The organism is Serratia sp. PGPR-27, from assembly GCF_022678525.1.
In the GTDB taxonomy this organism is placed as follows: domain Bacteria; phylum Pseudomonadota; class Gammaproteobacteria; order Enterobacterales; family Enterobacteriaceae; genus Serratia; species Serratia nematodiphila.
In genome coordinates, this window is the sequence record NZ_JALBYS010000042.1 from 1 (window position 1) to 49258 (window position 49258).

At 61.5% G+C, this 49258-nt stretch carries 43 protein-coding genes; 11 read left to right on the forward strand and 32 right to left on the reverse strand.

The window, feature by feature from the left end; all coding sequences use genetic code 11:
- Positions 1-293: 293 nt before the first annotated feature.
- A complete protein-coding gene (locus tag MMS95_RS19855) occupies positions 294-1046 on the forward strand; it encodes a M48 family metallopeptidase (RefSeq protein ID WP_004937650.1) in 753 nt (250 codons plus the stop codon).
- A 42-nt stretch (positions 1047-1088) separates the two neighbouring features.
- Here the strand turns inward: MMS95_RS19855 and MMS95_RS19860 are convergent, their stop codons facing one another.
- The 14 genes from MMS95_RS19860 to MMS95_RS19925 form a co-directional block, all read right to left on the reverse strand.
- Positions 1089-2729, reverse strand: coding sequence for a thiamine pyrophosphate-binding protein (locus MMS95_RS19860; RefSeq protein ID WP_075686189.1), 1641 nt, complete (start codon positions 2727-2729; stop codon positions 1089-1091).
- A gap of 52 nt (positions 2730-2781) precedes the next feature.
- Positions 2782-4251: an aldehyde dehydrogenase gene (locus MMS95_RS19865; protein ID WP_004937646.1), complete on the reverse strand. Its 1470-nt coding sequence runs from the start codon at positions 4249-4251 to the stop codon at positions 2782-2784.
- Positions 4252-4267: 16 nt separating this feature from the next.
- Positions 4268-5062 carry an aspartate dehydrogenase gene (locus tag MMS95_RS19870; protein WP_004937643.1) on the reverse strand — a complete coding sequence of 265 codons (795 nt, stop codon included), beginning with the start codon at positions 5060-5062 and terminating at the stop codon, positions 4268-4270.
- 15 nt (positions 5063-5077) lie between these two features.
- Complete coding sequence (locus MMS95_RS19875; protein ID WP_004937639.1) at positions 5078-5872, reverse strand: SDR family oxidoreductase; 795 nt, start codon at positions 5870-5872, stop codon at positions 5078-5080.
- The gene (locus tag MMS95_RS19880; RefSeq protein ID WP_015379008.1) at positions 5869-6687 is read right to left on the reverse strand and encodes an alpha/beta hydrolase; all 819 of its coding nucleotides are present in this window, start codon (positions 6685-6687) and stop codon (positions 5869-5871) included. The genes MMS95_RS19875 and MMS95_RS19880 overlap by 4 nt, the downstream gene beginning before the upstream one ends.
- A complete protein-coding gene (locus MMS95_RS19885; protein ID WP_004937634.1) occupies positions 6687-7211 on the reverse strand; it encodes a cupin domain-containing protein in 525 nt (174 codons plus the stop codon). The genes MMS95_RS19880 and MMS95_RS19885 overlap by 1 nt, the downstream gene beginning before the upstream one ends.
- Positions 7212-7243: 32 nt before the next feature.
- Positions 7244-8500: an MFS transporter gene (locus MMS95_RS19890; RefSeq protein ID WP_015379009.1), complete on the reverse strand. Its 1257-nt coding sequence runs from the start codon at positions 8498-8500 to the stop codon at positions 7244-7246.
- Between the two features lie 23 nt (positions 8501-8523).
- The gene (locus tag MMS95_RS19895) at positions 8524-9735 is read right to left on the reverse strand and encodes an FAD-dependent oxidoreductase (RefSeq protein ID WP_197799366.1); all 1212 of its coding nucleotides are present in this window, start codon (positions 9733-9735) and stop codon (positions 8524-8526) included.
- Positions 9732-10673: a VOC family protein gene (locus MMS95_RS19900; RefSeq protein WP_015379011.1), complete on the reverse strand. Its 942-nt coding sequence runs from the start codon at positions 10671-10673 to the stop codon at positions 9732-9734. Before MMS95_RS19900 ends, MMS95_RS19895 begins: the two co-directional genes overlap by 4 nt.
- Before the next feature lie 109 nt (positions 10674-10782).
- Positions 10783-11577 (reverse strand): IclR family transcriptional regulator, encoded by a 795-nt coding sequence (locus tag MMS95_RS19905; protein WP_004937625.1) that lies wholly within the window; start codon positions 11575-11577, stop codon positions 10783-10785.
- 37 nt (positions 11578-11614) lie between these two features.
- On the reverse strand, positions 11615-12370 hold the full coding sequence (locus tag MMS95_RS19910) for an SDR family oxidoreductase (protein ID WP_060429236.1): 756 nt from the start codon (positions 12368-12370) through the stop codon (positions 11615-11617).
- Complete coding sequence (locus MMS95_RS19915) at positions 12367-13410, reverse strand: aromatic ring-hydroxylating dioxygenase subunit alpha (protein WP_033632121.1); 1044 nt, start codon at positions 13408-13410, stop codon at positions 12367-12369. The genes MMS95_RS19910 and MMS95_RS19915 overlap by 4 nt, the downstream gene beginning before the upstream one ends.
- A gap of 20 nt (positions 13411-13430) precedes the next feature.
- Positions 13431-13739: a recombinase-like helix-turn-helix domain-containing protein gene (locus MMS95_RS19920; protein ID WP_004937617.1), complete on the reverse strand. Its 309-nt coding sequence runs from the start codon at positions 13737-13739 to the stop codon at positions 13431-13433.
- A 2-nt stretch (positions 13740-13741) separates the two neighbouring features.
- The gene (locus MMS95_RS19925; protein ID WP_004937614.1) at positions 13742-14059 is read right to left on the reverse strand and encodes a non-heme iron oxygenase ferredoxin subunit; all 318 of its coding nucleotides are present in this window, start codon (positions 14057-14059) and stop codon (positions 13742-13744) included.
- A 397-nt stretch (positions 14060-14456) separates the two neighbouring features.
- Between MMS95_RS19925 and MMS95_RS19930 the strand changes: the two genes are divergently transcribed.
- On the forward strand, positions 14457-15698 hold the full coding sequence (locus MMS95_RS19930; RefSeq protein ID WP_242142139.1) for an MFS transporter: 1242 nt from the start codon (positions 14457-14459) through the stop codon (positions 15696-15698).
- Between the two features lie 110 nt (positions 15699-15808).
- Here the strand turns inward: MMS95_RS19930 and MMS95_RS19935 are convergent, their stop codons facing one another.
- From MMS95_RS19935 to speA, 9 genes are all read right to left on the reverse strand, one after another.
- The gene (locus MMS95_RS19935; RefSeq protein ID WP_166730375.1) at positions 15809-15961 is read right to left on the reverse strand and encodes a Hok/Gef family protein; all 153 of its coding nucleotides are present in this window, start codon (positions 15959-15961) and stop codon (positions 15809-15811) included.
- A 336-nt stretch (positions 15962-16297) separates the two neighbouring features.
- Positions 16298-17218 (reverse strand): agmatinase, encoded by a 921-nt coding sequence (speB, locus tag MMS95_RS19940; protein ID WP_004937606.1) that lies wholly within the window; start codon positions 17216-17218, stop codon positions 16298-16300.
- 284 nt (positions 17219-17502) lie between these two features.
- Positions 17503-18006 carry a fimbrial protein gene (locus MMS95_RS19945; RefSeq protein ID WP_164123091.1) on the reverse strand — a complete coding sequence of 168 codons (504 nt, stop codon included), beginning with the start codon at positions 18004-18006 and terminating at the stop codon, positions 17503-17505.
- 43 nt (positions 18007-18049) lie between these two features.
- On the reverse strand, positions 18050-18622 hold the full coding sequence (locus tag MMS95_RS19950) for a fimbrial protein (protein WP_164123089.1): 573 nt from the start codon (positions 18620-18622) through the stop codon (positions 18050-18052).
- Positions 18623-18633: 11 nt separating this feature from the next.
- Positions 18634-19554 carry a fimbrial protein gene (locus tag MMS95_RS19955; protein WP_080497845.1) on the reverse strand — a complete coding sequence of 307 codons (921 nt, stop codon included), beginning with the start codon at positions 19552-19554 and terminating at the stop codon, positions 18634-18636.
- A gap of 10 nt (positions 19555-19564) precedes the next feature.
- Complete coding sequence (locus MMS95_RS19960; protein WP_242142141.1) at positions 19565-22093, reverse strand: fimbria/pilus outer membrane usher protein; 2529 nt, start codon at positions 22091-22093, stop codon at positions 19565-19567.
- A 47-nt stretch (positions 22094-22140) separates the two neighbouring features.
- Positions 22141-22815, reverse strand: a complete 675-nt coding sequence (locus MMS95_RS19965; protein WP_099982592.1) for a molecular chaperone — start codon at positions 22813-22815, stop codon at positions 22141-22143.
- A gap of 125 nt (positions 22816-22940) precedes the next feature.
- On the reverse strand, positions 22941-23438 hold the full coding sequence (locus MMS95_RS19970) for a fimbrial protein (protein WP_099982580.1): 498 nt from the start codon (positions 23436-23438) through the stop codon (positions 22941-22943).
- An 831-nt stretch (positions 23439-24269) separates the two neighbouring features.
- Positions 24270-26246 carry a biosynthetic arginine decarboxylase gene (speA, locus tag MMS95_RS19975; protein ID WP_004937600.1) on the reverse strand — a complete coding sequence of 659 codons (1977 nt, stop codon included), beginning with the start codon at positions 26244-26246 and terminating at the stop codon, positions 24270-24272.
- An 897-nt stretch (positions 26247-27143) separates the two neighbouring features.
- Here speA and metK point away from each other — a divergent pair.
- A complete protein-coding gene (metK, locus tag MMS95_RS19980; RefSeq protein WP_004937596.1) occupies positions 27144-28298 on the forward strand; it encodes a methionine adenosyltransferase in 1155 nt (384 codons plus the stop codon).
- A 124-nt stretch (positions 28299-28422) separates the two neighbouring features.
- Here metK and MMS95_RS19985 read toward each other — a convergent pair whose 3' ends face one another.
- The 7 genes from MMS95_RS19985 to hrpB form a co-directional block, all read right to left on the reverse strand.
- Positions 28423-28575 (reverse strand): Hok/Gef family protein, encoded by a 153-nt coding sequence (locus MMS95_RS19985; RefSeq protein ID WP_004937610.1) that lies wholly within the window; start codon positions 28573-28575, stop codon positions 28423-28425.
- 312 nt (positions 28576-28887) lie between these two features.
- Positions 28888-30876, reverse strand: coding sequence for a Fe(3+)-hydroxamate ABC transporter permease FhuB (gene fhuB, locus MMS95_RS19990; protein ID WP_242142143.1), 1989 nt, complete (start codon positions 30874-30876; stop codon positions 28888-28890).
- On the reverse strand, positions 30873-31781 hold the full coding sequence (fhuD, locus tag MMS95_RS19995; RefSeq protein WP_103687484.1) for a Fe(3+)-hydroxamate ABC transporter substrate-binding protein FhuD: 909 nt from the start codon (positions 31779-31781) through the stop codon (positions 30873-30875). Before fhuD ends, fhuB begins: the two co-directional genes overlap by 4 nt.
- Positions 31781-32578, reverse strand: a complete 798-nt coding sequence (fhuC, locus tag MMS95_RS20000) for a Fe3+-hydroxamate ABC transporter ATP-binding protein FhuC (protein ID WP_242142145.1) — start codon at positions 32576-32578, stop codon at positions 31781-31783. Before fhuC ends, fhuD begins: the two co-directional genes overlap by 1 nt.
- A 47-nt stretch (positions 32579-32625) precedes the next feature.
- Entirely contained in the window at positions 32626-34818 is a 2193-nt protein-coding gene (gene fhuA, locus MMS95_RS20005; protein WP_103687486.1) for a ferrichrome porin FhuA, read from the reverse strand.
- A 251-nt stretch (positions 34819-35069) separates the two neighbouring features.
- Positions 35070-37565, reverse strand: coding sequence for a bifunctional glycosyl transferase/transpeptidase (gene mrcB / locus MMS95_RS20010; RefSeq protein ID WP_033632116.1), 2496 nt, complete (start codon positions 37563-37565; stop codon positions 35070-35072).
- A 118-nt stretch (positions 37566-37683) separates the two neighbouring features.
- Positions 37684-40122 carry an ATP-dependent helicase HrpB gene (gene hrpB / locus MMS95_RS20015; RefSeq protein ID WP_170310320.1) on the reverse strand — a complete coding sequence of 813 codons (2439 nt, stop codon included), beginning with the start codon at positions 40120-40122 and terminating at the stop codon, positions 37684-37686.
- A gap of 190 nt (positions 40123-40312) precedes the next feature.
- Here hrpB and thpR point away from each other — a divergent pair, with 190 nt between their 5' ends.
- From thpR to folK, 6 genes are all read left to right on the forward strand, one after another.
- Complete coding sequence (gene thpR, locus MMS95_RS20020) at positions 40313-40855, forward strand: RNA 2',3'-cyclic phosphodiesterase (protein WP_021504743.1); 543 nt, start codon at positions 40313-40315, stop codon at positions 40853-40855.
- Positions 40852-41559, forward strand: a complete 708-nt coding sequence (gene sfsA, locus MMS95_RS20025; protein ID WP_004937572.1) for a DNA/RNA nuclease SfsA — start codon at positions 40852-40854, stop codon at positions 41557-41559. Before thpR ends, sfsA begins: the two co-directional genes overlap by 4 nt.
- Positions 41560-41742: 183 nt before the next feature.
- Positions 41743-42198 carry an RNA polymerase-binding protein DksA gene (gene dksA, locus MMS95_RS20030; RefSeq protein ID WP_004937569.1) on the forward strand — a complete coding sequence of 152 codons (456 nt, stop codon included), beginning with the start codon at positions 41743-41745 and terminating at the stop codon, positions 42196-42198.
- A gap of 195 nt (positions 42199-42393) precedes the next feature.
- Positions 42394-43305 carry a tRNA glutamyl-Q(34) synthetase GluQRS gene (gluQRS, locus tag MMS95_RS20035; RefSeq protein WP_015379024.1) on the forward strand — a complete coding sequence of 304 codons (912 nt, stop codon included), beginning with the start codon at positions 42394-42396 and terminating at the stop codon, positions 43303-43305.
- A 292-nt stretch (positions 43306-43597) separates the two neighbouring features.
- Complete coding sequence (gene pcnB / locus MMS95_RS20040) at positions 43598-44914, forward strand: polynucleotide adenylyltransferase PcnB (protein WP_049239909.1); 1317 nt, start codon at positions 43598-43600, stop codon at positions 44912-44914.
- Complete coding sequence (folK, locus tag MMS95_RS20045) at positions 44914-45414, forward strand: 2-amino-4-hydroxy-6-hydroxymethyldihydropteridine diphosphokinase (RefSeq protein WP_088381918.1); 501 nt, start codon at positions 44914-44916, stop codon at positions 45412-45414. Before pcnB ends, folK begins: the two co-directional genes overlap by 1 nt.
- A gap of 5 nt (positions 45415-45419) precedes the next feature.
- Here folK and qseC read toward each other — a convergent pair whose 3' ends face one another.
- A complete protein-coding gene (gene qseC / locus MMS95_RS20050) occupies positions 45420-46778 on the reverse strand; it encodes a quorum sensing histidine kinase QseC (protein WP_242142147.1) in 1359 nt (452 codons plus the stop codon).
- Positions 46775-47437, reverse strand: coding sequence for a quorum sensing response regulator transcription factor QseB (qseB, locus tag MMS95_RS20055; protein WP_004937550.1), 663 nt, complete (start codon positions 47435-47437; stop codon positions 46775-46777). The genes qseC and qseB overlap by 4 nt, the downstream gene beginning before the upstream one ends.
- A gap of 166 nt (positions 47438-47603) precedes the next feature.
- Between qseB and panB the strand changes: the two genes are divergently transcribed.
- Positions 47604-48398, forward strand: coding sequence for a 3-methyl-2-oxobutanoate hydroxymethyltransferase (panB, locus tag MMS95_RS20060; protein WP_004937548.1), 795 nt, complete (start codon positions 47604-47606; stop codon positions 48396-48398).
- Positions 48399-48421: 23 nt separating this feature from the next.
- The coding region (gene panC / locus MMS95_RS20065; RefSeq protein ID WP_242142149.1) for a pantoate--beta-alanine ligase at positions 48422-49258 on the forward strand (837 nt) is incomplete at its 3' end.

The window sequence follows — 49258 nt, forward strand, 5'->3', positions numbered from 1 at the left end:
CGGCGTCCATGCTGAGTGCGCGGATAGCGTTGGCAAGCTCTTTACGAGAGGACATGTTTTACTCCAGGTCGGATAAAAAAAGCAGTCAAGTTCCCTATTTTCTCAGACTCCACATCACAACGGCAATCCCTAATGCCAAATGAGAGCGAGTTCACCACTTATTAGCACGATTGGTCGCTTTTTCGGAATAACACTATTCTCGCTCCGGCTGGCGTACACTAGGCTCTTGCGACAAGATTTCCTCCAGGCAAAATGACTCTTTTACCTTGTTACCTTCACAGGAAGATGGCGTTATGAAAATTCGTACCTCTTTGATTGCGTTGGGCATTGCCACCCTGGCAACCGGCTGTCAAAACCTGAATACCGAAACCCTGATGCAGTCCGGCGCGCAGGCGTTCCAGGCGGCGACCCTGAGCAACAACGACGTTAAGGCCCTGAGTGATAAATCCTGCGCCGAGATGGACAGCAAGGCACAAATCGCGCCGGCCGACAGCACCTATGCCAAGCGCCTCAACAAAATCGCGGCGGCGCTGGGCGACAACATCAACGGCACCCCGGCCAACTACAAGGTCTACGTGACCAAAGACGTCAACGCCTGGGCGATGGCCAACGGCTGCATTCGCGTCTACAGCGGCCTGATGGACATCATGAACGACAACGAAGTGGAAGGCGTGTTGGGCCACGAAATGGGCCACGTGGCGCTGGGCCACACCCGTAAAGCGATGCAGGTGGCTTACGGCACCGTGGCGCTGCGCACCGCGGCGTCCTCCGCCGGCGGCGTCATCGGCTCGCTGTCACAGTCGCAGCTGGCGGACATCGGCGAGAAGCTGGTCAGCGCCCAGTTCTCGCAGAAGCAGGAAAGCGAAGCGGATGATTACTCGTTCGATCTGCTGAAAAAACGCGGCATCGATCCGAACGGCCTGGCCACCAGCTTCGAAAAACTGGCCCAAATGGAAGCCGGTCGTCAGAGCAGCATGTTCGACGATCACCCGTCTTCCCAAGCGCGCGCACAGCACATTCGCGATCGCATCGCGGCAGAGAAATAACCACGAGAACGCCCGGCAATCGCCGGGCGTTTTTTTATCGTCTCAATACAGCGTTTTCTGCGGCGGCCCGGCGAAGGTCAGCGGCCCGACCTGCTTCATGTCCACCTCGACCACCGACGGCCCCGGGTAATTGATCGCCTCGGCCAGCACGCCGTTGAACTGCGACGCCGCGTCCACCTTCCAGGCTTTCAACCCCATCGCTTCGGCGATCTGGGTAAAGGCCGGCGTATGCAGCTCGTTGTAATACTGGCGCCCGGCGAAATACTTGTCCTGAATGCCACGCATTACGCCATAACCGCCATCGTTCATGATCAGCAGAGTGATGTTCACCTGTTCCTGCGCCATGGTCGCCAGTTCCCCCAGGCCCAGCGCCAAACCGCCATCGCCCACCAGCCCCACCACCTTGCGCTGCGGGTTGGCAATCGCGGTGCCGATCGCCATCGGCAGCCCCATGCCGATAGCGCCGGCCAGCGAGTGAATGTTGCACAGCGGCGAGATCGCGCGGAACAAACGGCTGCCCCAGACGCTGCCGGAAACGGTGATATCGCGCACCAGCAATCCGTCCTGCGGCAGTGCGGCGTCGATGGCGTCATTGAGTTTGGCGTATTCACCGGACTGCTGGCGCAGCGCGCTCTCCGCCTGCTGCACCGCCCCCGCGATTTCGGCATCCCACTCGGCGTTGACCTTTTCGCCGGGGGCCAACCGCGCCGCCAGCGCCGCCAGCAGCGCCGCGCAGTCGCCGTTGATCTGCTCATCGGCCAGGTAGTTGCGGTTGGCCGCCGCCGGATCGATGTCAATCTGCACCAGCGGGCGCGGCAGCGGCAGCGTCCAGGTACGGGTTTCATTACTGCGCAGGCGCGAACCGGCCACCAGCGTCAGATCGCACTGCGTCAGGATCGCCTCGATGCTCGGTGAGTTATGGAACGCCCGCAGGCTGCGCGGATGGCTGTCCGGCAGAATGCCGCGCCCGTGGGTGCTGGAGATCACCGCCACGCCGGCGTCCGCCAGCTTGCGCACCGCGTCGCCGCAGGCCAAGGCGCCGCCGCCCAACCACAGCAGCGGACGCTTGGCCTGTTTCAGCCGCTGATGCAGCCGTTCCACCGCCGCATCGTCCGCCTTCGGCAGCGGCGCCGGCGCCAACGGTTCGGCCAGCACAGAGCGGGACACCAGGCTGCTTTGAATATCGATCGGGATCTCGACCGCCACCGGGCCGCAGGGCACGGTTTGCGCGTCCAGGATCGCTCGCTGGATCACCGCCACCGCCTGCTCCGGCGAATTGACACGGTAAGCGCGCTTGGAGCAGGCGCGCAGGAAGCCGAGCTGATCGCGGGTTTCATGAATAAAACCGGCGTCGGCGTCCAGATAGGCTTTTTCCACCTGGCCGGTGATATGCAACAGCGGCGTGTTGGCGTTGAGCGCCTCAATCATCGCCCCCACCGCGTTGCCTGCGCCGGCGCCGGTGCTGGTCAACGCCACGCCCAGGCCGGAGAAGCGCCCGTGCGCGTCGGCCATGGTGACCGCCCCCGCTTCGCCGCGCGCCGGCACGAAGCGAATTTTATCGCGCTGCCCCACCGCATCGGCGATCGGCAGATTATGAATCGAAATGATGCCGTACATCGCCGACACCGCGTACTGTTCCAGAGTCCGGGCTATCGCCTCGCCAACCGTGATTTTATCGCTCATCATCTGCCTTCTTAGGGTAATCGTTATTAGGGTTATGCGTAGAGGTGTCGGCCTAGTCGCTCCAGCGGTTCACCTGATGGCTCAGCGCCAGATACACGCTTTTCTGCTGCATGTAGGCCTTGATGCCGTTCAGGCCCTTTTCGCGGCCCAACCCGCTCTCCTTGAAACCGCCGAACGGCGTGGAAATCGAGAACGTTTTGTAGGTATTGACCCAGACGGTGCCGGTTTCCAGCCGCTCCGCCAGCGCCATCGCGCGAGGGAAGTCGCGGCTCCAGATACCGGCCGCCAGGCCATACACCGAGTCGTTGGCCTGTTCGATCAGCTGTTGCTCGTCGTCGAACGGCAGCGCCACCAGCACCGGGCCGAAGATCTCTTCCTGGCACACGCGGGCGTCGTTGTTCAAGCCTTCAATAATGGTCGGCAGGTAATAGCTGCCGCTCGCCAGTTGCGGATCGGCCGGCGCTTCGCCGCCGATGACCACCCGGCCGCCCTCCTGCCGCGCCAGCGCCACGTAGTCCGCCACGCTTTGCCGATGTTTGGCGCTGATCAGCGGGCCAAGATGCACGCCCGGCACCAGCGGGTTGCCGATGCGCAATCCCGCGCTCAGTTCGGTCAAGCGCGCCAGCAGCGGCTGATACAGCGAACGGTGTACGAACAGGCGCGAGCCGGCGATGCACGCCTGGCCGGCGGAGCTGAAAATGCCGTAGCAGATGCCGCGCGCCGCCTGTTCCAGATCGGCGTCCTCCAGCACGATGGTCGGCGATTTGCCCCCCAGCTCCAGCGAGGTGGGGATCAGCTTATCGGCGGCGATATGCGCCAAATGGCGCCCGGTGCTGGTCCCGCCGGTAAAGGAAATCTTCTTCACCAGCGGATGGCGCGCCAACGCCTCGCCGATCACCGAACCTTTGCCCGGCAACACGCTGAGCAGCCCGGCCGGCAGTCCCGCCTGTTCGAACAGCTCGGCCAGCTTCAGCGCCATCAGCGGCGTGGCCTCGGCCGGTTTGAGCACCACCGCGTTGCCCGCCGCCAGCGCCGGCGCCACCTTCTGCATTTCGCTGGCGATCGGTGAGTTCCACGGCGTAATGGCGGCGATCACTCCCATCGGTTGATACTGGCTGAGGGTCATCACCTCGGCGCTGCGCGGGGTCGGCAGCTCGCCTTCCAACACCTCGCAGGCGGCGGCGAAATAGCGCGCGGTCGCCGCCGCGCTGGCCACCAGGCCGCGGGTTTCCGCCAGCGGTTTGCCGTTGTCGCGAGTCTGTAGCTCGGCCAGCTGTTCCTGCTGCGCCAGGATCAGGTTGCTGACGCGGTAGAGAATCGAGGCGCGTTGGTGCGGCACCAGTCCGCGCCACTCCGGCGCGCGCCAGGCGCGTTCCGCCGCTTCCACCGCCTCGTTCACGTCCTCGACGTTAGCGGCGCGCAGCCGCGCGTTGACGCTGCCATCGGCCGGGAATACCGAAGCCATCTCTTCGCCACGCCCTTCACGCCAGCGCCCGGCGACAAAAATATTCAATCGTTCCATGCTCCGCTCCTGCCGTTCAGGCAATAAAACCGCCGTCCACCAGACGGCGGCAGGCTTGTACCGCGCTCAGCGCCGCCAGGGTTGATGTTTTGGGATTGCTCGCCAGCGGGTTACCGCTCAGCTCAATGTGAAACTCGCCAAAGTCGCCGCACACCTGCAGGCGATGGGTATTGCGCCGGGTGGCGGGATCGACCTGCAGGCGCACCCGGGTGGCGTCCATCCCCAGACCGTTGAGCGCAATAGTGGCCGCCACGTTGGCATTGGCCGGGAACAAACGCGCCGCTTCGCGCGCCGAGCCTTCAAAAAATACCTGCGCCTCGCGCACCGCATCGAGGTCGATCAGTTGCTCCGCCGGGCTGCCGCGCCAGCTGGCCGGGCTCTTGCTGGCCTGATAGGTCACGCTCTCCAACCCGCCTTCACGCGCCGACGCCAGCCCGTCCATCCCCGCCACCGCGCCGGACAGCACGATCAGTTGCCCGTGATGGCTGCGGCAAACCTGCTGCAGCCGCTGTTGCAATGCGGCGTCCGCCAGCGCGCCGGTCGAGATCACCGCCAGCGGCCAACCGCGCTGCAGCACCGCCTCGCCAAACTCCGCCACCGCCTGCTGGCTGGCGCACTCCAGCACCAAATCCGGCCGCTGCGAACACTGCTCCGGATGGGTCAGCGCCTGCACCCGCCCGCCAAAGGCCTCGGCGATCGCCGCATGATGAGCTGCGCGCGCCAGGATCCAGCCGACCTCCACGCCTTCAGGCAAACGGGCGATCACTTCCTTCGCCATCGCGCCATAGCCAATCATCATGATCTTCTTCATCTTTTTCGGCCCCTGTTACACATGACGGTTAAAGCCGCCGGAAACGTCCAGCGCCGCGCCGGTGGTAAAGGAAGCCAGCGGTGAAGCGAGGAACAGCAGCGCCTGCGCCGGCTCCTGCGGCTTGCCGAGGCGCTTCATCGGGATGCCGCGGCGTTCGGCGATCGCCGCCGTCCACTGCTCCCAGCTTTGATCTTTATCGCTGCGATCGTCGAAACGGCGGCGCCACTGGCCCGACTCCACCATCCCCAGCAAGATCGAGTTAACGCGAATGCCTTTGCCCACCAACTCTTTCGACAGCGTCAGCGTCATGTTGAGCAGCGCGGCACGCGCCGCCGAGGTGGCGATCATGTGTTCTTCCGGCTGCAGCGCCAGCAGCGAGTTGACGCAGGTGATAGACGCGATCGCCGATCGTTCCAGCGCCGGTAAGAACGCCTGCACCGGGTTGATCACGCCGAACAGCTTCAGCTCGGCCTCATGCAGCCAGGCCTCGCGCGGCGTCTGGTCAAAATGGGCGACGAAGCCCTGACCGGCGTTGTTGATCAGCAGATCCACGCCGCCGAAATGCGCCGTCACCTGAGCGGCGAACTGCGCCACCTGCTGCGCGTCCAGTACGTCACAGCGCAGCGCCAGGATATCCGCCTGCGGGAAGTCCGCGCGCAGGCTGGCTGCTGCGCCGGCCAGTTTGTCCGGATCGCGGCCGCAGAACGCCACTTTCGCCCCTTCGGCCAGCAGCAGCTTCAGGGTTTCGAAACCGATGCCCGACGAGCCGCCGGTCACCACCGCCACCCGATCCTCAAGCTGAAAATTCATCGTTGGATTGCTCCCGTAAAGTCCCGCAGATAGCGGTTGAAACACGCCGGCGCATCGAGGTAGCTGGCATGACCGGCGGCGGCGATCAGACGCAGCGCCGCGTCCTGTTCACCCGCCAGCTCGGCCGCCTTCTCCGGTGGCGTAATGCGATCCTGTTCGCCGCACCACACCTCCAGCGGGCCGCGATAGCGCGCCAGATAGCGGCCGATATCATCGTTAGCCAGCATCCAGGCGGCACTCAGAAAACCGTCGGGATCGAGCTGCTGCATGCCGTTGCGCACCCAGGCGATATCCTGCGGATCCGCCCCTTCACGCAGCAAGGCCGCCGCCCGCTGCTCGCCGTAGCCCACCGGCCCCAGCGTCTCTATCATCTGCTGGCGCTGGCCGTACACCTGCCGACGCTTTTCCTCCGGCGCCGTGGCATAGCCCTGCGCCGGATCCGCCAACACCAGCCCGCACAGCCCATCCGGATAGCCGGCGGCATAGGCGCTGCCGATCAGCGCCCCCAGCGAATGGCCGACGATCAGCGGCTGCACCAGCTGCAGCTCATCAATCAGCGCCGCCAACGCCGCCGCATAACCGGCGGCATCGGCCTGCGGATCCGCCAACGGCAGGCTGCCGCCGTAGCCCGGCGCGTCCCATGCCACCAGACGGTGGCCGTCCGTCAGGCCGTTATCGTTGAACTGCTTGATCCACGAGGCGGATCCGGAGCTGATGCCATGCAGCAACACCACCGGCCGCCCCTGCCCGGCCTCGCGCCAGCTAAGGGTGTACGCCCCGCAGCGCGCCCGTTGGCGTTGCGCCAGGCCGTTCATCAGTTGCGCTTCACTTTGGACAGCGGGTGATCCGCCGGATAGGTCGGGATCTCCGGCTTGGCGGTGCCGAGCATCACGCACATCAGCGCCTCTTCCTCGCCGTGGTTGAACAGGCCGCGATACACCCCCGCCGGCACCGAGATCAGATCGCGCTCTTTCAGCCTGGTTTCGTAATACTCTTCGCCATCCTGAATCATCAGCGTGATGCTGCCTTTCAGCATGAAGAACACTTCTTCCACGTCATCATGCAGGTGCAGCGGGCCCTCGCACTTCGAAGGCAGCACCATGGTGGAGAAGGTGAAGTTGCCTGCCGGAATGGTGTTGGCATCGCTGGCCACGCCGGTGGCGCCGGTGCCGATGTAGCGCATCTGCGCACGGCGGTATTTCGGGTCGAAGTCGGCCTGGAATTTCAGCGCGTTCCAGTCATATTTGCGGCCCTCGAAACGGGCGATGCGCGACTCCACCCAGTTTTCCATCGACAGATCCTGCGGCTTGACGCCGGCTTTGTTCTCAACCTGAGACATGTTGTCACTCCTCTGTTGAATCGATTGATTAATCAGTACTTTCTCAGCAACGGCAGCAGAATGAGGCAGCCGACGAACGCCATCACCACCAGGAACAGCAGGCCGTTATCCATATTGCCGGTGGCGGCGATCAGCGCCCCCATCAGCACCGGCGCCAGCGCACCGGCAAAATTGCCCAATCCGTTGAAGATGCCGCCGGCGGTGGCGCTCACCTTGCTGCTGGTGGCCTTCGCCAACAGCGCGAAAATATTCGGCGCGCCGGCGCCCCACATAAAGGTGCTGAAGGCCATGGCGGCGATCACGCTGTAGGTGCCCTGCAGGTGCAACACCACCGCCAGACCGAGGCCGGCGCCGCACAGCGACAGGAAGCAGGCCAGCGCGCGGCGATCCAGCTTGTCCGACAGCCAGGCGCCCAGCACTTCGCCGAGCAGCATGGCGATGAACGGCAGCGAAGAGAGGTAACCGGCATGTTCCAGATGAATGCCTTTGCCCTTGATCAGATAGCTCGGCAGCCAGCCGTTCATGCCCCACAGGTAGGTCAGGAAGGCGATGTTGAACAGGCAAATCATCCAGAAATGCGGGCTGCGCAGCAGCTCGCGGCGATGCTGTTTGCGTTCGGACACCGCCGGTTTGGCCGCCGCCGCCGGACGCGCGACGTTCAGGTGGCGCATGCCGAACAGCACCAGCAACATCACCGGCAGCGTCAGAAACGCCATAAAGAAGAAGGTGGCCTGCCAGTCAAAGGTATTGAGGATGTACAGGGTGACCGGGAAGCCGAGCGCGGCCCCCAGCGGCGTGCCGAGCAACCACAGCATGGTGGCGCGCGCCTGCAGCTGCGGCGGGAAGGCCTGACGAATAATGGCGTAGGCCATCGGCAGCAGCGGCCCTTCGGCAATGCCGAGCAGAATGCGCAGCGTCATCATGGCATGATAGGAACGCACCAGCCCCATCAACACCATCAGCACGCCCCACACCACCATCATGCCAATCAATACCTTGACCGGATTAAGCCGATCGCCGATGCCGCTGAGCAGCATGGAGGAAATGCCGTAGGAGAACAGAAACGCGCTCATCAGCAAGCCCAGCCGCGCCGGGTCAAAACCGATGCCCAACGCCTGCTGAAACTCGGCGTCGGAAAACAGCGCCGCGATGCTGATCTTGTCGAAAAACGCCAGCAGCACGCAGGCAAACAGCGCGATCGGCACCGACCAGCGCACCCGCTGCTGCGGATTTTCGGCAACGGTTTCCCCCGCCCGTCCAGCGCGGGCGTCAATGTCTTGCGTAGTCATAAAACGCTCCCGAGGTTCGGGCGTTATTTCAACGCCATCAAAGAAAACTCCGCATCCGCCAGTTGCTGCGGATCCAGCACCCGGCCACTCGCCAACCAACGCTTGCCGAGCTTGATGGTGCGCGCGTCGTTGAACGCCACCATCTGCACCAGCTGCCGATCGGCGTTCAGCGTGAAGAACACCTGCGACTGCGGCGTGCGGCGCACCACATGGTGCACACCGCCGCTCGGCACGCCGAGGATCTGGATATTGACGTCATATTGATCCGACCACAGCCAGGCCACGTCGTCATACGGGGCGGCGAAGGCGTCGAGCATCGCGCAGGCGGTGCTGATGGCCTGATTTTGCGCGTAGGCCCAGGACTGCAGGCACAGGCCAAGCGTCGGGTGACGCGCCACATCGCCCGCGGCGAAGATCGCCGGATGGCTGGTGCGCCCCTGGCCGTCGACCACAATGCCGGACTCGATCGCCAGCCCGGCGCTGCGCGCCAGTTCGAGATTCAGCTCGACGCCGATCCCCACCACTACCAGATCGAAGGTTTGCGGATCGCTGGCTTCACTGCCGATCCAGGCGGCGCCATCGCGATCTTCCAGCGAGATCTCGCCGCAGCCGCACAGCACCGTGACGCCCTGCCGGCGATGCAGTTCGAGCAACGCCTGTGAGACATCGGCGCCGACGCTGCGCATGCACAGCGCAGGCTGGCGTTCAAACACCGTCACCTCGGCGCCGAGACGCCGCGCGGAAGCGGCGATCTCCAGCCCGATCCAACCGCCGCCGACGATAGCCAGGCGACGGCAGCCCTGCAGCCCCTGCCGCAACCGGGCCGCATCGTCCCAGGAACGCAGCGTCATCACGCGCGGGTGCTGCGCCCAGGCGGCGCTCGGCAAACGCGGCCGCCCGCCGGTGGCGATCAGCAACTGCTCGAACTGCAGCCGTTGCCCGTCGCTGAGCGTAACGATTTGCTGTTCAGCGTCGATGGACTCGGCGCGCAGCGGGCGGCGCCAGTCGATATTCAGCTCCGCCACCGTCTGTTCGCTGAACAGCCGGCTGAGGGGCGCCGCGGCATCCAGCAGCGCCGCTTTCGACAGCGGCGGCCGCTCGTAAAAATCGTAGGGTTCGTCGCTGACAACCGTCAGCCGGCCGCTGTAGCCCCGGTCGCGCAGCGTCTTGGCCGCCCAACCGCCGGCCTGGCCGCCGCCGACGATGACGATGCCCGCCTGCTCCGGCCGGTTCATAACGCCTCCGCCTTTTTATGCTGGCGGCGCGTGTCGTGATCGATGCCGCCCTCTACTGCCCATTCGGTGAAGGAGACCAGCGAATGTTCCAGCTCGCGCGGCTGCCAGTTTTCCGTCAGATAATCGTCGTTGGTGTAGTACTCGAACGCGCCGCCGGTCGGGCTGTTGACGTACCAGAAATAGGCCGAGGAGATCGGGTGACGGCCGGGGCCGATAAAGGTGCTCCACTGCTCTTTGTTCATGGCAATGCCGCCGCCGATCACTTCGTGGATATCGCGCACGGTGAACGCCACGTGGTTCAGGCCGCGTGGGCGGTTCGGCAGCTTCAGCAGGAACAGGTTATGGTGGCCGCCGCGCGCCTGGGTGCGCAGGAAGACGGCGCGATCGATATAGCGATCGGAAACCTGGAAATCCAACAGCTCGCGGTAGAAACGCTCGGTCGCCGCCAGATCTTCAACGAAGAACACCACGTGGCCAATGTTGATCGGCTGCGCCTGCGAATAGACCGGGCTGGGTTGATCGATGCGGCGCACGTCGCCCCATTGGTTGATCGGCGTGACCGGCACCTCGACCGCCTGCTGGCGGCTGACGACGAAGCGCAGCGTCATGCCGTTGGGATCGAGGCACTCCAGCTCTTCTCCCACCTGGCGGAAGCCGGGCATCAGCGCCAAACGCGGCTGCAGGCGCGCCAGATCGGCGGGCGAGGCCACGCCCCAGGTCATGCGGCGCAGGGTGGAACCGCCTTCAAACGCCGCAGGCAGCGCCGCGCTTTGCAGCGGATGCAGGACAACCCGCGCCCCGCTCAGGGTAGTGAATTCGCGCAGCGCTTCGCCCCAATGTTGCGTGGCGGGCTGCAGGCCGAAGTCTTGCATGAATTTTTCGCAGGTTGGCAGATCTTCGACGCCAAATTCCAGTTTTTCGATTCCGATTACGCTCATTGTTCAGCCTCACGTTCTCGCTGCATACGGTTTTCAGGCATGAGTGAACCCCGGCCCCTGTTTGCTACGGGCCTTGTCCCTGCCTGAGTAAAAGAGTCGGTCCTGTCGGTTAGCCGACGTTGGCCTGCGGCGGCGCGCCGAGGAAGCCGGAAATTTTCTCCGCCGCGTCGCGCACTTCCATGCGCAGCCGCTCGCGATCCGCTTTCGGGATCTCATCGGACGGCACCATGATGCTGACCACCGCCTCGACCCGCTGCTCGCGGTTGAAGATCGGGTAGACGATCGAGGAGATGCCGTGGCGGAAGAACGATTCGCCGATCACATAGCCGCGCGCCTTGTCTTGCTGCACCATCTGCCACAGCGTTTCGCGATCCGCCGGGGTGCCCGGCGCATTGCCCGGCAGCTGCGCGTCTGGATACAGTTGTTCGAACTCGCTGCGAGTCGCGCTGGTCAACAACATGCGGCCGAGCGAGGTTTGGTGCACCGGCAAGCGGGTGCCGACGCTGACCTGATTGATCTGCGAACCGGCGGCGCTGACGCGGGCGATATAGATCACGTCACGCCCGTCGCGGATCGCCAGATGGCTGCTGCACTGGCTGCGATCGCGCAACTGCTCGATCACCGGCTGGCCGGCCTGCGCCACGTCCAGCGACGCGATATATTCGAAGCCGAGGCGCAGCACCTTGATGCCGAGCGCAAAGGTGTTGGTGCGCGGATTGCGCTCCAGAAAGCCCAGGTGTTCGAGCGTCTGCACCACGCGATAAGCGGTGGCCTTCGGCATATCGACCAGGCGATGCAACTCGGCGAAAGTCATCTCCTTATGCTGCTCGCCAAACGCCAGCAGCAACTGCAACCCGCGATCCAGCCCCGGGATCAGATATTTACATGCTTGCTCGTCCGCCATCTCTCGCTCCTGCGCTGTGCGCCTGCCCTGCGGGCCGTCAGTTGAATACGAAGCCGCCGTTGACCGGCAGCAGTTGACCGGTGACGAAATCCGCCAGCGGCGACAGCAGATAAAGCACCGTACCGTTCACATCGTCCGGGTGCTGCGCCCCGGCCAACGCGCGCCCCTGCTCGTACAGCTGGTGGCGCTCGGCGGGGACATACTCGGTAGCTTCCACCCGCGTCAGGCCCGGCGCGATGGCGTTGACGCAGATGCCCTGCGGACCCAGCTCACGCGCCATCGATCGGGTCATCGCGATCAGCGCGCCTTTGCTGGCAACATAGGCCATCAGGCGCGGCGCGCCCCACAGCGCGGTGTCCGACGCCACGTTGACGATCTTGGCGTGCGGGTTGCGCGCCAGCAGCGGCACCGCCGCCTGGCTCACCAGCCAGGTGCCGCGCACGTTGACCTGCATTACCCGATCCCACAGATCGATGTCGTATTCCATCATGGTTTTACCGCCGACGCCGGTCGCCAGCGCCGCGTTGTTCACCAGGCCGTCGATCCCGCCGCCGGCGGCGATCTTCTCGAACGCCGAACGGATCGAATCCGGTGACGCCAGATCGATGGTTTGCGTTTCCACCTGAGCACCCTGCTCGCGCAGCGCGGCACCGCTCGCCGCCAGCTCATCCGCCAAAATGTCGCACATCACCACCTGCGCGCCGGCAGCGGCGATGGCGGCGGCGAAGCTGTAGCCCAGGCCGCGCGCCGCGCCGGTGACCACGATGCGTTTACCGTTCAGCAGGCCGTTCACTGCGCCGCCTCCCGCTCGCGCAGCGTCGCCAGCTGTTTTTGCGCCTCTTTCTGCATCAGGCGGCGCAGGCGAGAAAGACCGACGTCGTGCTGGTACAGATATTCGCGGCCGCGGGCGTTAGGCGCCATGTTCTCAAGCACGATGCGATCCTGCTCGAGCACGTCCCAATGCAACGATTCCAGACGATTGCGGTACATGAAGCGCCACATGTCGCGCTGCCAGTCCTTGACCTTACGAATGCGCCAGAAGAATACCCGGCAGTGATCCTTGTCCTCCGGCACCACCATGCCGATGATCCAGAAGTGACCGCCCGGCCCGAAGCGCTTCTTGTACGGGATCGACAGGCGCATCCAATACGCGCCGCTGTTGCCGAATTCCACCCAGTCGAAGTTGACGCCGATCTGGCCGTTTTTCTTGAAGATGAAACCGCTGTCGGTCGGCTCCAGCGCCATGTCCGCCTTGCGATCACCTTCCGCCATCGAGTGTGAAGAGGAGTGCAGGTAGGTGCCGTGCATCGGATCCATCACGTTTTCCAGGGCGTACTGGTAGTTGCAGTTCCAGCTGGCGGTGCACAGAAAATGACTGTACGACGCTTCGTCCGCCAGCTCTTGCGGGAAAGTCAGCTCCGCCGGCGCTTCATCCGCCGTCACGCCGAAATAGAGGAACACCGCGCCATAGGCTTCTTTGGCCGGGTAAGATCGCAGGCATTTTTGCCCCACCAGCGGGCAGCGATCCACCGCCGGCACGTCTTTCACCGTCCCGTCGCCGCCGACTTCCACCCCGTGATACCAACAGGCGATGCGATCGCCGAGGTTCCACCCCATGGAAAGCCGCGCGCCACGGTGCGGGCAGCGGTCTTCCAGCGCGTGGATCTGGCCTTCAGCGTCGCGCCACACCACGATTTGCTGCTCCAGGCGGGTGATGCCGACCGGGTTGTTGCCCACTTCCCAGCTGGCCAGCACCGGATACCACATGCCGCGCAGCCCCTGGTCAAGATAGTCCTGCAAGCTCTGTTCGGAGGATGTTGTGTTTGCTGTCATTGTCTTCTCCCGGGTGTCGCTCAGAAACCGTTAACGTGAAGGAATTCGCGGAACGTCGCCTCATTCCACGGCTGGCCGCTGCGATCGAACAGACGACGCTGATTCAACGCGCTGACGATCTGCTCCAGCTCTTCCGCCCCCTGATCGAAGATCGTTTCCAGCGCCGCCACCAGGGCGGTTTCGAAGCCGTCTGGCACCCGGGCACGGTTTTGCCAGATGACATTGCGGAACTGGCCCGGCTGATGGATTTGACCGTTGCCGCCTTCGCGGGCCGGCGTCACCTGTTGGGTGTCCGGCAGCCAGGGATTGAAATCGGTGATGTGCTGCATGATTACTCCTCCGCGATAAAGGTGATCTGGATTTGGTTGTCGACCACCCGGGTGGGATAGGTTTGCAGATCGCGGCCGCCCGGCTCGCGCAGGCACTGGCCGGTACGCACGTCAAACAGCGCTTCGTGCAGCGGGCACTCAACCTTGCCGTCGTCTACAAACCCCTGGCTGAGCAAGGCATAAGCATGCGGGCAGACGTCTTCCAGCGCGTAGTAGTTACCGTCGAGCAGGTACACCCCGATCTCCTTTCCTTCCACTTTGCCGGAGAAAGGAAAATCTTCTTTCACCTGAGACACTTCGCACACATTCTTCCAGCTCATTGCTTTTATCCTCTATCTGATTGTTTCATATATGAAACTCAGTTTCTTATTTAATACAGCCACTATAAGTCTGGCGAAACTTTCGTCAAGCGAGCGGAACGGCAAATGTTAATGAAAGGTTGTTTAAAAATGACAAATGCGGGAAAGATCACGAAATCATGCACCGATATGAAAAACCTATGTCAGTTGTGCGCTCCCTCGCTAATTTATGGCAAAAAATGCGTTGATCCCGGCGGCGCATTGCGCGTAAAAGTGTTTTCTCTCTGTCTTTTACACCCTATTTGATAACAATAAATTTACATCAATCAGCCCCATCCCCGCGTTTGCGCCAAATGGCATCCTCGGGTGAGTTTACTGCTGCCTGAATTCGTCAACCGCTCGCACTGAGGAACGCGCCGTGCAACAACGTCAACGCTGGTTTGGGGTGATCGCCCTGCTGTTTCTGATCGTTATCGCCTATGCGGATCGGGTTAATATCGCCGTGATGTTGGTCAATCCCGACTTCCTGCAACACTTTCAACTCGGCGGTGACCGCGCTCACCAGGGCACGCTGATGACGGTGTTTTTACTCGGTTACGGCCTGTCCGCCATGTTGCTGACGCCGTTTCTGGAAACGCTGATGGGTTACCGCCGCGCGCTGACGCTGAGCGTGGTGCTGTGGGCGCTGCTCACCGCCGCCTCGCCGCTGGCGGGATCGCTGCTGTTGCTGTGCGTGGTGCGCGCGCTGCTTGGCGTCAGCGAAGGGCCGCTGTTCTCGCTGAAAACCATGTACATCAGCGATCATTTCACCGCCGACGAGCGTGGCAAGCCCAACGCGGTCAGCGCGCTGGGCGTCTCGTTGGGGCTGGTGCTCGGCTTTCCGCTGGTGAGTTTTCTGATGGCGCACTTCGGCTGGGCGATGTCGTTTCACCTGCTGGCGCTGCTCAACCTGCTGCTGGGCCTGGCGCTGGTGCGGTTGTTCGTTCATCCGCTCGCCTTATCTTCATCTTCACGCCCCGCCGATCCGCAACCGGTGCTAAGCCGCGTCTGGCACACCTTTGCGCTGGCCTGGTGCACGCCGATGCTCGGCTGGATCCTGCTGATCGAGATCGCCACGCTCAGTTACCTGTGGGGCTCCAGCGCCTGGCTGCCGGCTTACCTGACCGATGAAAAGGGGTTCTCCATCAAGCAAATGGGCTGGATGGCCGCGCTGCCTTTCATCGTCAGCATCGCCTCCAAATACCTCGGCGGCGCGTTGCTCGATCGCATCCGTCCTTATCAGGCGCCGCTGATCTTCGTCTTTGGCGGCGCGGCGACCGCACTGTGCATCTATGGCGTAATGAACAGCCATCAGCTTGGCTGGATCGCCTTCTTCCTGCTGGCGGCCAATGCCTGTTGGGGCGCGCAGGGCGCGGCGATCCCCACGCTGCTGCAGCATTATGCGCGGCCGGAGGCGGTCGGCAGCGCCTATGGGCTGATTAACGGCATCGGTAATCTATTCTCGGCGTTCGTGCCGATGGCGATGGGCATGGTGATGGCCAGCCAGGGCAAGGTGTCCTCGGGCTTTGCGGTGCTGATTGCCTCACAGCTGCTGACGCTGCTGGCGGGCGGCGCGCTGTTTAGCCGTATGTTGCTGGCGCGACAGGTTAAACGGGCATAAACCCGTTTCTCTCTCCTCTGTGACGAGAAACCGAATGCTGTGAGTGGGTGCTCAGGGATCTGGACGCCACCAACCAGCAGACGGGGGACATCCCCCGTCGCCAGGTTGCCTTACCGTTCGGATTCGTAAGCCAAAATGGCCGCAACCTCCGTAGTGCCCGATCGGATACGCAGCTCACACAGCGTGCTGCGGGTTATCCATGCCAGTGATATTACCGTGGCACAAATAACCACCAATTTTAACAGGCCCCGTTTGTTCGGCATCATGCCTTCTTCTCCTTGCCTCGCAGCGGGTAAGAGGCTAACTTAACGTTGCTGGCGTTAGAGTAGGCCTCGGGTTGATGAATATCGACTCGGGGCTTTTCTCTTTGTACCTTTCACGCAGGCTCCAGATACAAAGATCCAGAGCACCCGCGCGCAGTATATTCATCCTCTCCATTGTCGCGGTTCCTTTTTACTGGCTCAGTTTCATTTCTGCGCAGGCTTGCGCAAAGGCGTTGCAACAGACTGAAAATCGCCGCGCGGATGGCGACAAACGAAATAAAAAAAAGCGGCCCCCATACGATGGGAGCCGCTTTTTCAGCGAGGCGTGGCCCGGCGTCACGCGTGTTTCTTGGCCGCCTGCAGGTACAGCATCTCCAGACCCAACGTCGCCGCAGCCAGCGCAGTGATCTCGGACTGGTCATAAGCCGGCGCCACTTCCACTACGTCCATGCCGACGATGTTCAGCGACTGCATGCCGCGCACCAGTTTCAGCGCGCGATCGGAGGTCAGCCCGCCGATCACCGGCGTGCCGGTGCCCGGTGCGAACGCCGGATCCAGACAGTCGATGTCGAAGGTCAGGTATACCGGCATATCGCCGACGATGCCTTTGATCTGCGTCAGCAGGTCGTCCACGCTGCGATCGTTCACCTGCGCGGCGTCCAGTACGGTAAAGCCGTTGTCATGATCGAACTCGGTGCGAATGCCGATCTGCACCGAGTGATGTGGATCGATCAGGCCTTCGTTCGGCGCATGATAGAACATGGTGCCGTGGTCGAACTTGCTGCCGTTGGCGTAGGTATCGGTATGGGCATCGAAGTGCACCAGCGCCAGCTTGCCGAAATGCTTGGCGTGCGCACGCAGCAGCGGCAGAGTGACGAAGTGGTCGCCGCCGAACGAGAGCATGCGCTTACCTGCCTTCAGCAGTTTCTCCGCGTGCGCCTGCAGCTTGTCGCTCATGTCCTGCGCATCGCCGAAGTTGAACACGATGTCGCCGCAGTCAACCACATTCAGGCGATCGCGCAGATCGAAGCTCCACGGCCAACGATTGCCTTCCCAGGCCAGGTTGGTGGACACCTGACGGATAGCCGCCGGGCCATGACGGCCGCCGGCGCGGCCGGAGGTCGCCATGTCAAACGGAATGCCGGTGATGACCCACTCTGCATCGCTGTCGTAAGGCATGAAGTTCAGCGGAAAGCGCAGGAAACCAAAGGCGTTGGACACTAATGAATTATCGGACTGATGGCCTAAGGTGCTCATAGTAAACCCTCGTAGTTCAACAAGTTGCCGGGCGCAGACGCCGGGCCGTTACAAAAAAAAATCCCTCCCGCGTCGTTAGCCCGACGAGAAAGGGATTTATTCGATGTGTGTTTCGGTGCTACCGATACGGCAGATTATGGCCGCATTTTGTTCGTGCTTCAAGGGGGGTATGATGCACGCAGGTTGCGCGGCCATATCAATCGTATTTTCCCCGGCTGATGAAGCTAATCATGTCCTACCGCCTAAAAAGCCAGCAATTAGAGGAAAGAACACACACCTACAAATTATTTATAGGTAACGCTAAACTGAATGGTGGCATTAGCCTTTCCAGGTGTAATAGGTGGGGAGTAAGTTTTGTAACGAGCATATAATCGCCCTAGCACCGTATAATCCGACATGTACTTCGATTTGTTAGGATAGAAAAAATAATAGTCATCATCTCTATAATAGTTGCTAATCTGCAAACCCAAACCTTGCGCACCACCAGATAATTTATCTAATTCATATATCCCTGGTGCAGGCTCATCACCATCAAAAGTTATATAAATAGCAGTTCCTTTCACACAAGAGAATTCGATATCAAATGATACCCAATCACTAGTCGCACCAATACGATTCAGTCTAGCCAAATCAACATCCCCCAACGGCACGGATAGAGTTTTTGAATCGAGACTACAGCTTGGCTTGACCACCTCTGCGCTCAAGTGCAGATTGCCATCGCTGGCCTGAGTATTAAACATGGAAATGAATAAAACACATCCTGAAAAATAAAAAAATATTCTTTTCATAGAAAACCCTTATCTTTTTTGATGCAAAAATCTGAGGGAAAACTCAGGGATAAACAATACTAAACTGCACATCGGCTGTAGCAATGCCATAACCTACAGGCTCATCTTTATTAATAATCGAATAACCGGCGTAAAATCCCCATCTGCCTATTTTGTTCTCGCTACCAGGCCCACTTGATTGCAAATCATACGTTTCTGTCAATCCATTAGGCTCAATAAGATAACCATATCCCCCTGCATCAGGATAGGTACCGATCAGAAACCCAACATTCTTGGCTGCACCAGGCGCACCACTATTATTAGGTGCAAAAACTCTGTCCCACTCACCTGTTTCACCCGGCCGGGCATCGGTCCCTTCAAATCGCACTTTCACCTGAGAGGTGCTTGCCGGGCAATCCCGCAGTACAATATCGAAAGACCAGCTTCCCCCCCACCTCCCCCCACGTCCATCTATCATTCCTAGATTCACAGTCTGGTTTTTAGAGCCGGTATCCAATACACAGGCATTCTCCAACACTCTGCCAGTCACATTAATACTCCCATCCGCCGCCTGCAGCGGCGGTGCCAGCATGGCGGCGCCGAGCAGCGTCAGGGGCAGTGCTATTTTTCTCATCATTATCTTTGTCCTTATTGATAGGTGAGGCTAAAGGTTGCTACCGCGTTGGCCTCGCCGGCGGCGATCTGCGGTTGCGTTTGGTAATAACGGGCGCTGAACGGGTAGCTGCGCAGGCCCTGTAAGGCCGTTTCCAGCGGCAGCCGTTCGCCCAGCGTCAGCGGCACGCCGCGGTAGAGCAACTGCACCCCGACGCCGCGCGCGCTGGCCTGCGCATCGGGGTTAACCAGCGCCAACACGCCGGGCAGGTCATCCTCTGCAGCGATGCCATCGAACTGAATATTGACCCGGGCGCCGGCATCGCAGGCCAGATCCAGCAAGAACGGCTGTTCGCCGCGCGTGCTGCCCACGCCGCGAAAATCGCTGCGCGCCACCTCGCCCAACGCCACCGTGCGGTGGCGGCCGCCCTGCAGCTCACAGGCCAGCCGGGTGATGGCAACCGGCTTTTGCAAGGCGATATCCAGCACCGGCTGGCCGTTGAGCGTGCGGCGGGCCAGGGTTTCCGTCGCCAACACGCCGGAGGCCAGCGGCCCGGTCACCACCAGCCGCAGGCTGATTTGCCGTTTTCCGGCGGCAAGGGCGCCGCTCGCCGGCCAACCCTCGCTGAAGGCGGCGTCGGTATCCAGCGCATAACCCAGCCCGCTGATCGTGGTGCCGTAGACCGCGCTGTTGCCGCTTTTCAACCCGCTATCGCTGCCCAACAGGTTGAGACGTGCGTCTTCCGCTCCCGCACAGGGCGCCAGCGACGCGGCTTGCTGCACCTGGCGCGTGCCCTGCCACACCACGCTGCCAACCGGCAGATCGCGTTGCAACGTCTGCGCCGGAATGTCGAACAGCAGCCGTTCCGGGTTGCCGGCCGGCGGACATTCCGCTCCCCAGGCGCCGCCCGCCGCCCACAGCCCGCACAGGCCGAGCATCCATACTCCCGCTTTCATCCTTTGCTCCTTAACGACACTCTGCCGCTATCTCTGGGATCTCCGGGCCGGCCGTTTCCGGCAGGCTGTAGACGACCTGGCATTGCTGGTCCGGTTGTTTGCCCCACTGCACGTGCAGCATGCCGTTGGCCGGCATGCCGGCCAGGAACAGCTGCCCGCCGTCGCCGACAATGCTGCCGTCACCGCCTGCGCCCGTCAGCCTGGCAATCGCACCGAACGGCACCGGCCGGCCATCGGCGCGCGTCAGCGTCATCATCATCCGTGCGCCTACCTTGGTTTGATAATCCGCCAGCACCACCGCGCCACGGGTTGGGATCACCGTCTGGCTGGTCAGCCCCAGCTCCACGTTGTCCGCCAGGGTGGTCGGATCCAGCGTGATCGCATTCTGGCGATAGGCAGAGAGATAAGGCACCACCGCATAGCCGCGGCTATCGGTTTTCACCCCCACCTGATTCACCACGCTGACCCCGCCGGCACCCGGCGCGCGTACCAGCGCCACCGTATCGTTAAGCGGTTGCGACAGCGTCACCCCGCCGGCATGCAGCAACACCCCGCCCTGAATGTCGTAATTCAGCCGCTGGCGCTGCCCATCGTGGCTCAGCCCGGCGCCAAGCAACGCCTTACTGCCGCGATAGCCCAGCGCCAGATTGCCGTTCTCGCCCTCCCCTTGATTGCCATAGCCGCCGGTCAGCCCCCAGTTCAGGTTATCGCCTTCCAGCGCGGTGCCGTTCAGCCCCAGCGTCTGCAACGTTTTGCCGTTGTTGCTATTGCTGATGCCGTAACCGGCCCAGGTGTTGTGTGCCCACAGGTTCAGTGGAATGCTGACATTCAGCGCCACGACGCGATCGGTCTGGGCCTGATAACTCTGGTTCTGGCTGTAGTTAAGGCCATAACTCACTCCTTTGATGCTGCCGTTGTAGCCCAGGCTGACGGACTGGCGCTTGCCTTGTTCTCCCCAGCGCCGATCTTCCGCCAGGCTCAGGAACAGCGAGCCTGGCAGCGGCCCCAACCCCTGCTGCAGCGACAGTTCTTTACGGCTGCGGGTAGCGCTGTTGCCTGTGCTTTCGCGAGATTGCATCGCCTGTTGCAACGTGGTGTAGCCCTCACTGGCATGGCGATAACCGGCCATGCTCAGCTGGGTGCCGGTGAGCGGGAAGCTTTTTTCATAGCGCAGACGCCACATTTTGCCCTGCCGATCGTCCCTCTGAACGGCCTCTTCCGGCCGCCGGGCCCAGCTTTGCGTCATATCCAGCGACAACGCGCCGGCGCGGCCCAGGTTTTGCCCCACGCCCAGCGCCAGCGAACGGTAACGATTGGCCCATTGGCCACCGCCATACAGCGTGGCGCCGAGCGGCAGGCCGTAGATCAGCGTGCCCTGCATAAACTTCTCGTCATCGGCGCTCGCGTCCTGCGCACGGTATTGCCCGGCGGCCAGGCCGTAGCTGAGCCGCCCTTCGCGCTGCAGCACCGGCAGCGAAGCAAACGGCACCAGCAGGCGCTGTTCCGTACCGTCGCTTTCTTTGATGATGACATCCAGATCGCCGCTGCCGGAGACCGCATACAGATCGCTGATTTCAAAGGCGCCCGGCGGCACATAGCGCTGATCGACCACCACGCCGTTCTGGCGAATGATCACCTCCGCGTTGCTTTTGGCGATGCCGCGCACCACCGGCGAGTAGCCGCGCAGGCTGTCCGGGTACATCTCCTCCACCGAGACCAGCTGTACGCCGCGCAGCGGCAGCGAATCGAAGATATCGCCCGGCGTGGTGGCATCGCCCAGCGTCAACAGCCCGTTCAGCGGGGTGATGTCTCGCTGTACATAGCTGTTCAACGTGCGCCAGTGCGCCTCTCCCTGGCCGTTCCGGTTCCACACGCCGTCATGCCGCAACCGCCAGGCGCCCCAGTTAGCGCCATTGCGCAGATTGACGAAATAGCTGCTTTCATTGCCGCCCCCATGCCGGCTGCGATCGTGCGCCCCACGCAGGGTATAGTTGCTCAGCAACGCCGGAATGCCGCTGTCCCACTGCTCTGGCGGCACATAGCCGCGCGCCTGGCGTTTTAACGCCGCTTGCGGGATGCTCAGCTTCAACTGCTGTTGCTCGAACAGCAGTTCCGTTCTGGCGCCGGGAATGGCCTGCGGCAGATTGATGCATGCCTCGGAGGGCTGCAGCGCGGGAAAGGCGGCCAGATCCACGCCAAAGCCCTTCAGGTCCTCCCATTTCAGGCAAGGAGCCAGACGCTCTTTGCCCTGCTCATCCGGCTGCAGAGAAAAGGCCAGCGTACGGGTATCCAGCCGCTGCTCGTTGAGGAACAGATCAACGCGATACTCTCCCGGCGGCTGCTTATCCTCATCAGAGAACAACGCCAGATCCACTTCAGTTTGCGGCGTATTGCCTATCTGCAATAAAGCAGAGCTAAAACGGTATTCCGCCTGCGCCACGCCGCTGTACATCAGCAGGCCGGCAAGTTGCCAGGCCAACGGCGTCAGCCGATATTCGCCGCGCCGCCCAGATTGGCGACGCGCTGTTTTGCTGTTCATGTTCCACATCCCTGTTCACACCGCCCCCCTGGTTATCAACCGCGCCATCACAACGCTTGTTGGTGCTGCGCACTCAGGCCGCCGTAGTCGTTGATCACCTGCCAGCTCACCTGTTTGCCGGTGGCTGAAGGCGGCAGGGTATAGGCCAGCGTGGCGAACGGCGCCACCATCTGTGGTTCCTTGATTTTTTCACCGGCGACCGAGACCGTGGAGAAACTCAGGTAGTAGGGGGAATCATTGGTCGCTTTCAGCGTATTGCCGCTGCGCTCCCAGCGTACTTTGCTCGCCGCTTCTTCCGGTGAGCCGGCCAGCGACGCCGGGCGATAGAACAGTTTGATGCGGGTGCGCACCGCGATTTGCAGATGGTTGCCCTTGCCTTCCGCCTCCGGCGGCACGGTCTTGACGCTGAACCAGAATACCGACTCGCGATCTTCCGGCAGCGCCTGAGCGGTTTTCACCACCCGCAGCGTATTCTCTTTGCCGCCATTCAAACGAAACAGCGGCGGCGTGACCAGGAATGGTGCCTTGACGTTGCCTTCCAGATCGGCGTTGACCCACGATTGCACCAGATAAGGAATATCGTCCGGATTTTTCACCGTGATGGTCGCTTCTTTCTTGCCGCCGGGGTACACCAGCCGGGTGCCGCCGATCACCACACCGGCAGCGGCCTGAAAACTGTTGATTAACAGTGCGGCACAAAGTGCCAAATAGACGGCCTTCATTTTATCCATTCCCTTGATGTTATTTTTTTAATCAGCGCTGAGGAATAACGATTCCGCCTAGCGCAAACATGTAAAATAACCGGCGAAAGCGTATTTCGCCGGTAGATTAACGCCCGGATAGAAAATTAGTTATACGAAACGCTGAATTGGATAGTGGCGTTGGCATCACCGGCGGTGACTTTATCTGTCGAACGATAAGCCACAGTGAACGGCAGCAAGTTATCACCTTCACTCAAGGCGATCTCCGCCGAGGCCGCGCCGGGGAGCAAGTGCTCGTTATCAGGCCCGTTAATACGCAGCGCCAAGCCTGCCGCACCGCCATCGTCTAATTTGAACAGCTTAGCGTCTTTATCATCCACTGCGCCATCCAGAGTCACTTTAGCCGCTTTCAGATTGGCCGGGCAGTCTTTCAGCTGCAAAGTAAATTCCTTATAATCAGACTCATCTCCTACGTTTTTAAACTTAGCCGCCGCCACATCGCCCATCTGTACATTCAGCGTCGGGTTAACCACACAGGCGTTATCGACAATCTTACCGGTGAAGTTAATCACACCATCAGCGGCAAATGCCGAGGAAGAGATCGCCGCACAGGCCAGTGCGGAAGCTACCAGATACTTTTTCATATAAGTCCCTTATATTATTTAAACTACTAAGTTATATGTCGATATACATACATTGACCGTGGCGTGAACACCACGTTTACTACGCATCGTTATTACCGATGCCAATATATGGTGCGCATGCACGAAAAATACGGGCACCATGCATTGCATCGGCTTTATAAAACCTAAGGAAGTTCATTAGTAATCAGAAACCCACCAAGGATAATAAGTCATTTAAAAACATTAATTCAACCACAAAGAGAAATGGGAAAAAAAACAGAACCATAATTCATAATTAATGATTTTGTTTTTTTAAAAAATCAGAATAGTGCCCTATTCACAGGAATATAAAATATACAAATAAAATATAACACCTTATAAAACAAAGAGATTACCACCACACTCATAAAGAAAAAACCATATAGATACTTGATTAAAAATTCAAACCCATCAAGAAAAAGAGGTAAAATGAAAGAGAAACTGATCAATTATCGCATTTATAATGAACAACAATAACTAATACTGGTTATGTTTTATAATTGAAAGATCTAATTAGTGAATGAGAATGTTAATTTCAGAGACTTCTTGTATTTAGTAGATGGATTTATAATATAGGATGCATTCAATAAAGAAGATGAAAGAAAACATACTTTTCGTAACGCGTTGAACTCACCACTGCAGAGTTGGACGTTGCATCAGGGCGGCAAAAGCCCGGTAATGTTAAGTACGCCCTGCGCCGCCGTTCGAACGGCAGCATGGCTGTCTGCAACCTGTACGCCATCGAAAACTTAGTCGTGCGACAGAAAAGAAAAGGCCGGGCGTCCTTAAGCCGCCCGGCCTTCCTTCACTTCATTACTCGTCTTCCAGATACGTGTAACCGTACAGGCCGGCTTCAAACTCTTCCAGGAACTGCGCCTGCAGCTCGCTGTCCAGATCGGTTTCTTTGACCTGATCGCGGAATTTGGACAGCAGCGCGCTCGGATCGAGCTGCACGTACTCCAGCATGTCCGCCACGGTGTCGCCCTCGTCGGACAATTCGGTCTCGACGCTGCCGTCCGGGAACACGTACACGTCAACCGAGGCGGTGTCGCCGAACAGGTTGTGCATGTTGCCGAGGATCTCCTGATACGCGCCGACCATGAAGAAGCCCAGCGCCGGCGGGTTCTCCGGATCGTACGGCGGCATCGGCATGGTGGTCGCCACGCCGTCGCCGTCGACGTAATGGTCGATGGTGCCGTCGGAGTCGCAGGTGATATCGAGCAGCACCGCGCGGCCTTCCGGCGGCTTGTCCAGCCCTTCCAGCGGCAGCACCGGGAACAGCTGGTCGATGCCCCAGGCATCCGGCATCGACTGGAACAGCGAGAAGTTGACGTAGAACTTGTCCGCCATGCGCTCTTGCAGCTCATCGATGATCGGGCGATGCGCGCGGTTGCTCGGATCGAGCTGCTGCTGGATCTTGTTGCAAATGTTCAGATACAGCTGCTCGGCCCAGGCGCGCTTGGTCAGGTCCAGCATGCCGTGCGCATATTGGGTATGCACGTCGTGCAGATCCATCTGGCTGTCGTGCAGCCATTCGCGCAGCGAGCGGCGGTTCTCCGGCTCGTTCATTTCCAGCCAGGTTTCCCACATGCTTTCCAGCGCGCGCGGCGCGTCGGCTTCCGGCGGCTGCGGTTCGCTGAATTCGTTGCGCTCTACGCCGATCACGTTGGAGACCAGCACCGTATGGTGCGCGGTCACGGCGCGGCCGGACTCGGTGATCACCGTCGGGTGCGGCAGGCCGTGTTCGTTACAGGCGTCGCCGATGCCCCAAATCACGTTGTTGGCGTATTCGTTCAGGCCGTAGTTGACCGAGCAATCGGACTGCGAGCGGGTGCCTTCGTAGTCGACGCCCAAACCGCCGCCCACATCGAAGCACTGAATGTTGACGCCCAGCTTGTGCAGCTCAACGTAGAAGCGCGCCGATTCGCGCACGCCGGTGGCGATATCGCGAATGTTGGCCAGCTGCGAGCCCAGGTGGAAGTGCAGCAGTTGCAGGCTGTCGAGACGGCCCGCTTCGCGCAGGGTCTCCACCAGCTTCAGCACCTGCACCGCCGCCAGACCGAATTTGGATTTTTCGCCGCCGCTCGACTGCCATTTGCCGGAGCCTTGCGACGCCAGACGCGCACGCACGCCCAGGCGCGGTATGACGTTCAAGCGTTCGGCTTCTTCCAGCACCAGGTTGATCTCGGACATCTTTTCGATCACCAGGTACACCTTGTGCCCCAGTTTTTCCCCGATCAGCGCCAGGCGAATGTATTCACGATCTTTATAACCGTTACAGACGATCACCGAGCGGGTCATGCCGGCATGCGCCAGCACCGCCATCAGCTCGGCCTTGGATCCGGCTTCCAGCCCCAGCGGTTCGCCGGAATTCACCAGCGATTCAATCACGCGGCGATGTTGGTTCACCTTGATCGGATACACCAGGAAATAGCCGCCCTGGTAACCGAAGGACTCGCGCGCGCGTTTGAACGCGGCGTTGATCGAACGCAGGCGATGCTGAAGGATCTGCGGGAAGCAGAACAGCGCCGGCAGACGTTGGCCGTCTTGCTGGCGCGTTTTCACCAGTTCTGCCAGATCGACGCGCGCCTGCGGGACATCCGGATCCGGGCACACGCTGATATGGCCCAGCTCGTTGACGTCATAGTAATTGTTGCCCCAGTAGGCGACGTTATAAGTACGCAGCATCTTGCTGGCATTACGATCATTCATGGCAACCTCCTGCATGGAGCGCAAAGATAAAGACTCGCCCGCAACCGGCGGACGGTGAATCAACAGATCATCAGACATGGTTCGCCTCACATTCCGTACTGACGAAACCGCCAGCCACTATCGCAGCTACAACCCGCGAGAACAACCCAACAAGCCGCGCCGGCGGCAGCGAAGAGAACTGCCGTTCGCGGTCAGCGATCGGTTTATCACTCATATAATTGTAAGACACCCTGTTCAAACCTCGTGAATCGGGCCAAGAAACATCCCACAGGAAGGCTGCAGGCTACCCTTGTTCAGTTCTTCAGACGACCGTTAGCCGGCCCGAGAATCCTGAGTAGCGGCCAAGTGTTTATCGCACCTGGTAAGTGACAGAGAGACAAGACGGGAAATAGCAGAAGAATGTGCGCCAGAACGGCACTGCTGTTGGGAACCAACAACCGGTAGACAACGGATCATTAATCCAACCACCTCCACGCGCGCCGTTCGGAGTGAACGACCCAGCCTCTAAAATAGTGTAAGAACGTGACCGTTCGATGAAGCGGCGAACGCCCGCGACGGATAATAGCGCAATGCCGGCGAATGCAAAGCGGAAGTTTAACGTACCTTCTCCCACGCCAGGCCGCCGTACTGTGCAGCAAATGAACCGCGCGCGCAGTTTATACCGGTAAGCAGGTGAAAAAGCAAAATGAAAATTCGCCGAAAACTGTTTCAAGCGATGAAAATGGCGCCAACCCGTTTGCGCAAAAGAGCGAAAGCGCAAAAAATTACTGGCAATCTGGCTAAACCCTGACCTAAAATAGACGTCCAGATGTTAATCCATCTATACTGGTTAACTGATAAACTGCTTAACGGCTTTGCCTGAGGGGCGTTGCAGGATGCATCTCGCGCCATCAGCGGAAGACCCTTCGCTTCGATGCCGGATCTCCAGCGCTGTGCAGTAATTTCTAACCCGTCTTATGCAAGGTAAAGAACACAATGGCTAAACACCTCTTCACGTCCGAATCCGTCTCCGAAGGACATCCAGATAAAATCGCCGATCAGATCTCCGATGCCGTCCTCGACGCCATCCTGGAACAAGATCCGAAGGCGCGCGTCGCCTGCGAAACCTACGTGAAAACCGGCATGGTCCTGGTCGGCGGTGAAATCACCACCAGCGCCTGGGTCGATATCGAAGAGATCACCCGCAAGACCGTGCGCGAGATCGGCTACGTTCATTCGGACATGGGCTTTGACGCCAACTCCTGCGCAGTATTGAGCGCTATCGGCAAGCAATCCCCGGATATCAATCAGGGCGTTGACCGTACCGATCCTCTCGAGCAGGGCGCCGGCGATCAGGGCTTGATGTTTGGCTACGCCACCAACGAAACCGACGTGCTGATGCCGGCTCCGGTGACCTACGCACACCGTCTGGTGCAGCGCCAGTCCGAAGTGCGTAAAAACGGCACCCTGCCGTGGCTGCGCCCGGACGCGAAGAGCCAGGTGACCTTCCAATACGACGACGGCAAAATCGTCGGCATCGACGCCGTCGTTCTGTCCACCCAGCATTCCGAAGACATCGCGCTGAAAGATCTGCAAGAAGCGGTGATGGAAGAGATCATCAAGCCGGTACTGCCGGCGGAATGGCTGACGGCGGGCACCAAATACCACATCAACCCGACCGGCCGTTTCGTTATCGGCGGCCCGATGGGCGACTGCGGCCTGACCGGACGTAAAATCATCGTCGACACCTACGGCGGCATGGCTCGCCACGGCGGCGGCGCCTTCTCCGGTAAGGATCCGTCCAAGGTTGACCGTTCCGCGGCTTACGCGGCGCGCTACGTGGCGAAAAACATCGTCGCCGCCGGCCTGGCCGATCGCTGCGAGATCCAGGTGTCTTACGCTATCGGCGTAGCGGAACCGACTTCCATCATGGTGGAAACCTTCGGTACCGAGAAAGTGCCAACCGAACAGCTGACGCTGCTGGTGCGCGAATTCTTCGATCTGCGCCCATACGGCCTGATCCAGATGATGGATCTGCTGCAGCCGATCTACCGCGAAACCGCCGCCTACGGCCACTTCGGCCGCGAGCACTTCCCGTGGGAAGCGACCGACAAAGCTGAGCTGCTGCGCGATGCCGCCGGCCTGAAATAAGCCCCGACATCAACATGAAAAACGGCGAGCCTTGGCTCGCCGTTTTTTTTGAGCGGATGGGTGCTCCCGGATCAACGCATCGACTGCCAGCAAGCGGAGGCACCGCCCCCGCCGCCGGGTTGCCTTACCGTTCGGATTCGTAAGCCAAAATGGCCGCAACCTCCGTAGTGCCCGATCGGATACGCAGCTCACACAGCGTGCTGCGCGTTATCCATGCCAGTGATATTACCGTGGCACAAATAACCACCAATTTTAACAGGCTCCGTTTGTTCGGCATCATGCCTTCTTCTCCTTGCCTCGCGGCGGGTAAGAGGCTAACTTAACGTTGTCACGCGTTAGAGTAGGCCTCGGGTTGATGGACATCGACTCGGGGCTTTTCTCTTTGTATCTTTCGCTCGGGCTCCAGAGACAAAGATCCAGAGCACCCGCCCGCAGTATATTCATCTCACCACCACACCCCGTGTTCCTTTTCGCACGCAATATCATTTTTGCGCAGCCGCTCGCAGCGCCTTACAACACCATGAAAAATAAAAAAAGGCTCAGCGACGCTGAGCCTTTGATGGCAGAAAAAGCATGGCCGAGATGCCGATTACGACGTCTGCTTGCGCAACAGATAAACGAAGTACGGCGCGCCGATAAAGGTCGCCAGTAACCCGGCGGGGATCTGATACGGAAACAGCAGCATCCGCCCGCACCAGTCGGCAAATACCATCAGCAAACCGCCCAACAGCGCGGCGATCACCATCTGCGACAGCGCGCGGCGGAAGCCCAACATGCGCGCCATGTGCGGCGCCATCAGTCCGACAAAGCTCAGCGGCCCCACGGTCAGGGTCGCCATGGCGGTCAGCGTGGCGGCTAACAACAGGATGGTCAATCGCGCAGGCGTCAGCGCAATCCCCACCGAACGGGCGGTGGCTCCGCCGAGCGGCAGGATGGTCAGCCAGCGGCGGCACAGCGGCGCCAATACCATCAGGCCGGCGGCCACCAGCGCGGTGCGCAGCGCCTGCGCCGGCTCCACTGAATAGGTCGAACCGGAGAGCCAGGTCAGCAAGCCCCCCATACGCGGATCGCCGCTGGCCAACAGCAGGAAGATAACGGTGGTAAAGGCGGTGCTGAGCGCGATACCGGCGAGCAGCATGCGTTCCGTCGAGAAACCGCCGCGGCCTGCGGCGATCATGATGATCAGCAGCGTCGCGGCCGCCCCCAGACTGCCGGCGGGCAGCAGCCAAACGAAGGCGTCGCCCGGCACCATAAACAGCATCATCACGACGCCAAAAGCGGCGCCGGAGCTGATGCCCAACACTTCCGGGCTGGCCATCGGGTTACCGGTCAGTTTCTGAATCAGCGTGCCAGCGACCGCCAGCATCATACCCGCGGCCAACGCCGACAGCACCCGCGGCCAACGCCACGGCAGCAAGGCGTCCAGCTCCGCCCCCAGGCTCCAGTGCCAGCCGCCGGCATTTTTACCCAGCATCAGCGCCAGCGTCAGGCCAATCAGCAACACGACGCCGGCCAGGCCAATCCAGCCCGCCAGATGCCCGCGCTCGGCAGGCACCTTGTCGCCCAGGTTCATCGGCGGCGGCGTGGCGGCGCTGCGCAAACGCGGCAGCAGCCACAGCAGCAGCGGCGCGCCGAACAGCGCGGTGGCCGCGCCGGTCGGGATCTCGCGCCACACCTGCGTGACCCCGAGCATCACCTGATCGGTCAGCCACAGCAACAGCGCCCCCAGAAACGGCGCCAGCATCATGCGGTGCGCCAGACGGCGCGCGCCCAGCATCTTCGCCATCAGCGGCGCAAACAGGCCGATAAAGCCGATAACGCCCACCGCGCTCACCAGCATGGCGCTGAAGATAATGGCCAACCCCAGGGCGCAGAAGCGCGCCATCGACAGCCCCAGCCCCAGGTTGCGCGCCACGCCGTCGTCCAGCCCCAGCAGCGTCAGCGGGCGCAGCAATAGCGCCGCCAGCGCACCGGCCACCAGCAAACGCGGCAGGAGGAACCGTACGGCGCTCCAGTCCTGTTGGTTCAACGCGCCGGTGCCCCACAGGAACATGCCCTGCAGTTGATCGTAATGAAACAGCGCCAGCAGGCTGTTGACCGCGCCGCAGTAAAGTCCCAGCACCAGCCCGGCCAGAATCAGCGTCACCGGCGACATCCGCTTGCCCCAGGCGACGCCAAACACCAGCCCGCCCACCACAATCGCCCCCACCATAGCGGCCAGCTGGCGGGTGAACTCGCCCCCCGGCAGCACCCACAGCGTGGCGATGGTCAGGCCGAGCTGCGCGCCGGCGGCCACGCCGAGCGTCGACGGTTCCGCCAAAGGATTGCGCAACACCTGCTGGAACAGCACGCCAACCAACCCCAGACCGGCGCCGGCCAACAGTGACACCGTCAACCGCGGCAGCAGGCTGTAATGGAACAGCATTTGCCGCACGTCGTCGATGTCCGGCGCGCTGAGCGCCCGCACCCATTGCGCCGGCGGCAGCTGCTGCACCAGGTTATATATCGTCAAACCGCCTGCCGCCGCCAGCAACAGCAGGATCAGCGTCAGCGGCAATTTCCGGATGCCCGCATTCATGACGCACTCTCCTGAGCTTGCGCCAACAGGCGGCAGAAACGCATCGTCGACAGCGTAGCGCCATAGAACCACACCGCCGGCACCTGCCGCAGCTGGTTTTGTCGCACGAAGGGCAACGACTGCCACAAAGGCGTCGCGCTGACCTTGTCCATCATCGCCTGATTGCCGTGATCGAGATAAATGACCCGGGCGTTACGCACCGTGGCCAACCGTTCAATCCCCACCACCGCCGTGCCCCAAAAATCGGTTGGCTCCTGCCAGGCGTTGCGGATGCCGAGTTGATCCATCGCTTCCTGGAACAGACTTTTCTGGCCGATGATCAGCGCATGGCGCGTGTCGATCAGGGAAAACAACAGCAGCGGTTGTCGGGTGTAGCTTTGCAGGCGCTGACGCGCGTCCTGCATAAAGCTGTCGAACTGCGCCAGGTGGTTTACCGCCCGGCTTTCTATGCCCAACCGCTGGCCCAGCGCCAGCAGCGACTGGCGAGCGACGGTCAGCGGTTTGCCGCTGCCGTCGTTGAAGCCGAAGCTCATGGTTGGCGCGATGGGTTGGATTTTGCGCGGCGTCGGGCCATAGCCTTGCGACAACAACACCAGCGAAGGCTGCAGTTGCTGCAGCAGTTCGAGGTTCGGTTCGGTGCGCTGACCGACGTCGACCACCGTCGTCGGCAGCTTTGGCTCCGCCACCCACAGGTTATAGTTATGGACATCGGCCACCGCCAGCGGCGTCACGCCCAATGCCAACAGCAGCTCGATCGGCAACCATTCCAGCGCCGCAACGCGCGCGATATCCGGCGGCGCATCCGCCGCTCTGCCGGGCAACGAACCCAACAGCGGCGACAGCGCGAGCGCCATCAATAAACGGCGGCGCAGCGGATCGTGAGAAGAAGTGAATGCAGAGGACATCAGTAGACAAAACTCACCGGCGCGCCGCCGCTCGGATGCGGCAACGTGCCCATAGGAATACCGTAAATTTGCTCCAGCACCGGCCCCTGCATCAGCTCCAGCGGGCCGCCCTGGGCGATCATTTCACCGCCACGCAGCGCCACCAAATGGTCGCAGTAGCGCGCCGCCATGTTGATGTCGTGCAGTACGGCGATCACCGTAAGATCGCGTTCGCGGCTCAGGCGCTGGATCAGCGCCAGCACCTCGACCTGGTGCGCGATATCCAGCGCCGAGGTCGGCTCGTCGAGCAGCAGGCAGCGGCTGTCCTGCGCCACCATCATCGCCAGCCAGGCGCGTTGGCGCTCGCCGCCGGACAGGCTGTCCACCAGCCGGTTGGCGAACGGCTTCAAGCCCACCAGCGCGATGGCCTCTTCCACCTGTTGACGATCGTTGGCGCCAAAACGCCCCAGCGCGCCATGCCACGGATAGCGGCCGACGGCCACCAGCTCGCGCACCGTCATGCCTTCCGCCGCCGGCAATTGCTGCGGCAGGTAGGCCACCTGGCGGGCGAAGGATTTGCTGTCCCACTGCGCCAACGGCTGCCGATTGAGCAGTACCTGGCCGCCGCTGGGCGCATGGTGCCGCCCGAACAGTTTCAACAGGGTGGATTTACCGGAACCGTTATGGCCGATCAGGCCGCAGACTTTGCCCTGGGGAAAACTGAGCGACAGCGGTTGCAGCAGCACCCGGCCGGGGACGGCGAAACTGGCGTTATCCAGCGCGAAGGTCGCGCCGGGATTAAGAAGTTTGTCCTGCATAGATCCTGCTTTGTCCGGGGCGACGCGGCGCCGCCCCGGCTATCCGGTTAGAAACGGAAGGTTGCGGTGGCGACCACCTGGCGTTCTGCGCCCCAATAGCAGGCGTAGTCGCGGTAGCAGCTCGACACGTAGGTCTTGTCGAACAGGTTGTTGATGTTGACGCCCACGGACGAACCCGGCAGGCCAAAGCGCGCCAGATCGTATTTAATGGTCGCGTCCACCAGCGTGTAGTCCGGCACCTTGAAGGTGGAGTTATCGCTGTTGAAGCTCGAGCTGGAGCCGACGTAACGCACGCCGGAACCCAGCGTCAGGCCGCTCACCGCCGTTTCGTGGAAGGTATAATCCGCCCACAGCGACGCCATATGTTTCGGCACCTCGACGGTCGGTTTGCCCTGATAGGTATTGTCCTTGGTGTACTTCGCATCGGTATAGGTATAGGAGGCGATCAGGTTGACGTTGGCATTCAACGCCGCCTTGGCTTCCAGCTCCACGCCGCGCGAACGGATCTCGCCGCTCTGCACGCTGAACTGCGCGTTATCCGGATCCGGCGTCAGGTTGTTGTTCTTGGTCAGCTGATACAGGGCGCCGGTCAACACGATTGGGCGATCCTTCGGCACGTATTTCACACCGGCTTCATACTGCTTGCCGATCGAGGGCTTAAAGGTCTGGCCGTTGATTGACGTATCGAGGGTCGGTTCAAACGACTCACTGTAGCTGAAATACGGCGTCACGCCGTTGTCGAACAGGTAATTCAATCCGCCGCGCCAGGTAAACTGCCCATCGGAGCGTTCGTTGGTATACCCGAGAACGCGGTTATTGGCCGACGTTTTCGCCCAGTCATAGCGCCCGCCCAGCGTCAACAGCCACTGGTTCCACTCCCCTTGCTCCTGCACATACAGGCCGGTTTGCTCCTGACGGTTCAAATACTTGTATGGGAAGTTGATATTGACCACATCATTGCCATACTGCGGCTGGGTCATGCTCAGGCCGTCTGCGGAACCATAGTCGGAATTGATATCGTTGCGCATACGCGAATAATCTACGCCAAACAACAGCGTATGGTCGATATCGCCAGTTTTCACCTTCGCCTGCGCCTGAGTATCAACCGCAAAATTGTTCAGGTGCTCTTTCGACTGAACGTAAGCGCGATTGATCGTCGTCGGTGATGACAAGCCAAATCCGTAGATGCTCTTCATATCGGTGTCCACCTGCATATAACGCAGGTTCTGGCGCACTGCCCAGGTATCGTTGAAGGCGTGTTCGAAACTGTACCCGATCATCCGCTGCTTGCGCGCCATATAGTTGCTGGCTTCGCCTTCGTTGAAATCGGTCGGCAGTTTGCTGCCGTCCGGCAACGGGATCAGCGTGCCCTGCTTCGGCAACCAGCCGTAATAACCGGTATAGGGATCGTTTTGAATGTTGGCCAGCAGCGTGAAGTTGGTTTTGTCATCCGGGCGCCAGCTAAAGGACGGCGCGATCGCATAGCGCTTCTCTTTGCTCATGGTCTGCTGCGTATCACTGTCTTTCGCCAGGCCGGTCAGGCGATAGGAATAGATGCCCTGATCGTCCAGCGCGTCGCTGAAATCGAAACCGGTCTGGAACAGGTTGTCGCTGCCCATCTTGAACTGGATTTCGCGCAGCGGCTCGGTGGTTGGCCGCTTGCTGACCATCGAGACCAAACCGCCCGGGTTGCTTTTACCGTACAGCACCGAGACCGGGCCGCGCAGCAGCTCGGCGCGCTCGAGGAAATAAGGATCGATGGACGCTTCGCTGTAGTTGTCGCCCAGCAACCGCAGGCCATCCAGATACTGGGTGGTGTTGGTGGCCGGGAAGCCGCGGATTGCCACCGCGTCATAGGTCGTGGAGCTGCCGCGGCTGGCGAATACGCCCGGCGCATAGGCCAGCGCGCCCTTCACCGTATCCGGTTGGCGCATGTCCATCTCTTCACGCGTCACCACGGAAACGGATTGCGGGTTCTTCTCGATCGGCGTATCGGTTTTGGTGCCGGTGGCGCTGCGTTTGGCGACATAGGTGCCGACCGGCCCCCAGGCGCTTTCCTGCTGGGCGGTATTGCTACCGCCCACAACGGTAATCGTGTCTTCCTTGGCGGCCGATTTGGCGTCGGCGGAAAAGGCCGGCATCGCCAGCGTGCCCAGCGCCGCGGCGACGGTGATCGCTAACGCGCTGACGGGGAGGCGGCCCTGCTTGGCCGCGAATGATGGAAGACGCTTGGTCGGCATAGTTGATTTCTCTGATGAATAATTAAATGACGAATGTAAACGATAATAATTATTATAAGCGTCGCATTTTATGCAGAAGCCAAATTAAACTGCAAGCCGAATTCATAGGGCAAATAGGTTAAGGATTAGACGCTTAGCCTTGCGGTTAGCAGGGAAATAAAACAAGCAGAAAAATAAAAAAGCCCGCAACCAAGGTTACGGGCTTAATAACAAAGAAAAAACTTTCACCGGGGCCGACGCCCCGGTAGCGATTACTGGCCGAACATATCCTTGATCCAGCCGGCGACGCCATCGCCATCTTTTTGCTCACCCGCCGCCGGTTGTTGCTGTTGCTGCTGCACCGCCGCCTGGCTGGCCTGGCACAATCCCTGCGGATTGTCGGTCCAGACCGGGATGGTGCGCCAACTGCCGCCGCCGCAGATAAAGTTGCCGGCAGAGTCGATGCTCATCTGGTTAATGCCCTCCGGCGGCTGCAACATCAGCGGCAGCGGCGTCTGGTTTTCCAGATAGCGGCGATAGAGGGTCAACGCGCCGTTGGCGCCGGTCAGCTTGGCCGGGCCGTTGTTATCGCGCCCGACCCAGGCGATCGCCACTTCCTTGCCGTCGATGCCTGCGAACCAGCTGTCGCGCAGATCGTTGGTGGTACCGGTTTTCGCCGCCAGGTTGTAGTTCGGGAACTTCACCGACAGCGAGCGGGAGGTTCCGCGCGCCACGCCCTGCTGCATCGCGTACAGCGTCAGGTAAGCGGCCTGCGCCGGCACCATGCGCTCCGCCTGCGGGAAGCTCTGGTACAGCACCGTGCCGTCTTCGGCGATCACCGAACGCACCGCCGACAGCGGCGCACGGTTACCGCCGCTGGCGATGGTCTGGTATTCCTGCGCCACTTCCATCGGCGTCAGGCCGATCGCCCCCAGCAGCATCGAAGGCACCGGGTTGATCTCCGCTTTCGGGATCCCGAGGCGTTGCAGCGTGGCGCTGATCTGATCCAGCCCGACCGACAGGCCGAGGTTCACCGTCGGCACGTTCAGCGAGTTGGCCAACGCATCCACCAGCATCACCTGACCGCGGAATTTGCGATCGTAGTTGTTCGGCTGCCAGACGGCGCCGTTCGGCTGTTTCAGCGACAGCGGCGCATCCGCCAGCCAGGTGTTGAGGCGGTATTTATCCGGTTCGGACAGCGCGGTCAGATACGTCGGCGGCTTGGCCAGCGAGCCGACCAAACGGCGCGCCTGCATGGCGCGGTTGAAACCGGCGAACTGCGGATTGGCGCCGCCGACCATGGCGCGCACTTCACCGCTGAAGCGATCGACGATCACCATCGCCGCCTCCAGATCCTGCAGGTGACGCGCGGCGCGCAGCGCCGGGATGCCGTCTTCGACCGCTTTTTCCGCCGCGTCTTGCGACACCGGATCCAGCGTGGTGAAGATCTTCACGCCGGACAGGTCATTGACCTTATCGCCCAGCTTGCTCTGCAGTTCCTGGCGCACCATCTGCATAAACGCCGGCTGTGGCGTAATGACGCCGCCTTTCGGCTGTACGCCCAGCGGACGCGCGCTCAGCATGTCATACAGCTCGCCGTCGATCACACCCTGGTTCTGCAGCAGTTTGAGCACCAGGTTGCGGCGTTCCAGCGCCAGTTTCGGGTTACGCCACGGGTTGTACAGCGACGCGCCCTTGACCATGCCGACCAGCAGCGCCTGCTGATCGAGGCTCAGCTCGTCCACCGGGCGGCCGAAGTAATACAGGCTGGCCAGCGGGAAGCCGCGGATCTGGTCGCCGCCGCTCTGGCCGAGATACACCTCGTTCAGATACAGCTCCAGAATGCGATCCTTGCTGTAACGGTAATCGACCAACAGCGCCATATAGGCTTCGTTGGCCTTACGCCACAGCGAACGTTCGTTGGTCAGGAACAGGTTCTTCACCAGCTGCTGCGTCAGAGTACTGCCGCCCTGCACCGCACGGCCGGCGGTCAGGTTGGCCAGCACCGCACGGCCGATGGAGTACGGGCTGATGCCGTCATGCTCATAGAAGTGGCGGTCTTCCGTGGCGATCAGCGTATCCACCAACAGATCCGGGAAACCGGAGCGCGGCACGAACAGGCGCTGTTCACCGTTCGGCGACTGCAGCATGGTGATAAGACGCGGATCGAGGCGGAAGAAGCCGAAGCTGCGGCCGCTGTCCAGGTTTTCGATCTTCGCCAGGCGGTTGTTCTGGAAATCGAGGCGGGCGCGGATCTGCCCTTCTTTACCATCCGGGAAGTCGAACGGGCGACGCAGCATCTCGATGCTGTTGGCCTGTACGGTAAACTCGCCCGGACGCGTCATGCGGCTGACCTGGCGATACTGCATCCCTTCCAGCAGGTTGACCATCTCCTTCTTGCTGTACGGCATGCCCGGTTCCAGGTTGACCATGCGGCCGTACACCGCCGCCGGCAATTGCCAGACTTTGCCGTCGATGCGGCTGCGGATCTGGGAATCCAAATAGACGCCGTAGATCGCCAACAGGACGGCGAGCACCAGGATCAGTTTGATAATCAGGCCGAGCCAGCGGCGTTTTTTACGCGGCGGAGTCGCTTTTACCTTACGCGGCATGCGTTCCTCCTCCTCTTCATACTCATCATCGTCATACTCGTCTTCTTCGTAATCGTCATAATCGTCGTCTCGGCGACGGCGCGGCGGCTTGCGCGACGCGGTGCTTTTTGGTTGTTTTCCTTTGCGCCCGATGGGCTCGCGGTCATCCCCAGCCATGGCTGTTGTTCTCCGAGCTTGCCGACACTGCCGGCCATGATTAGTCGCTTAATCTGTGCCGACGCCGCAGCGCTGACCAGAAGAAACATCTGAATTCCAAACCTTGAATGATCGCGGCCTACTGATATTTCTTCGTTCGGCGCGTCGGTACCGCCGTGGCCGGATCGTCCGGCCACACGTGTTTCGGGTAGCGGCCCTTCATCTCTTTTTGCACCTCGCGGTAGGCGCCTTGCCAGAAGGCCGCCAGATCGCCGGTGATTTGCAACGGCCGGTGCGCCGGTGAGAGTAACTCAAGCACCACCGGGATGCGACCCTCAGCCAACATCGGGCTGCGCTGCTCGCCGAACATCTCCTGCAAACGCACCGCCAGCGCCGGCGGTTTGCCGGCCTCATAACGGATCGGCAGGCGGCTGCCGGTCGGCACAGTGTAATGAGTGGGTAGCGCATTATCCAGCCGCTGCTTTTGCTGCCAGTCCAGCAGGCGGGACAACGCCTCGGCGAGGTTGACCTGCTTCAAGCCGCGCAGATCGCGCACGCCGTTCAGCGACGGCAGCAGCCACTGATCCAGCGCCGCCAGCAGCGGCTCTTCATCCATCGCCGGCCACTCCGCCTCCGGCAGCCAGGCTTGCGCGCACTGCAGGCGCACCCGCAATTGTTCGGCGGCGCCCTCCCAGTTGAGCACCGCCAGCCCCTGCGCGCGCACCCAATCGAGCAGCGCCTGCTGCAGCTCTTCGTCCGCCGGCTTGGCCAGCGGCTGAGCGCGCAGCGTCAGACGGCCGATCTGCTGGCGCTTCCAGGCGCGCAGCGTGCCCTTCTCTTCATCCCATTCCACCGCCGTGCGCTGCATGACCATCGCCGGCAGCTGCGCCGCCAGCGCTTCGATGTCCACCGGCAACGCCAACAGGATTCGCGCATCGGGGCTGTTGTGGCCCTGCAACAGGCTGGGGACGATCAGCCAGGGCGCGCGCGACAGCGCCTCATCCTGGTTCATCGCCGCCCCCATGCCGTTAGCCAGCAAGTAGCGGCCGTCCTGGCCACGGCGCTGGGCGATGCGATCGGCAAATGCCGACGCCAACAGGCGCGGCGCCAACTCGACGTCGACTTGCCCCGCACGTTGCGGCAGGCGTTTGGCCAACTGCGCCGCGCGCTGCCGCCAGTTCGCTTGCGGGCGGCTCAGCCAATAACCGATATCCATCTGCCCGCCGCGCGGCGGTTCTTCCAGCAATGCCGCCAACAACGCCGCCGTCGCCAGGCCGTCGGCGCTCAGCGTCGCGCCGGCGACCAGCATCGCCGCCAGCCGCGGCTCGCACCCCAACGCGGCCATCTGGCGCCCCGGCGCGGTGAGTTTGTCGCCGTCATCCGTAGCCCCCAACCGGCGCAACAACGCCCTGGCCGCCGCCAATGCCGCCGCCGGCGGCGCATCAAGCCAGGTCAGCTGCGCCGGATCGTGACAACCCCACTGCAACAGTTCGAGCCAGAAGCCGGTGAGATCGCTCTGTAAAATATCCGGTTCGGCATGTTCCGCCGCGCGTTCCGCCTGTTCTTTGACGAACAGATGCCAGCAAAGGCCCGGCTCCAGGCGCCCGGCGCGCCCGGCACGCTGCACCATCGAGGCCTGACTGATGCGCTGCGTCGCCAGCCGTGTCAAACCGTTGCGCACGTCGTAACGCGCCACGCGCTCCAGGCCGCTGTCCACCACCAGCCGAATGCCCTCGATCGTCAGGCTGGTTTCAGCGATGTTGGTCGCCAGCACCACCTTGCGGCGGCCAGGCGCCGCCGGTTGAATCGCTTTTTGCTGTTGCGCCAGAGGCAAGGCACCATACAGCGGGCAAAGATCGGTATCGCTCGCCACCTCGCCGGTCAATCGCTCCAGCACCCGATTGATCTCCGCCACGCCCGGCAGGAACAGCAGCAAAGATCCCGGCTGTTCGGCCAGCAACCGCTTCACCGCCGCCGCTACGCCGTCCTCCAGCCGCTGATGGCTGGCCAACGGCTGATACAGGCGTTCAACCGGGAAACTGCGCCCCTCGGACACCACTACCGGCGCTTCCGGCAGCAACTGCGACAGGCGAGCGTTATCCAAAGTGGCCGACATGATCAGCAGTTTCAGATCGTCGCGCAGCCCTTGCTGCACGTCGAGCAGCAACGCCAGCGCCAAATCGGCCTGCAGGCTGCGTTCATGGAACTCATCGAGGATCACCAACGACACGCCCTGCAGCTCGGCATCCTGCTGCAGCATGCGGGTGAGAATGCCTTCCGTCACCACTTCCAGCCGAGTCTGCGGCCCGCTTTTGCTTTCGGCGCGCATGCGGTAGCCCACGGTCTGACCAGGCTCCTCCCCCAGTTGCTGCGCCAGGCGATAGGCGACGTTTTTCGCCGCCAGCCGCCGCGGCTCCAGCATGATAATGCGCCCCGGCAACCCGGCCTTAGCCAGGATCTGCAGCGGCAACCAGGTGGATTTACCGGCGCCGGTCGGGGCGTGCAACAGCACCTGCGGGGCAGACTGCAGCGCAGCCAGCAACTCATCGAGCACCGCGCTGACGGGCAATGAAGACACTGAATTCTCCGTAGTGGTTAGCGTTAAACGGCGTACAGTGTAGCATTAGCTTTGTCCCCGTAGCCTTTCAAACTGCGGCGTCGTTAGCTATAGTACGGAGCTCATTCGTGCGCCGCGCCGCTCGCGGGGCCGCTGCCAGTAACGTTTACCGCTGTTCCCGACCGTTTTGTCATGCATTTGCCGAGTCCTTATGTCCAATTCGCGCCGCCTGTTTTTCGCCCTGTCCTTGCCTGACGCCCTGCAACAGCAGGTGATCCGCTGGCGCGCCGAGGCGTTTGCGCCGGAGGCCGGCCGGCCGGTGGCGGCGGCCAATTTGCACCTGACGCTGGCGTTTCTCGGCGAGGTCAGCGCGCAGAAAGAACTGGCGCTGCGCAAACTGGCCGGCCGTATCGTGCAACCCGGCTTCAGCATGCGGCTCGACGATCTCGGCCATTGGCCGCGCCCCGGCGTGGTCTGGCTCGGCACCCGCCGCGCGCCGCGCGGGCTGCTGCAGCTGGCCGAGCTGCTGCGTTCGCAGGCCGCACGCAGCGGCTGCCATCAAAGCGCGCTGCCGTTCCATCCGCACATCACGCTGCTGCGCGCCGCCACTCAGCCGGTGGCGATCCCGCCGGCGACGCCGGGCTGGGCGTTCAGCGCCGACGCCTTTTCCTTATATGAGTCGGTGTTCGAAAACGGCCGCACCCGCTATCAACACCTCGAACAGTGGCCGCTGGCCAAACAGGCATCCGCATGATTTTCTCTCCACCGCTGCGTTCCGCTACGCTGATCAAACGTTACAAACGCTTTCTGGCGGACGTGATCACCCCGGAAGGGGAAACCTTTACGCTGCACTGCGCCAATACCGGCGCCATGACCGGCTGCGCCACGCCCGGCGACACCGTTTGGTACTCCACCTCGGACAATCCCAAGCGCAAATACGCCCACAGTTGGGAGTTGACCCATACCCAACAGGGGCACTGGATCTGCGTCAATACCCTGCGCGCCAACGCGCTGGTGCGCGAGGCGATTGAACATAATTTAATCAATGAATTATCCGGTTACAGTAAAATCAGCGGCGAGGTGAAATACGGCGGTGAAAACAGCCGTATCGATTTGTTATTACAGGCAGAAAATCGGGTTAACTGCTATATTGAAGTTAAGTCAGTCACATTACTGCAACAACAACGTGGTTACTTTCCTGATGCGGTAACGCTCAGAGGGCAAAAGCACCTGCGTGAGTTGCTCAGCGTGGTTGAAAGCGGGCAACGGGCGGTGTTGTTCTTTGCCGTGTTACACAGCGGTATTGAGCAGGTCGCACCGGCACATCATATAGATGAGCGCTATGCGGCGCTGTTGGCACAGGTCCGGCAGTTGGGAGTGGAAGTGGTTTGCTACGGGGCAAAGTTATCACCTGACGGTATTTATCTCTGCGATAAGCTGCCGTTTTTTATCGATTAGCGCAGTCGGGTCCCTATAAATAGACAACCGGCCAGCACGATCGCCAAATACGCCCTCCTTCACACGATTGTCAAGCGGGCGACAGGAATAATTGCCAACCTACCTTCCTTCTGTTATTTATAGCGGCCTGTTTTTCCCCCGCATTGGGGATTCGATAGTGCGTGTGTATGTAGGAGAAGCAACATGCAAGAAGGGCAAAACCGTAAAACCTCGTCCTTGAGCATTCTCGCCATCGCTGGGGTGGAGCCGTACCAAGAGAAGCCGGGCGAAGAGTACATGAACGACGCCCAGTTGTCGCATTTCAAGCGCATTCTTGAAGCGTGGCGCAACCAGCTCAGGGACGAAGTGGACCGTACTGTATCGCATATGCAAGAAGAGGCAGCCAACTTCCCTGATCCGGCCGACCGTGCCACTCAGGAAGAAGAGTTCAGCCTTGAACTGCGTAACCGTGACCGTGAACGCAAACTGATCAAAAAGATCGAGAAAACGCTGAAGAAAGTGGAAGACGATGATTTCGGCTACTGCGAATCTTGTGGCGTGGAGATCGGTATTCGTCGCCTCGAAGCGCGTCCGACCGCCGATCTGTGCATCGACTGCAAGACGCTGGCTGAGATCCGCGAAAAGCAGATGGCCGGCTAATACCGCTACTCTACATGATTGGAGCTGCATCAAGGCGGCAAGAATGCGCATCCCGATGAGCTTACTCAAGTAAGTGATTCGGGTAAGCAGGCGCAGCTAACACAGATGCAGTTTCAAGCATAACGAGTATGTTATCGCTGCGGCGTGCGCACCCGCGTGCGCCGCACAGAGAAAAGGGAACCTCTCCCCTCTGATATGCAAGAAAGTCATTATGTGGGGCGCTTTGCCCCATCGCCTTCCGGGGATCTGCATTTCGGTTCGCTGATTGCCGCTCTGGGAAGCTACCTTCAGGCTCGCGCCCAACGCGGGCAGTGGCTGGTTCGCATCGAAGATATCGACCCGCCGCGCGAAGTCCCCGGCGCCGCCGCTCGCATCCTGTCCGCGCTGGAACATTATGGTCTCCACTGGGACGGCCAGGTCATCTATCAATCCCAACGTCACGACGCCTATCGTGCCGCGCTGGATCTGTTGCAGCGCCAGGGGCTCAGCTATTACTGCACCTGCACCCGCAGCCGCATCCAGCACATCGGCGGATTGTACGACGGCCACTGCCGCGATTTGCAGCTCGGCCCGCAGGGTGCCGCTATCCGCTTGCGTCAGACCGCCCCCGTTTACCGGTTCAACGATCTCCTGCAGGGAGAATTGCACGCCGATCCGGCGCTGGCGGGGGAAGACTTTATCATTCGCCGCCGCGATGGGCTGTTCGCCTACAACCTGGCGGTGGTGATCGACGACCATTTTCAGGGCGTGACCGAGATTGTCCGCGGCGCCGATCTGATCGAACCGACGGTGCGCCAAATTGCCCTCTACCGCCAGCTGCAGGCGCCGGTGCCCGCCTATGTGCATCTGCCGCTGGCTCTGGGCGCCAACGGCATCAAGCTGTCGAAGCAAAATCATGCGCCGGCGTTGCCCGCCGGCGATCCGCGCCCGGTGCTGATCGCCGCGCTGAAATTTCTGCGCCAACCGCTGCCGGAAAGCTGGCAAGATCTTGACCTGCCATTATTATTGAGCTGGGCGATCGAACACTGGCGGTTGGAAAACGTGCCGCGTCAGGAGGCTATCCCTCTGGATGAAAACACGCCGGCATTCTCAAAGGAGCCATGGTGAGCTATGATTAGCCGCTATTTTTTGTTAGCTCCATTTTTATCAGTCACTATCGAGGTGTACCATTTTTACCCGAGTAGCCAACTTCTGTCGTAAGGTACTGACCCGCGATGACAAGCTGCCCCGCGACGACGCGGCGGCCGGCGATAAAAACGTAGTCCGCGAAGAGCGTGCCGCGGCGCCAAGCCGCCCTGCGCCGCAGCCGCGCGCCGCCGATAACGGCAGCAACGCCCCTGCCCGCCGCTCAACGCCGCGCAAGCGTCCGCCTTTTCCTATCGCCGAGAGCAACGACTCGATGACCGTGATCCCGCGCGAACAGCACGCGATCTCCCGTAAGGACATCAGCGAGAATGCGCTGAAAGTGCTTTATCGCCTGAACAAGTCCGGCTACGAGGCTTATCTGGTCGGCGGCGGGGTGCGCGATCTGTTGCTCGGTAAAAAGCCGAAAGACTTCGACATCACCACCAACGCCACGCCGGAGCAAGTGCGCAAGCTGTTCCGCAACTGCCGCCTGGTCGGCCGCCGTTTCCGCCTGGCGCACGTGATGTTCGGGCCGGAGATCATCGAAGTGGCCACCTTCCGCGGTCACCACGAACAGAATCAGGAATCCGACAAGAATTCCTCCCAGCAGGCGCAAAACGGCATGCTGCTGCGCGACAATATCTTCGGTTCGATCGAGGAAGACGCCCAGCGCCGTGATTTCACCATCAACAGCCTGTACTACGGCGTGGCGGATTTCACCCTGCGCGATTACGTCGGCGGCCTGAACGATCTGAAGCAAGGCGTGATCCGCCTGATCGGCGATCCGGAAACCCGCTACCGCGAAGATCCGGTGCGTATGCTGCGCGCGGTGCGCTTCGCCGCCAAGCTGGACATGCGCATCAGCGAAGAGACCGCCGAGCCGATCCCGCGTCTGGCTTCGCTGCTGCATGAGATCCCGCCGGCGCGTCTGTTCGAAGAATCCCTCAAGCTGCTGCAGGCGGGTTACGGTTTCCAGACCTACCTGAAGCTGTGCGAATACCAGCTGTTCCAACCGCTGTTCCCGCTGATCGCCCGTAACTTCACGCCGAACCACGATACGCCGATGGAGCGCATTCTGGTGCAGGTGCTGAAGAACACCGATCACCGTCTGCAGAACGACATGCGCGTCAACCCGGCGTTCCTGTTCGCCGCCATGCTGTGGTACCCGCTGCTGGAGCATGCGCAGAAGCTGGCGCAGGAAAGCGGCCTGGCCTACTACGACGCCTTCGCGCTGGCGATGAACGACGTGCTCGACGAGCAGTGCCGCTCGCTGGCCATCCCGAAACGCATCACCACGCTGGTGCGCGATATCTGGCAGCTGCAGCTGCGCCTGTCCCGCCGCCAGGGCAAACGCGCGCACAAACTGATGGAGCATCCGAAATTCCGCGCCGCCTATGATTTGCTGGCGCTGCGTGCGGAAGTGGAAGACAATCAGGAAATGTTGCGTCTGGCCGAGTGGTGGGGCGAGTTCCAGGACGCCACGCCGGCGCGGCAGAAAGCCATGCTGAGCACCCTGGGTGACGATCCGGCGCCGCGCCGCGCGCGCCAACGCCGCCCTCGCCGCCGGGCACCGCGTAAAGAAGGGGCATAATGATCCGCGTTTATATCGCGCTGGGCAGCAACCTGGCGCAGCCGCTGCAACAGGTTAACGCCGCGCTGGAGGCGCTGGAGCATCTCCCGCGCACCCGGCGGGTCACCTGTTCTTCGTTTTACCGCACCAAGCCGCTGGGGCCGCAAAACCAGCCGGACTTTCTCAATGCGGTGGTGGCGCTGGATACCCTGTTGCCGCCCGAACAGCTGCTCGACCATACCCAGGCGATAGAACGCAATCAGGGGCGCGTGCGCAAGGATGAACGCTGGGGGCCGCGCACGCTCGATCTGGACATCATGCTGTACGGCGACCAGGTGATCCATACCGATCGCCTGACGGTGCCGCATTACGGCCTGAAAGAGCGCGAATTCATGCTCTACCCGCTGGCAGAAATCGCCCCCGATCTGATTTTCCCCGATGGCGAACCGCTCGCCAGCTGCCTCAAGCGCGTGCCGGAAAACGGCATGGCGCTGTGGCACTCGCCAAAACCGAAATCCTGACCCGCCTACAGCGCCAGCCGCGCGACAAATCCCCCCGCCGGGCGATTGGCGAAACTGATCTGTAAACCATGCAAGCCGGCAATACGCTGTACGATCGAGAGCCCCAGCCCGCTGCCGGTTTGTTCCTGCCCCGGCGGGCGATAGAAGCGCTCTCCGAGCCGCGCCAGATGCTCCGTGGTGACACCCGGACCGTCGTCCTCCACCGTCAGCGAACGTTCGCTCAACGTCACGGTGACGACGCCGCCCTGCGGGGTATAGCGCACCGCGTTGTCCAGCAGATTGCGCAACAGCAGCGACAGCAGCAAGGTTTCTCCCTGACGCGGCGGCGGCGTTCCCCGATGTTCATAGCGTAGCGTCACGCCCGCCGCATGCGCCTGCCGGTCCTGTTCCGCCAAGGTCATCGTCACCAGATTGTTCCAGTCGATCGGCGCCAGTTCGGCCAGATCCGACAGCGAATCCAGCCGCGACAGCGTGAGCAGCTGATCCACCAGCCGGGTGGCGCGATCGATGCCGAGCGTCAGATTGTCCAGCGCGTGCTCGCGCATCGGCGCATCGTCCCCCGCCAGCTGCACCACTTCGGTCTGCACCCGCAGCGCCGCCAGCGGGCTGCGCAACTCGTGCGCGGCATCGGAGGTGAAGCGTCGCTCCCGCACCAGCAAAGCGTTGATGCGGGCAAACAGCGCATTGAGCGCATCCACCAGCGGGCGCACCTCGGGCGGCACCTGGCGCGCGTCCAGCGGCGTCGCATCATCGGGCGCGCGCCGGCGCAAACCGGCCGCCACCGCGCGCAGCGGCCGCAGCTCGCGCCCGACCATCAGCGCGATCAGCAGCATCAGCACCGGCAGCGTCGCCAGCCAGGGCACCAGTTGGCCGGTCACCATGCCCAGCGCCATATCGCGCCGGTAATCCCACTCCTGGCCGACCACGATGCGGTAGCGCCCGTCCGGGCTGGTCAGCCACACCAGGCGCCAGCTGTCGTCATCGCCTTTGCGCTCGCCGTCGGTAAAACCCTCACGCTCCCCGTCAAACAGGAAGTCGGCACCGTTCTCGCCGTCGTTGAGCAGCATCTTGCCCTGGCGATCGAAGATGGCGAACGCCAGCGCGTCGTCGTCCTGTTCGCCGCGCTTGCCGTGATGCACCAGCTTCTTGGTTTTCGGCAGGCTGCGCGCGCTTTCATCGGCCAACAGATCGCCGAGGTTGGCGGTCGCCAGCCGTTTGGCGAACAGCATCTGCTGGGTGTCGAACACTTCGTTGATGGTGTTGCGCGACATCACCCAGGCCACCACGCTGGCGGTGCTCCAGGTCAGCAGCGCCAGCAGGCTGAAGATCAGGATCAGGCGCAGCCGCAGGCTGAGATGCTTCACGGCGCATCCCCCAGCGTGTAACCCACGCCGTGGATGGTACGGATGAAGCCGTTGCCCAGCTTGCGCCGCAGGTGGTGAATATGCACCTCCACCGCGTTACTGCTCACCTCGTCGTCCCAGTTGTACAGTTTCTCCTGAATCAACGGCCGCGCCAGCACCCGCCCTTTGTTGTGCAAAAACAGCTCCAGCACCGCCAATTCGCGCGGCGTCAGCGTCACCGGTTCGCCGTTGCAGCTCACGCTGCGGGTGGCGCTGTCGAACACTACGTTGCCGTGCGTCAGCTGCGGCATCAGTTGGCCGTGGCGACGCCGGATCAGCGCCTGCAGGCGCGCCGCCACTTCGGCCAGCGCGAACGGCTTGCACAGATAATCGTCGGCGCCGCTTTGCAGCCCGCTGACCCGCTGCTCCAGCGCATCGCGGGCGGTGAGGATCAGCACCGGCACGTCCTGCCCGGCCTGGCGCCACTGGCGCAGCAGATCCAGACCATCGAGGCCCGGCAGGCTGAGATCGAGGATCACCGCGTCGTACGGCGCGCTGTCCAGCGCATTTTTGCCGACGGCGCCGTCGGTGAACCAGTCCAGATTGAAGCCGAGTTTGGTCAGCCCGGCCTTGATGCCGTCCCCGATCAGTTTGTCATCTTCGATCAACAGAATTCGCATGAGTATCCCTTTTGAGTCTTGGCGCCATTGCACCACAAGGTTCTTAAGAACCGCTTAAGCATGGCGATCCGCGCTACCCACCCCGATCGGGTTACAGTAGAATGACTGCACTTTTTTGCAGCCTGGGCCTGCGTACGCCGCACGGCCCGTTTCAGGAGACGTTGTGATGAAACCCACCACCGTGACCCACTTGCGCCAGTGGAAACAGGAGCAACGCAAGTTTGCTACCCTTACCGCCTACGATGCCAGCTTTGCCAAACTGTTTGAAGAGCAAGGCATCAAAGTCCTGTTGGTGGGCGATTCGCTGGGCATGACGCTGCAGGGCCACGACTCCACGCTGCCGGTCACCGTCGCCGACGTGGCCTATCACACGCGCGCCGTGCGCCGCGGCGCGCCGGCCTGTCTGCTGCTGGCCGATCTGCCGTTCATGAGTTACGCCACCCCCGAACAAACCTTCGCCAACGCCGCCGAGCTGATGCGCGCCGGCGCCAACATGGTGAAACTGGAAGGCGGCAGCTGGTTGTGCGACACGGTGAAAATGCTCGCCGAGCGCGCGGTGCCGGTATGCGGCCACCTGGGCCTGACGCCGCAGTCGGTCAACGTGTTCGGCGGCTATAAGGTACAAGGGCGCGACGAACTGGCCGCCAAACAGCTGTTGCAGGACGCGCAGAATCTGGAGCTGGCCGGCATTCAGCTGCTGGTGCTGGAGTGCGTGCCGACCGAGTTGGCGCGCCAGATCACCGAAGCGCTGTCCATTCCGGTCATCGGCATCGGCGCCGGCAACGGCACCGACGGCCAGATCCTGGTGATGCACGACGCCTTCGGCATCACCGGCGGCCACACGCCGAAGTTCGCCAAGAACTTCCTGGCGCAGAGCGGCGATATCCGCACGGCGGTGCAGCACTACATTCAGGAAGTGGAGCAAGGCCTCTACCCGGCGGCTGAACACTCTTTTAACTAAGCGATGGTTCCAGGAGTCACCCAATGATTATTATCGAAACCCTGCCGATGCTGCGTCAGCAGATCCGCCGCTGGCGCCAGGAAGGCAAACGCATCGCGCTGGTGCCGACCATGGGCAACCTGCACGACGGCCACATGACGCTGGTCGATGAAGCGCGCGCCCGCGCCGACGTGGTGGTGGTGAGCATCTTCGTTAACCCGATGCAGTTCGATCGCCCGGACGATCTGGCGCGCTACCCGCGCACGCTGCAGGAAGACAGCGAAAAGCTGACCCGCCGCGGCGTCGATCTGGTGTTCGCGCCGGCCCCGGCCGCGGTTTATCCGCAGGGCCTGGAGCAGCAGACCTACGTCGACGTGCCGGGCATCTCCACCATCCTGGAAGGCGCCAGCCGGCCGGGCCACTTCCGCGGCGTTTCCACCATCGTCAGCAAGCTGTTCAACCTGGTGCAGCCTGATTTGGCCTGTTTCGGCGAGAAGGATTACCAACAGCTGGCGTTGATCCGCAAAATGGTGGCGGACATGGGTTACGACATCGATATCGTCGGCGTGCCGACCGTGCGCGCCAAAGACGGCCTGGCCCTCAGCTCGCGCAACGGCTACCTGACCGCCGAAGAGCGCAAGGTAGCGCCGCAGCTGAGCAAGATCATGAACGCGCTGGCGCAACAGCTGGCCAATGGCGAGCGCCAGATCGAAGCGCTGCTGGAGCAGACCGCCGAGCAGCTGCGCGCCGCCGGCTTTACGCCGGATGAGCTGTTTATTCGCGACGCCGACAGCCTGCAGCCGCTGACGGTGGACAGCCAGCGAGCGGTGGTGCTGATGGCAGCCTGGCTGGGCAAGGCGCGTCTTATCGACAACCAGCAG

Excerpts from the sequence above, each read along its gene's own strand:
- MMS95_RS19970 (WP_099982580.1), bottom strand. The coding sequence starts at position 23,438 with ATGAAAAAGTATCTGGTAGCTTCCGCACTGGCCTGTGCGGCGATCTCT.
- MMS95_RS19890 (WP_015379009.1), bottom strand. The coding sequence starts at position 8,500 with ATGACTACGCAAGACATTGACGCCCGCGCTGGACGGGCGGGGGAAACC.
- fhuA (WP_103687486.1), bottom strand. The coding sequence starts at position 34,818 with ATGCCGACCAAGCGTCTTCCATCATTCGCGGCCAAGCAGGGCCGCCTC.
- MMS95_RS19945 (WP_164123091.1), bottom strand. The coding sequence starts at position 18,006 with ATGAAAAGAATATTTTTTTATTTTTCAGGATGTGTTTTATTCATTTCC.
- MMS95_RS19865 (WP_004937646.1), bottom strand. The coding sequence starts at position 4,251 with ATGGAACGATTGAATATTTTTGTCGCCGGGCGCTGGCGTGAAGGGCGT.
- MMS95_RS19885 (WP_004937634.1), bottom strand. The coding sequence starts at position 7,211 with ATGTCTCAGGTTGAGAACAAAGCCGGCGTCAAGCCGCAGGATCTGTCG.
- MMS95_RS19935 (WP_166730375.1), bottom strand. The coding sequence starts at position 15,961 with ATGCCGAACAAACGGGGCCTGTTAAAATTGGTGGTTATTTGTGCCACG.
- MMS95_RS19855 (WP_004937650.1), top strand. The coding sequence starts at position 294 with ATGAAAATTCGTACCTCTTTGATTGCGTTGGGCATTGCCACCCTGGCA.
- qseB (WP_004937550.1), bottom strand. The coding sequence starts at position 47,437 with ATGCGAATTCTGTTGATCGAAGATGACAAACTGATCGGGGACGGCATC.
- speB (WP_004937606.1), bottom strand. The coding sequence starts at position 17,218 with ATGAGCACCTTAGGCCATCAGTCCGATAATTCATTAGTGTCCAACGCC.
- panB (WP_004937548.1), top strand. The coding sequence starts at position 47,604 with ATGAAACCCACCACCGTGACCCACTTGCGCCAGTGGAAACAGGAGCAA.
- MMS95_RS19920 (WP_004937617.1), bottom strand. The coding sequence starts at position 13,739 with ATGCAGCACATCACCGATTTCAATCCCTGGCTGCCGGACACCCAACAG.
- MMS95_RS19870 (WP_004937643.1), bottom strand. The coding sequence starts at position 5,062 with ATGAAGAAGATCATGATGATTGGCTATGGCGCGATGGCGAAGGAAGTG.
- MMS95_RS19860 (WP_075686189.1), bottom strand. The coding sequence starts at position 2,729 with ATGAGCGATAAAATCACGGTTGGCGAGGCGATAGCCCGGACTCTGGAA.
- MMS95_RS19915 (WP_033632121.1), bottom strand. The coding sequence starts at position 13,410 with ATGACAGCAAACACAACATCCTCCGAACAGAGCTTGCAGGACTATCTT.
- MMS95_RS19900 (WP_015379011.1), bottom strand. The coding sequence starts at position 10,673 with ATGAGCGTAATCGGAATCGAAAAACTGGAATTTGGCGTCGAAGATCTG.
- fhuB (WP_242142143.1), bottom strand. The coding sequence starts at position 30,876 with ATGAATGCGGGCATCCGGAAATTGCCGCTGACGCTGATCCTGCTGTTG.
- speA (WP_004937600.1), bottom strand. The coding sequence starts at position 26,246 with ATGTCTGATGATCTGTTGATTCACCGTCCGCCGGTTGCGGGCGAGTCT.
- MMS95_RS19925 (WP_004937614.1), bottom strand. The coding sequence starts at position 14,059 with ATGAGCTGGAAGAATGTGTGCGAAGTGTCTCAGGTGAAAGAAGATTTT.
- MMS95_RS19985 (WP_004937610.1), bottom strand. The coding sequence starts at position 28,575 with ATGCCGAACAAACGGAGCCTGTTAAAATTGGTGGTTATTTGTGCCACG.
- folK (WP_088381918.1), top strand. The coding sequence starts at position 44,914 with ATGATCCGCGTTTATATCGCGCTGGGCAGCAACCTGGCGCAGCCGCTG.
- MMS95_RS19955 (WP_080497845.1), bottom strand. The coding sequence starts at position 19,554 with ATGAAAGCGGGAGTATGGATGCTCGGCCTGTGCGGGCTGTGGGCGGCG.
- MMS95_RS19965 (WP_099982592.1), bottom strand. The coding sequence starts at position 22,815 with ATGAAGGCCGTCTATTTGGCACTTTGTGCCGCACTGTTAATCAACAGT.
- gluQRS (WP_015379024.1), top strand. The coding sequence starts at position 42,394 with ATGCAAGAAAGTCATTATGTGGGGCGCTTTGCCCCATCGCCTTCCGGG.
- pcnB (WP_049239909.1), top strand. The coding sequence starts at position 43,598 with ATGACCGTGATCCCGCGCGAACAGCACGCGATCTCCCGTAAGGACATC.
- thpR (WP_021504743.1), top strand. The coding sequence starts at position 40,313 with ATGTCCAATTCGCGCCGCCTGTTTTTCGCCCTGTCCTTGCCTGACGCC.
- sfsA (WP_004937572.1), top strand. The coding sequence starts at position 40,852 with ATGATTTTCTCTCCACCGCTGCGTTCCGCTACGCTGATCAAACGTTAC.
- MMS95_RS19895 (WP_197799366.1), bottom strand. The coding sequence starts at position 9,735 with ATGAACCGGCCGGAGCAGGCGGGCATCGTCATCGTCGGCGGCGGCCAG.
- MMS95_RS19880 (WP_015379008.1), bottom strand. The coding sequence starts at position 6,687 with ATGAACGGCCTGGCGCAACGCCAACGGGCGCGCTGCGGGGCGTACACC.
- dksA (WP_004937569.1), top strand. The coding sequence starts at position 41,743 with ATGCAAGAAGGGCAAAACCGTAAAACCTCGTCCTTGAGCATTCTCGCC.
- mrcB (WP_033632116.1), bottom strand. The coding sequence starts at position 37,565 with ATGGCTGGGGATGACCGCGAGCCCATCGGGCGCAAAGGAAAACAACCA.
- MMS95_RS19875 (WP_004937639.1), bottom strand. The coding sequence starts at position 5,872 with ATGAATTTTCAGCTTGAGGATCGGGTGGCGGTGGTGACCGGCGGCTCG.
- fhuD (WP_103687484.1), bottom strand. The coding sequence starts at position 31,781 with ATGTCCTCTGCATTCACTTCTTCTCACGATCCGCTGCGCCGCCGTTTA.
- MMS95_RS19950 (WP_164123089.1), bottom strand. The coding sequence starts at position 18,622 with ATGATGAGAAAAATAGCACTGCCCCTGACGCTGCTCGGCGCCGCCATG.
- metK (WP_004937596.1), top strand. The coding sequence starts at position 27,144 with ATGGCTAAACACCTCTTCACGTCCGAATCCGTCTCCGAAGGACATCCA.
- MMS95_RS19905 (WP_004937625.1), bottom strand. The coding sequence starts at position 11,577 with ATGGCGGACGAGCAAGCATGTAAATATCTGATCCCGGGGCTGGATCGC.
- MMS95_RS19960 (WP_242142141.1), bottom strand. The coding sequence starts at position 22,093 with ATGAACAGCAAAACAGCGCGTCGCCAATCTGGGCGGCGCGGCGAATAT.
- fhuC (WP_242142145.1), bottom strand. The coding sequence starts at position 32,578 with ATGCAGGACAAACTTCTTAATCCCGGCGCGACCTTCGCGCTGGATAAC.